The organism is Halohasta sp. A2 (assembly GCF_056175805.1).
Genome location: NZ_JAQFWV010000002.1, coordinates 1 through 56,164, shown reverse-complemented (window position 1 = coordinate 56,164; position 56,164 = coordinate 1). Strand labels below are relative to the sequence as shown.

Here is a 56,164-nt window from a genome sequence, read left to right as displayed (position 1 = left end):
GGGCTTGAGGACACAGGGATAGCCGAACGCCTCGATGGCCTCCATCGCCGAATCCGTGGTAAAGGCGACTTTTGTTTCTGGTGTGGGGACGCCTGCCGCATCGAGCGCGAGACTGTTTTTGGCCTTGTCGGCACAGACGTCGGCGGTCTCGGGACCGTTGACGACCGGGATGCCGTAGTGGTCGATAAACCGGGTCGCGTACAGCGACCGGCTCGTCGACAGACAGCGGTCGACGACGATATCGCAGTCTTGGATGTCGGCGGTCGTGCCATCGAGGCCGAACTGGTGTTTCCGGACGTCGATCTTTTCGATCTCGTGGTCCCGCTCCCGAAGCTCGCCCAGCAGGAGCTTTTCGTCCCGGCGAATCCGCGAATATAGAATCCCGACTTTCATATGAGTGTCATTGGATGCCCAAAACCGCCACTGGGCGGGTGTGTTTCTCGGTTCGGCTTACTCGCCCCAGTCTTCTTCCAGCTCAGGGGCTGGTTCGAGGACTGGCGGCTCCGTGTCGATGACTTCCAGTTCGGCACCACAGGTGCCGCAGTCGATGATCTCTCCAACTTCCAAATCGTCGTGTAGGGAAACCTCGGCCCCGCACTCCGGACATTCTGCGTCTGTCATATGCGTACCCACTCGTTGCCTACCTATATACTTAAACACATCGAACTTGTCCGAAAGTTTACAATAAACGGAGTAGCCACTCCGGGCGAATTATCGGGCGGCGCCGGTTCGTCGAAATTCTCGGTCGAATTTCATGTTGGACTGATTCCCCCAGATGGGGGTCGTCGGAGCCGGGTGAACGCTCGGTTGTGTACTGTTTCAGACATAGCTGTCGACCTCCTTGCTGAGGGCGGCGTCCGCAGCGTCCAGTGCGCCACGTTTGTCGGCCAACCGCTGGCTGTCGGCTGCCAGTTGCTCGCGTGCGCCCGCGATGGTTGCCTCGACGGCTCCGGCTGCTGGACCGCCCTTCGAATCGCGGCTGTCGACGCTCTGGGCCGGATCGAGGGCCGATTCGACGGCCGACTCCGCTATGTACTCGAATAGCGACTCGCCGAGTACCTCCTCGGTGGCCGCCTCAAGCAAGTCGGCCGAGACCTCGGTCTCGGCGTCTTCGGCTTTTTCGGCGGCGAGCGCGACGACCTCGTGGGCCGTCCGGAACGGCAGTCCGGCCATCGCCAAGAGATCGGCGATCCCGGTTGCGGTCGAAAAGCCTGCTCCGGCCTCGTCGGCCAGTAGCTCGGCGTTCCAACTCGTGGTCGAAACCGCACCCGCTGCCACGGCCGAGGCTTCGACGACGGCGTCGACCGCTCGAAACGTGTGGGGGTGGGCGCGCTGCAGATCGCGGTTGTAGGCCCGCGGGAGTCCTTTGAGCGTCGACAGCAGACCCGTCAGCTCCCCAATTGAGTCGCCCGCGACCGCGCGCGTAAGTTCGAGCGTATCGGGGTTCTTCTTCTGGGGCATGATCGACGAGGTCGAACTGTAGTCGTCCGACAGATCGACGTAGCCCTTGTTGGCGAAGATAATGACGTCCTCGGCCAGCCCCGAGAGCGTCGTGGCGTGGATCGCCAGCGCGGCTGTGGTCTCGGCGAGGAAGTCCCGTGCTGACGAGGCGTCCATCGAGTTGTCGACCACGCCGTCGAACCCGAGGAGGTCGGCGGTGCGCTCGCGATCGATATCGAACGGAGTGCCCGCGAACGCGGCCCCGCCAAGAGGTGACTCGTTGGTTCGGTCGTAGGCGTCCAGGAGCCGCGCGGTATCGCGGGCGACCGTCGAGGCGTACGACATGAGATAGTGGCCCACCGTGATCGGCTGGGCGGGCTGGAGATGCGTGTAGCCAGCCATCAGTGTGTCAGTGTGCTCGTCCGCCGCGTCGACCAGCGCCTCACGCAGTGCAAGCGTGGTTTCGACGGCTTCCAACAGGTCGGCGCGGAGCCGGTAGCGAATACAGGTCGCCACCTCGTCGTTGCGGCTCCGGGCGGTGTGCATCTTACCGCCGTCGGGACCGACACGGTCGATGACGGCCGATTCGATGGCTTCGTGAACGTCCTCGCCATCGGGGAGTTCGCCGTGGCCTGCGGTTTCGACATCGGCGAGCGCGTCGAGAATCGATCCGGCCTCATCGTCGCCGATGATCCCCTGTTCGGCGAGCATCACGACGTGGGCGCGGTCGACCGCGAGATCAGCCGCGAAAATCCGCGTGTCGCCAGCGAGACTCGACAGGAACTCGCGGGCGGGGCCGCCGCTGAAGCGGTCCCGGCGGACGACCGTTTCGTCGTCTGCTGTCGAGTCGTCGGTCATGGTTACTCGTCTGTTTCGTCGGCTGCCTTTTTGGCCTGTGCGGCGATGCGATCCTGGTAGCCGTGGTATTTGGCGACGCCCGTCGCGTCCTCCTGGGTGATCTTGCCGACCGTCTCAGTGTTGAACGAGGCCGCATCCGCGGAGTACACGGCGTATGGGCTGCTGCGCCCGACGACGCGGGCCTGGCCTCCCTCAAACCGAACTGTAACGGTGCCAGTGACTTTCGTCTGGGTTTCGCCGATGAAGCCCTCAAGCGCAGCGACGAGTGGGCCGTCGACGAGCCCTTCGTAGCCCTTCTGGCTCCACTCGTTGTCGACTTGCATCTTGAAGTCGCGTTCCTCTTTGGTGAGCACGAGCGATTCGAGATCCTTGTGTGCATTTAAAAGGGTTGTTGCGGCGGGGTGTTCGTAGTTCTCGCGCACCTTGAGACCGAGCATACGGTCTTCCATCGTGTCGGTCCGACCGACGCCGTAGCTTCCAGCGAGCTCGTTGAGTTCTTCGATGAGTTCGATCGGCTCGTACTCCTCGCCATTGAAGCCGACCGGATACCCCTCGTCGAACTCGAGTTCGATCTCTTCGGTCTCGCCGCTTGGGGCGGTGGTCCACTCGTAGATCTCCTCGCCGGGGACGTGGTCGGGTTCCTCCAGTTGGCCGCCCTCGATCGAGCGACTCCAGAGGTTGGTGTCGATCGACCAGGTGCCGTCGTTTCCGGCCTGAACGGGCAAGTCGCGCTCGGCGGCGTACTCGATCTCCCAGTCGCGGGTCATCCCCATCTCGCGGACGGGCGCGATGACTTCGAGATCCGAGGCGCGCCAGACGGCCTCAAAACGGAGCTGGTCGTTGCCTTTTCCTGTGCAGCCGTGGGCGATCCCGTCGCAGCCCTCTTCTTGGGCGACGCGGAGAATCGCTTTCGCGATCACTGGGCGGGCGAGCGCAGTCCCGAGCGGATAGCCCTGGTAGTCCGCGTTCGCGCGAACCGCATCGAAACACAGATCGGCGAACTCGGCTTTCGCGTCGACCACGTGATGGTCGAGATCGAGGGCTTCGGCCGTCTCGCGGGCCTCTTCGAACTCCTCGGCGGGTTGGCCGACGTCGACGGTGACGCCGATTACTTCGTCGTAGCCGTACTCCTCTTCGAGAACCGGCACACAGACGGTCGTATCCAGACCGCCACTGAACGCCAGTGCGACGCGCTTTGTCATTACTGAGACTCTGTGAGTTATGGGACTTAAATTCAGCGTTTCTATTTTCCGAAAATAGTGCTATACAGCAGGCTACGCGCCTGAAAATCGGATATCGGGAAGAACGAACTGACGGTCGGACGGATCGGGTACCCGCTGGCACCGTATGATGGCCCGGTCGTCAGCACGAGGCGAGGTCGGCCACGTATGGCCGCCCCGCTCGCGGTAGTCGCCGGGGTGCCCGCTGGCACCGTCGCCGCAGCCGCCGCTGGGGTGCCCGCTGGCACCGTCGCCGCAGCCGCCGCTGGGGTGCCCGCTGGCACCACTGAACCGAGGGCGAAACTGGTCGACGACTCGCTGCCATTGACAGTACAATTTGGGCTCTGCTACAAAACGATTACGTGATCTCGGCTGCCGTGTGGTGGTTTCGCACGCCATCGGTTTCCGGCGTCTCGCTGACAATCCGTTCGACTCAGATGAAGAACGGATCGAAGCCGGTGTCGACGCCCAACAGCAGAAACACGCCCACGATGCCACCGGCGGCCGCCAGCGGCATGGTGAAGTTGTCGTCGACGGCGACGCCCGCGATAATGGGTTTGACTCCGTCGGCGATCGCCCCCAACGCAGCGCCGCCGGCCGCGGCGGCCGCGCCCGCCGCGAGCGAACTCCAGGCGACCGTAAACGGCACTGCCAGCAGGAAACAGATGCCGAACGTCATTCCGATAACTGCTGGGCGCTTGTGATCGTGTGGGCCGTTTTCACCCAGCGCACCGCTGATCGGATCGGCAATCGCGAGCATGAGGATCGCCGGAATCGTGACTCCCGGGCCGAACAGCAGCGCGACGATCGTCATCCCCAGTAGATAAAACGCGTAGCCCGCGACGTTGTCCTGTTCGTACTCTCGGGTGAGTTCGTCGTAGAGCCAGTGGTTCAGCCCGACGACTAGCCGGAGGAACTCCAGGGCGAACGCCACAGCGGTCAGCCCGACCATGAGTAACCGAAGCTGGGTCCACGTCGCCCACTCCAACAGGTAGAGCAGTGGCAGGCCAACCCCGCTGACGTGGACCGCCCGTCGACCGTACTCGCTCATCTCGCAGCCCTGCTCACGTTGTCGTCACGTCGGTTTCGACGTCGCCGTAGCGCTCTCTGAGGTCGTCGAACGTGTGATCGCTCTCCAGCAGCGCGGTGATCGCCCCCGTCAACCCCTCGACGGGCAGCCGGATCTGCGTGGCCGAATCCCGCTCGCGGAGCGTCACTGTCGGCTGGCTGTCGCCTTCGAGCCCCGTTTGGTCGACGGTCACACAAAAGGGCGTGCCGACCTCGTCCTGTCGACGATAGCGCCGACCGATCGAGCCCGAGTCGTCGTACGACACCGAGAGTCCGGCTTGCCTGAGTGCCCGTGAGACTGTCTCGGCGAGCTCAACCAGGTCGTCGTCGTTGCTGACCAGCGGAAACACGGCGACGTTGGTCGGCGCGATCTCGGGTTCGAGCGAGAGATAGCTCCGTGTTTCGGCGTCGACCTCGTCGGTTTGGTAGCCGTGCTCAAGGAGTGTATAGACGGTCCGACCCACGCCGAACGAGGGTTCGACCACGTGCGGAGTGATGTGTTCGCCCGACTCGGTCTGTTTTTCGACCGAGAAGTTCGTCACCTCAGTGTCGACCGTGTAGCGCTCGCCATCGACGTCGACGGTCACCTCGTCGCCGTCGAACGCATCGGGATCGTCCTCGGCGAGCGCCTGGAGTGCATCGGCGATGTCGGCGGCCGCGCCACCGAACTCGGGGCCAAGCGCCGACATATCGGGGTCGACGACGGCCTTTTCGACGGACACGGGCTCGTCGTATCGTTTAAATACCGTAAACCGGTCGCCGGAGTACTCGGCGTGTTTGGTCAGATCGTAGTCACCGCGGTAGGCGAACCCGGCGATCTCGATCCAGTTGCCGTCGATCTCGCTTTCGGCGTCCCAGCAGTCGGCCGCGTAGTGCGCCCGCTCGCCGATGAGGTGCTGGCGGAACCGGAACCGATCGGTGTCGACGCCGACGCGTTCGTACCACTGTTGGGCGATCCCCAGGTAGTAGGCGACCCACGGCGAGCCGATAATTCCCTCGTCGATTGCCTCGCCGATCGTCGTATCGACGTACTCGCCGTCGTCTTTCTGCTGTTCGGTCGCCGGGTAGAGCCGCACGTCGACCGCTGCCACGTCGTCGAGTGGCGGCTCGTCCTCGTCGGGGTCGATGAACTGCTCCAACTCGGCCTGTGTGAACTCCCGGACGCGAATAATCCCGCGCCGTGGGCTGATCTCGTTGCGGTAGGCGGGGCCGATCTGCGTGACGCCAAAGGGGAGTTGGCCGCGGGCGTACTCCTTGAGCCGCGGGAACTCCACGAAGATTCCCTGGGCCGTCTCGGGTCGCATGTAGCCCGGTTGGCCCGAACCAGGGCCAATGGAGGTCTCGAACATAAGATTGAAATCTTCCACTGGTTCGCCAGCCAGTGACGCACCGCAGGTCGGGCAGGCCAGATCGTGTTCGGCGATGAGTTCGCCGACCGTCTCGATGCCCAGCGCTTCGGCGTCCTCGATCTCGTCGACTGCGTCCTCGATCAGGTGGTCGGCTCGATGGCTTTCGCCACACTCGGCACACTCGACGAGCATGTCGTCGAAGCCGTCGAGGTGGCCAGATGCCTCGAAGACGGCCTCGGGCATGATGGTTGGCGCTTCGATCTCGTCGTTGCCGAGCCGCAGGGTGAACTGGTCGCGCCAGGCGGATTCGACGTTGTGTTTGAGCGATGCGCCCTCGGGACCGAAGGTGTAGAAGCCCGCCGTCCCGCCGTAGGCCCCGTTAGAACCGAAGAAAAACCCCCGGCGTTTGGCCAACTCCATGAGGTCGTTCTGGTCGACCATCACAGCCCTCCGAGCAGGTCGACGTCCCGGACGACCCCGACGAGGTCACCGCCGGAAACGAGGGGGATCTGTTCGATATCGTTCGTGATCATCGTCTGGGCGGCCTCTTTGGCGGTTTTAGTCTTCGAGATCGTCACCACCTCGTCGGTCATGATCTCCGAGACGGGTTCGGCCGGAATCTCGACGTTTCGGGTCGGGAAGTAGCTGTTGCCGACCGCCTTGATACCCTCCCAGGCCCACTCGGAGTCCTGTTCGGCGATCGACTCGCCGGTGTCGTCTTCGCCTTCGACCACGCGGGCGACCTCGACGATGTCGACTTCAGTCAGAATCCCGGTCATATCACCCTCCTCGTCGAGGACGATCGTGTAGGGGACGTTCGCGTAGAAGATTTCTCGCTCGCCCACTGTAAGAGGGGTCTCGACGTACGTGGTGTTGATATCTCGGGTTGCGAGTTCGTCGACCTCGCGGTCGCCGTCGATCTCTTCGCGAGCGATCGCACGGACGACGTCGGTCACCGTGATGATGCCCGCCAGTTCGGTCTCGTTGTCGACTGAGACGACGGGCAGCCGCCGGGCGTTCTCCTCGCGCATGAGCGCGGCGGCCGCGTGGATGTCCGCATCGGTCGTGATCGTCGGCACTTCGCGCATCAACAGCGCCAACTGGTCTTCGTCCGGCCGGTCGATCAGGTCGTCTCGCGAGACGAGTCCGCGGTAGACCTCACGACCGTCGCTCTCTTTGACCACCGGAACCGACGAAAAGCCGTGGCTCTGTAGGTACTCCAGAACATCGTCACGGGTGCCGGGCAGCTCGACGGTCACCAGCTCGGTCCGCGGAGTCATCGCGTCGACTACGTGCATAGTTCGCTGTACGGGCGGCCAGCCTCTTGTATCATCCGAACCCATCGCCGATTTTGCCGATTCGTCCGTTCGGCGTACGGTCCCTTTCGATACGTTTATATTCTTTAGGTTGTGACATTCAACCATGCCACAGGAACACACACCTGTTGCCGATGGTGCGAGCGCCGAGGTGATGGCCTCAATCGATGGACCCGACAGTAGCCCATCGTATGTTATCGCGGACATCAGCCGCGACGAGGCGTGGGTATCGGTCCAAGCGACCGACGCCCCGGTGCTCGCTGAGTGGTGTTGACCTGTCGTCTTAGGCGGTTCTATTTTTGGGTTGGGTCGATACCGGAGACGAGCGCCAAGCACAGCCGGTTGGTTGGCACCTCAATGCCGTACTGGTCGGCTCGCTCGACGACCACACCCGTGATCGCGTCGATCTCGGTCGACCGGCCGGCCTCGACGTCCTGGCGCATCGACGACCGATTGGCCGCCGTCGACTGGGCGACCGCGCTGACGGCTTCGACCGCCCGTTCGTTGGTCAGTTCGACCCCCGCCGCGCGAGCGACCGTCGCGGTCTCGCGGGCGGCCGAGCGTGCGATACTCCACAGCGGATCGTCGAGCACTGCACCGTTTTCTACTCGCGCGAGCGCGCTCACGGGGTTGATCGCCGCGTTGACTGCCAGTTTCTCCCAGCGTCGACGCGCCATGTCGTCGGCAACGATGGTTTCGATTCCGGCGGCTTGAAACGCCGTGCCGACCGTTTCGGCCCGTTTGCGAGCCACTGGATCATCCGAGATTACCCCGACGGTGACCGTTCCGATGCCGGTACACTCGACCGTGCCGGGTTCACGCTGGTGGGCTCCGTAGGTTGTCGTTCCCGCGAGCACCGGAACCGACAGCGTCTGTTGTAACTGTTCTTCGGTCATCCCGTTTTGCAGCGAGCAGACCGTCGAAATCCTGTTCGTCGACAGCGCCTCGGCGGCCGCCGCAGTGTCTTTGGCTTTGACGGTCACGAGTCCCACCTCTCCCGAGAGCCCCTCGCCGTCGGTCGTCGTCGACACTGTGGCCTCGGTTTCGACTGCACCCTCGATGGTGAGTCCGCGTTCGGCGATCGCCTCCATGTGGGCTGGGCGGCCGACCAGTGTCACGTCGTGAGCCGCAGCGAGGAGTCCCCCGAGCAGCGTTCCCAGGCTTCCGGCTCCGAAGACGACGATCTCCATGCGTGCAAGTGGTGATCCGCGTCGAAAAAGATCGCGTGTCGACGGTGTGATCTACATGTGCAATGAGAGCACGGAGCTAATCCTCGGTCCAGTAGTACAGCGATTCTCGGTCGGCCTCGCAGTTCGGACACTGTTCGGGCAGTGACTCGATGTTGCCCATCTCGCCGCAGTCCATACACCGCCACATCAGATACGCCTCGCCGAACTCGCCGCTCGTCGACCGGTGGCTCTCGTCGGTTCCTGTGCTGACCGCAACGACAAACCCACCGCTGGTCTGCTCGCGGACGACGCCGATTCGCTCACCTGTGTCATTGAACACGGACTCGCCCACCTCGGGTGTCGACGGCTCGGCGCTATTGATCGGTGTGTTGCTCATACCTCTCGTAGGGTCACCAGCAGCATAAATGTGTCATACATCTTACTATAGTGACTCTCGATTATAACGATTGGTCACAATTGTCTACAGTCGCCGTCGACTGACTATCTCCACTCGAAACGGAGGGGGTCGACGCAGGCTCACATAAAGTCCGCAATCCCGCTCTGTTTGTTTTTGTCGTTCTCGAACACAGACTCAAGCGAGCGTTCGAGAATATGGAGGCGCTGTTTGGTATACTCGCGGCAGCCGAACCGGTCGGCGACCTCGATGGCGGTATCCATGTACTTGTTGACCGAGCCTTGGTGGACAGTGAGGTTCACCCGGCCGCCGCACTCGCGGCACTCGCCCGACAGCGGCATCCGGCGGTACTTCTCGCCGCAGTCGAGACACCGGGTTTTCTGGGCCGAAAACGCCCGGAGGTTGCCGATCAAGTCGGGCAAAAAGTGGTACTCGATAACGCGCTCGGCCACGTCGGTCTCGTCGACCGCCCGAAGTTTGCGAGCCAGTTCGAGCTGGGCGTCCATCTTGTCCATCATCGAGCCCAGGGTCTTGTACGCCGAGAGGCTCGGGCCCATATGGATGTTGGTCGTCGAGTGGGTGTGTCTAAAGCCGTGATACTGGTCCTTTGTGCCGAGGGTATCGTCGCCGATTGTGATGTCGACGTCCTCGGGGTCGGCCATCTCCAGGGTGGCCTCGTAGAACTCGCGTGGATAGGTGTCGACGATGTCCATGTTGTGGGCCTCGTCGTCGATTTCGGCCGGGTCGATGCGCGAGGACATCACCAGCGGTGCGTCCATCCGACCGCCGCGTTTGTCGGGCAGGAATTCTCTGCTAAAATTCAACAGTCCGTCCATTAATAACATAACACAGTCTTCGTCACCATCGCAGTTCCGCCGTTTTGCCGCGTGGAAGTACGGATGCGCGTAGCCGACTGCCGCGCTCGTGAAACCGATCACCCGACCGACGACCGCCGCGCTGGTGTGGGGCGCCATCCCGAACAGCAGTTCGCCAACGAGGTCGTCGCGTTCGTCGACGTCGTAAAACGCGGGCTGGCCGTAAAACCGTTCCAAGAGGTCGTCGACGAAGTCGGCCGTCTTCAACATGTGCTCGGCCGCGCCGTCCGACAGCACGATGTCCTGGACCTTGAGTTCGACCACCTGATCGTCGTGTCGCAGTGGCTCACCGTCGATATCGGTCTCGTAGCCCAACCCTCGGAAGTGGTCGACCGTCACGTCGAGTTCTTCGGGTTTGACCGCCGTCACCGGCAGGTCGGTCATGTCGTAGCGAACGGTGCCGTCTTTAAATGACGAAACGCCGTGTTTCGAGCGTAGAATCCCTTTTTCGATGGCTTCGGGCGTTTTGTTCGCCGAGGTGAGCCCCTTGACGCCTTTGAGGATTTTGAAGTTCCCCTCGCGTTCGCCGATCGAGTTGAGCGCCCCACGGTACTCGCTTCGGAGGTCGACGTCCTCCCAGCCTGCGGCGGTCACCGACCGCTCGCACCGCGGGCATTCGACGCGCCCAGCCTCGTCGGGCTTGCAGACGACCTCGCAATCCTCGCACTCGTAGTGTGGCTCTGTATGTGTTCCACACGTTGGACACTGCGCTTTGAACGTTCGACTGTCGCAGTCGGGACACAGCCGCTGGTTGATCCGCATGCTGTGGATACCGCGTCGCCCCCGGTCGTCCATCGTCCGGGCGGCTTTGGCCACATCTCGCTGGTTCCCCCCGGCCTCGGTAATGGGAAACAGCGTGTGGACCGCTGGCGACAGATCCCGCGATTCGGATTTCTCGGGTCGACCCATCCGCGCGCCGATCCGGGTCGGCGCGCGCTCGCGGAGTTCGAACGGTGCGACTTCGTTGGCTGCCTTCATGGCATTGTCGCCACCATCCCACTCTCGGGCCTCGGCCGAGAGCTCGCCCCACTCTTTCGTTAGGCTCTCACTAACGCCGAGCGACCGCGCCAGTGGCAGCCAGTCGCCGATCTCACAGGCCTCGTCGGTCTGTTGGTGGGCCACGAGGAGGGTTTCGAGCGACCGAGTGACTGTCTCGGTCCGGTCGACAACGAGCAGCTCGCCGCGGTCGGCGTCCTCGATGATCTCTCCGTTGGCGACGGCTTCGGCGAGTTCCACAAAGTCGTCGACCGAAATATCGTGCCAGACGTAGGTGTACGTGGGGTGCAGCGGGCAGTCGTACTCGCTGGCCCACCGCAGCGCCTCGCGGGCGGTGGGCGATTCGAGGTCGACGTGCGGATCGTCCAAAAGTGCTTGAACGTCCGCGCCTGCGGCCTCAAACTCCTGGACCCACCACTCGTAGACATAGGATGTGGGCGCGAGCGGATGGTTGTTCTCGACGAACTCGCCGTAGTTGACCAGGTACTCGCCGATATCAAGGATTTTCTCGACACCGTTTGCGAGTTCCTCAGCCTCCGCAGGATCGTCGATCCGCCTGACCTCACCGGTCGCCAGTCGGACGGTCGGCCCCTCGATGGAGTCGACCGGGATGATCCCGGCGGCCTTGCCTGGTCGTTCGGTTTTGATCTGGGTCCCAGTAGCAAGAAAATCGTCGATGATGTGCATCGTCGCCGGATGGACGCCCGCAGTCGCAAAGCCCAGGTTTCGAGCGCGGCCGTACCGGAGCCGGAAGCCACCGGATTCGGAGGGGTGGCCGAACACGGGTCGACCCGCGATCAGATCGAGCAGGTACTTCGATTTGGGTTTGACGCGGGCTGGCCCGGCTGGCTTGCGTTCGTCGCTTGTGTTGCCGTCGTCGGTCTTGGATTCGGATTCGGTTTCACCCTCGCTGTCGTCGTTTTCCTCGCTCTCCTCATTGCTCGCGTCTTTGTCGCCCTCGATGGTGCCGTCGATGAGGTCCTGGAGCCACGGCCAGTCGACCTCGTCGAGCTGCCGCGTATAGCGCTGGATTTTCGGGGCCTTCAGGGCGATCCCTTCGGCCATCACCAGACACATGCCGCCGCGCGAGGAGTTGGTGTCGACGCGGTCGAGATCCCGGTAGCCCGAGACTTCGAGGTCGCCGGTGGCCTCGCCGTCGAGCATGATCGGCATATTGGTCGAAATAAATCGCGTCTCTTTGTCTTTCGGCGAGTACTGGAGGCCGGTGTCCTTGTCGTAGAGGTTGATCTCCTCGACGTAGCGTTCGATCTCTTCGTCTCTGCCTCTGTACTCAGCGAGGCCGAGGATACTCCGCGTATAGTCGGCGACCAGTACGGAGAGAGCTTGGGCAGTGCCGCCTGCCGAGCGGATCGGCCCGGCGTAGTAGACGTTGACGAACTCGGTGCCGTCGTCGTTCGACAGCAGTTCGACCCGGTCGATTCCCTCGATCGGCGCGGCGACTACACCCTCGGTAAGTAGGGCGACAGCAGTCCGTACTGCGCCTTCGATCTTTCCGGCCTTGCTGTCGTAATCTCCCACACGGCCTTCGGCGAAATCCTTCGCCAGTTCGAGGGCGGCCTCTTCGCGGGACATCTGGCCTTCGAGCTCACGGACGCGTTCGGCGACGTTCGGGATCCCCAGGATGTTCTCAACGCGGTCGGCCATGTCCTGAGCAATCGGAATCTCGACTTCCGGTTCTGGATCTTTGCCCTGGCCTTTGGCTCGTTGGGCGACCGCCATCGCCTCGTCGAGTCGACTCTCGATGCGGTCGAAGTATCGCTCGTCGTCAGGCCGCATCGGGGTCCGGTTTTCGGCCTCGCCCTCGTCGTCGGCCGACTCCTTTCCGGGACCGTCGCTCGTCTCGCTCACAGCCAGAGATCCAGCTCGGTCGACTCGTCTCGCTCGCGGACCAGCGGCTGTTCGAACGCGCGAAAGTAGAGTTCGCCCGCGAAGACCGTCCCGGCGTTGAGATGTCCGGAGAGCGTCTGGCCGCTGGCTCGCGACAGCACAGCGTGGGTGTGGGCGAAACGTTCGCCATCCAGCAGGCTGACGTTGCCGACGCAGGCGGCGACCTCTAGGGGCTCGTCGAACGTCACCGACTGGTACTCTTTGTCGTCTTGGTCGTAGAACCAAATTTCGGCGTCTTCGACCGAGCCGAGCGCCGAAAACCAGCCCGCGTCGGCGTCGACATCGCGTGCGAGGGTTTCGATCTCCTCGCGCCAGTCTGCCCCGGTTTCGAGTCGAGCCATGTACTCGCCGGTGACGGTGACCTCACGGTAGTTCATAGAATCCTCATTGTCACACCGAGGCAAAAAGCTTCAGTTCCCATTACCCAACTGGGCTTCGAGCGCCGCACTCGCTGCGAGGACGGTCTCGTCGGCGTAGCGTCGACCGACCACCTGTAACCCGACCGGATGACCCTCGTGCGTGAGGCTGACAGGAACCGAGGCGGCCGGGTGGCCAGTGATGTTGAACGGCCACGTCATGACCGCCTCCCACTCGTTCACGCCGAGGTCCTCATGCAATCCGAAGCCGGGCCGCGCCAGTGTCGGCGTCACCAACAGATCGTACGACTCGAAGGTCGACTGTATCGCATCGAACAGTTGGGTCCGAACGATTCCGGTCAGTGCAATCGCGGACGATTTGGTCCCTTCGCCTTGTTCGATCATCGTCAGTAGGCTATCAGTAACGTCGTCCGGATGCGCTGTCAGGTCGACACCAGAGCTCTCTTTCAACACCGCCGCCGCATCCGCCACCGCCGCGGTGAACGTCGACCCGACGGCCTCGCTGAGTTCGCTCATCGAACAGCCGTGGTCGACCGACACCTCCTCGACGGTCGCCCCGGCGGCCTCGAAGCCCACGAGCGCGTCTTCGATGCCCCGCCGTACTGCGGAGTCGACCTCGAAGACGTCGAGATCCGGCGAGTAGGCGACGGCTAACCCGTCGATTGGCCGGTCGACCGCGTCCAGAAAATCGATGTCGACAGGGACGCTGCCGGGGTCGGAGGGATGGGGACCAGCGACCACGTCCAACATGAGTGCGGCGTCGTCGACCGTCCGAGCGAGTGGGCCGAGGGCGGTGTGGTGTCGCTGGTCGCCAAACGCGTTGGGTCGGGAGTCCAGAGGAACGAGTCCGAACGACGGTTTCATACCGAAGACGCCACAGCAGGCCGCAGGGATGCGGATCGACCCTCCGGCGTCGCTGCCGGTAGCGAGCGCAGCCAACCCCCCGCCGACCGCGGCCGCGCTGCCGCCCGACGAGCCACCGGCGTTGCACGAGCGGTCGACCGGCGAGGCGGTTGCGCCGACGAGTTCGTTCTGTGTTAGTCCCTTGTGACCGAACTCAGGGGTATTCGTCTTGCCCAGGACGATGGCTCCGGCGGCTTCGAGTCGTTCGACGACGGCCGACGTTCGCGGCGCGGTGTAGTCGGCGAACAGCCGCGAGCCGAAGGTGTGACGGACGCCCTCCTTCATCGCTCGCAGGTCCTTGAGTGCGACTGGGACGCCACAGAGCGGGCCGATGTCGTCGCCACGGGCGAGTGCGGTTTCGGCTTCACGGGCGGCCTCGCGTGCCGACTCCTCGATGACCGTGATGTAGGCGTTAAGCTCGTCGTCTTCGGCCGTGATCCTATTTAAATAGGCGTCGACTACCTCGGTCGGCGAGACGGCTCCGGTACGGATCTCCGTGGCCAACTGTGTGGCCGATAGCTCCCAAATTTGAGACTCCTGTTCGTCCATTACCGCTGTAAAAACGGGTGCAGTGGTTTTTGTGTTAGGGGTCGACTGTCACGTCGAATTTCCCGCTCCAGCGGTAGGTTCGACCACCCCACTCGAACGTTGGCGCGAGGATTCCAATGAGGAGAAAGGCGGGCACAGAAAGAAGCGATAGAAATGAAAGCAAGACGGATTGACGCCGTACTCCGAGGTACTTGTACGCGAACAGCCCAGAGAGGGTTGCAAACACTGCACCCACGATAGGGAAAATGAGCGAACCAGCGGCAAACAGCAGCGAAAGGCCAACCAGTCCGGCAGTCTGTCGTGGCTCGAACCAGACGGCGGTTCTACCGAACCGAACGAGCCGGTGGTAGACGCTTCGGGGGTCGCCGTCGACACGAATCTGGTGGCTGTTTTCGGGATCGACCTACACGTCGTCGACGTACTCGCTCAACAGGCTGTCGTCGCCGACAGTTTGGCACAACTCTTCCAGTAGTGACTCCTCGTCGATCTCGGTTCGGTCAAACGCGACGCCACCGCCCCAGACGTAGCCGCCGGTCGCCTGGCCGACCGACCCCAGCATGAGTACGGCTGGCTCGAAGAGTTGCCAGAGCCCACCACCCAGATAGATCGGGACTTCGGTGGCTGCGCCGTGTGTTTCGGCCTGTTCGACGAGCCTCGCAAGCCACCCCGCCTCGCGGTCGACGTCGTCGTCGGTCCAGACGACGATATCGTCTGTTGCCGCTTGCATCCCCGCGGCCAGCGCGTGTGCCTTGCCCGAACAACCCGTCGGTTCGCCAGCGACGATCACGGTTGCCTCTTCGGGGGCCGCCTCAATGAGCGGATCATCGTTCGAATCGCAGACGACGAGCAGTTCGTCGCCTTCGCGGAGCCCCGAGACGACGGTCTCGGCAGCAGCAGCCCACCTGACCGTCGAGAGAATCACACTTGCCATACCGTCTTTTGTGACAGGTCCTGTAAATATCACAACCTGTCGGAATTCGGTCTGCACTTGTAGATCGCTTACAACTCTGAACACATCTCCATTCAAGCACAACTAACGTAGTCTTTGAGGGCATACAGTCGACCATGTCAGACCACGACACCGACGAGGAACGAACGGTCATCCGGTCCGGCCGCAACTTCGAACAGGAGTACCGCCTCGATGCCAGTGAGGTCGGTGAGTTCCTGATCTCGTTGGGCGAACAGCTCCGGGACAACGACGAACTCACCATTGTCGACGACGAGTGGGAACTGCCCTTCGCGTTCGGCGAGCCCGTGGAACTCGAAGTCGACTACGAGGGAATGGACGAGCCGGAACTCGAAATCGAGATCGAAATCCCCGGTCGCACTGACGCCACCGCCCCGCACGTCGAATAAAAAGCAACTGTCAGATAAAAAGCGAGCCGCTCAGTTGGTTGCTGATTCGAGGACGAGCGTGTCATCTTCGAGATAGTGTTCGATGTGGTGGGCGTGTTCCTCGACGGTTTCGAGCTGTTCGCGGAGCATGTGGCCCGTCGCGTAGTCGCCGAGACTGTCGGCGAGCTCGATGTGCTGGCGGTAGCTCTCGATCATATCGCCGAAGATCTCTACGTCGTTTGACAGTGACGTGCGGATGTCGTAGACGTCCTCGTCTTCGGCCTCGACGGTCGCGTTCTCGACGAGCGCCGTCATGCTCGCGTGCGGAACGCCACCGAGCGCCTGGAGGCGTTCGGCGATCTCGTCGGCCGCCGCCTCGATGTCCTCGTAGACCTCTTGGAGGAACCGGTGAACGTCGAGGAACTCCGCACCCTCGACGTTCCAGTGGTGTTTGTGGAGCTGGTGGTAGAGTACGTAGGCGTCCGCCAGATCCGTGTTGAGTGCCTCGATAATCTGTTCGGCCTTCTTCTCGTCGAGTCGGAGCGCGTTCGATTCGACGGTGCCCGCTTTCTGATTGATCGACTTCTGCGTGTTCATCACACTCTTCCTTAGGTCTTCTACGTCTTATAACTTATCAATATTTATATAAGTTTTCGTGTGACCTAAACCGTCGACTGATTGTGCGGCGTTTATAAACGGGAGCGTCAGCTACGCCGTCTCGTCGACCTTCACGACCTGTTTGCCGATGTTGTCGCCCGAAAACAGCCCGAGAAAGGCGTCGGGGGCCTGTTCGAGCCCGTCGACGATTGTCTCGCGATGGACGAGGTCGCCCGAGTCGACCCACTCGCCGAGCTGTTCGCTGGCTTCTCCGAACCGGGTGACGAAGTCGGATATGAGGAGTCCCTGGACTTTCGCCCGGGGGACGATGATCTGCGGGAGTTTGCGGGGGCCGGTCGGAACGCTCTCGGCGTTGTAGTGGGCGATCTGCCCGCAGACGGCGACGCGCGCATCGAGGTTCAGTTGCGGAAAGACCGCGTCGGTGATGGGCCCGCCGACGTTGTCGAAGTAGACGTCGACCCCGTCGGGTGCGGCCTCTGCGAGCGCCTCGCTGTAGTCGTCGGTTGTTTTGTAGTTGATCGCGGCATCGAAGCCGAGATCCTCGGTGAGCCACGCAGTTTTGTCGTCCGATCCAGCGAAGCCGACCACCCGGCAGCCGTTGAGCCGTGCGATCTGACCGACGACCGAGCCCACCGCGCCTGCGGCCCCCGAGACGACGACCGTCTCGCCAGGTTTGGGTTCGCCGATCTCAAGGAGACCGAAGTAGGCCGTCCGGCCGGGCATGCCCAGCGTCCCCAAGTAGGCTGGCTGGTCGGCGACCGAGGGGTCGACCGGCGCGACCTCGCTCGCATCGAGCAGGCTGTACTCGCCCCATCGTCCCTCACCGGTGACGAGATCGCCCTCGTCGTAGGCCTCGCTACGGCTCTCGACGACCTCGCCGACGATACCGCCAGTCAGCACGTCGCCGACCGCCCACGGCTCGACGTAGGATTCGCCCGCCGACATGCGGCCCCGCATGTAGGGGTCGACCGAGAGGTAGGTCACCCGAACGAGCAGTTCGCCCGGATTCGGCTCGGGAATTTCGGTTTCTTCGAGTTCGAAACAGTCGACGTCCGGCTCTCCCTGTGGCCGCTTGGCGAGCCGCCACTCACGGGTTGTCTCGTTCACAGTTCGTATACGCCTGGTCGACTCAAGACGCTTGGGGAACTGTTGTGATCGGTCGTGGTGGCCACAGCGTATTTTTCACTTGCCGCCGAACTGTGGTGTGATGGCGTATTCCAAAGTCAACTACAAAGCGGTCGCACCGGTCGCCGACAGCCTCCACATGCTGCGCGAGCCCCTCGATTGTGAGCAGCTCGGCATCTCGATTATCTCCTGTGAGCCGGGATGGGAGGGCAAATCGCACGATCACACGGACAGAGACCAGGAGGAAGTGTATGTCCTCGTCGAGGGAGCGGCCGTCGTTACCGTCGACGACGAGCAAGTCCCAATGGAAGTGGGCGACGCCCTGCGGATCGACCCCGACAGTACACGTCAGATCCGCAACGGCGACGCCGAGAGCATGTTCGTGCTCGCTGGCGCACCCTAACCGTCCGAAAAGAACCGGCCGTGGAAGCCGAACGGCTCGGCATGCGGGAGCCACGCCCGCGCCTCGACAGTGAGCGTTTCGGCATCAAAGACCAGCAGTGCCGTCCGCTCGCGGTCGACATCGAGCGCCGTCGCCAACACCACACCATCATCCTCGCGCTCACTACCGGGGCGCTGGACCGGAATCGGTTCTTCGACGTACACTGACCGCTCCCACCACTCTTGGGCCGTCTCGGTTTCGCAGTCGACTTTCACCAGCCCGTTTTGCCCCTCCCGATGGGTCGCCTGTCCGTACACGAAGCGGTGCCGACGACCAGTCACTGCCCGCGGCACTCTCGGCAGTTCCATCCCGCCGTCGTAGCGCCGCGAGCGGTCGACTGTGTCGGCTCCTGGATCAATCCGATACCGCATGAGCCGACCGTCGGGCACCTCTGGAAACCCCTCGCCGTCGAGTTCCGACATCGACATCGCGTCGACGATTTCGTGATCCGGGAACTCGATGAGATCCAGGACGATCTCATTGTCTTCGTTGACGTACGCATTAATATGGTGAAAACAGAACGTCGCTTCGAACGTCGGCTCGGCGACGAGGTCGCCGGTTTCGCGGTCGACGACCAGTAGCCGGGTCTCACGGTCAGGCTGCCAGTCGAGCATATCAATCGCCCCCTGCGAGAAGGGGTTGAGCGCCCGAAGAACCGACAACACGAGAGGCGATTCGACGAGAATCACGTGGTCGGCGGTGACACTGCAGTCGTGGATGTAGGCCGGACCACGGGCGTCGAGTGAAGCGATACGCTCGCGGCGTCGACTCCCCTTTGGAAGGCGGTAGATGTGGTACTGCGGCCGCAGGCCGAACTCAGTAGTAAACCCGATCAGTTCCTCGCGGTGGGGATCGTCGACGAGATGGGCGGCCGTGATATGCTCTGTGAGATCGTCTGCAAACGCAAACTCGCCGCGAGTCTCAAGCGTTTTGGAGTCGAAAGCGATCCGTCGCGGGGCTTCGGTGAGCGCGACGTATTCGCTGTCGATTCGGGCAACGTGGACGTTCGCGTTGTCGGTCGGCTCCGGCAGGCCGAGCGACGTGAGGGTGTCCACGAGCCGCCGCCAGCCGCGGGTGTCGGTGCCGAACTGGCCGGTGAGTCGACCTGCCTTCGCATCGGTGTAGGCGTCGGTTCGGAGAAACCGATTCGAGTAGTGGAGGTCGCCCTCGTCGAACGCATAGCGCCGAAGCATCGCTAGCCCGTCGAACCAGTGGTTGACCCGGCGCTCGCCAGCCTCGAACAGTGCGGGGCCGTTACGAATGAGTGTCCCTGAGAGCCATTCGGGAATCGAGCCCTCGATCTCTGGGTGGTGATCGTGGTACTCAGTCGACAGCGAGCGGAAGCCGGGGCCAACTGACTCAGTCACGGTCGACCGTTCGGCCGGGTCGGTGATCAATGCTGTGTGGCCCTTCTCTGCTGTTCGACTGATCGGTGAAGCAGCCGAACACGAATCACAGGTGGGAAGCTTTCGGCCTGGAACGCGATTCGGTTGCATGCTGTTTTTGTTCCCTCCGATACTTTAGAGCCACCTCCGTCGACGCACCGAACTCGTCGACCGGCCTCCCGCAGGCTTCGGAGGACGTTCTGAGATGGGTCCGCTGTATGGTGTTTTCGGGGCGTCTGTCTTGTTCCCGTCGTGGTTGATCTCCTGTGGACGACGCTCTGGGTCGAAGGCGGTGCCGGTCCGCTTACCGCGCGACTGATGGTCTGGGAATGGACCGGAATCCGAACCCTGGGCGAGTCGCACCCGACGATACGCAGCCTTTCGGGCCCGATCATCCTGGTTTCGAGCCTCCTGGTGTGGATCGTGCTCCTGTGGGTCGGCTGGACGCTCGTGTTTGCCGGGACACCGTATCCCATCGTTGACACAGTCGATGGTGGTCCTGTCTCCTGGATCGACCGCCTCTACTTCACCGGCTATGCGATCTTCACACTCGGGAACGGCGATTTCGCCCCTCGGGATGGGCTCTGGCAGACGGTGACCATCCTTACAACCGCGAGCGGGATACTGTTCGTGACGCTGATGGTCACCTACGTTCTCTCGGTTCTCGATGCGGGCGTTGCGACCCGCTCCGCCGAGGCGTTCGAGGCCTCCGTCGACAAAATGGAGCCTCGCCGCCGCGCCCTGCTCGGACTTGTCGAATCCGATGCCCGGCAGTGGCCCGAGGGCGACACCACCTCACGGGCGCACTCCGTGGACTGATGGTGGATCGACGGCCGTCGACCGTTCGTCCGGTAACGCGTCTGCTCGTCTCTGGATTCGACTGCCCTGCACCGTCATTCTCGAATTACTGATGGACCCGGCGCTTATCCTTTCGATGCACGTAATTCCCCTATGACCGAACTGGAGGCCGTCGTCCACGACGAACGGACGAACGCCGCCGTTGGGTGGCTGTTCGTCGCGAGTGTCGCTGCGGCGTCGCTGTGGTCTCTCCGTGCGGGTGACGTTCTCTGGGGGGCGTTCACGCTCGTCGCCGCGGCGGTCACAACCGCACCGGCGGTTGAGGCCCACGACTGGGCGGTGATGGTGCCGTGGCCGCTGCCAGCGGTGCTGGCGGCTGCGGCGATCAGCGGCGCGCTCGGCTGGTATATAGAACTTGCCAACGCCGTCGTGGTGGCCGCGTTCGCGTTGGTCTCGGTCGTCGAACTGAGCGTCTTCACGGGGGTCGAGATGAGTCGACGCTTCGCCATCGTGTTCTCCGTGCTGACGACGATGGCGATCCAGGGCGTGCTGACCGTCGCGCAGTTTTATGCCGACCGGTGGCTCGGTACCGACTACCTGGGCACCCAAACCGAACTCTAGTGGGACTTCGTTGCAGTCACTATCGTTGCGTTCGCTGTTGGCGGCCTCTTCATGCGGTACTTCGATCCACCGACGCACACCGATTCGAGCCAACGGGTTCTCTCAGAACAATGACCCTCGACAATGGGTTCAAACGGTCCGAGAGGAGCGAACGGTATCTCACCAGAGCCATGCAGTCGCTGTTGGCCGGGATCGCCGTCTACGGCGGCTGACAGCGCGCTTTACCATCGCCATTACTGACGGCGTTACGTTGGGTGTGACGCTGTTGCCAGCCCTATTGCGCCACGAGTACAGCTACTCGATAGATATCAGGCTCGTGCTGTGGCTGACGACCGCCAGCTTTCTCCACACGGTCGGCAGCCTGCTGGGTCTGTATGCTGGCGTCTGGTGGTACGATAACCTCACTCACGCGTTCTCGTCAACCATTGTCGCCGGGATCGGCTATGCGAGTTTTCGGGCCGTCGAACTCCACTCCGACGACCTCGATGTTCCCCCATCGTTTCGCGCGGTGTTCATTGTCGTCTTCGTGCTCGCAGTCGGCGTTCTCTGGGAGATCCTCAAGTTCGCCTCCGGAACGCTCGCCGAGATCACCGGCGGTCAGGCGCTGCTGACCGTCTACGGCGTCGACGACATCGTCTCTGATCTGGTGTTCAACACTGTTGGGGCACTGCTCGTGGCCGCTGGCGGCACGGGACGGTTTGGCGGCCTCGTCGGTTTTCTCCGTCGGCGGATCGCCGGAGAAAGCGAGCACGACTAATGTGGGACTATCTCAGATGTTCAGCCCGTCTTCGTCGACGCGTTCGAGTGTGACCGTCATGAGATTGCCACCCGCGTCCGTGATCTCGAACTCGTCGGTGTCCACTGCGACGCTGGTTCGTTCGAACGGCTGGTCGAGGCGGCGCATAACGTCGCAATTGCGTCACCCCAAAGCGCGCAGATCAGCCCTCGTCGGATTCGCCGAAGACGTTCGTCTCGACGGTCCGGGTGTAGGAGACCGAATCGAGCGGAATCTCGCGTTCGGTTCCGCCGTATTCGACGGTCGCTGTGAAGTCGACCGAAAGCTCCGAGGCTCCGTCGTTTCGGAGATGCGTGACCCACCACTCGTCCAATTTGGAGTTGTCTATCGTCGCGTTGGCGTCGATCTGTTCGGTGCTCTCGGCGGGAATCACGGTTTCTTCGGCGGCGGTGCCCTGTCCGACGACGATGCCGTTCATCCGGATCGTGTACTCAATCTCGGTGATTGGGAGGGCGACGGGGAGTTCGTTTCTGGCCGTGATCGAGCCGTCTATCGGCGTGCGGTCGGCCGTTGGCTCGCCCCAGTCGGCATCGGTCTCGGTGATCGTGAACACCGTGCGGTCGAACGCCGAGAAATCCCGTAGCTCGTCGGACTCGAGCGGTGCGAGGAGATCCGTCCGAACCGTCCGGGTGCGCGTCGCCTCCTCGGCCGGTGTGTCGACCCCGCCGTACTGGACGACTATATCGGGGTCGACTTCCACCGTCGTCGTCTCGTTGTTGCGAACGTGGCTCACCCACCAGTCGGGAATCCGGTCGTTGTTCATCGAGGTCGAAACGTTGATCACATCGTCTTGGCCACTCAGCTGGACCTGTTCTTTACGCTCGGCGGCGAACTCGACGTCGTTGAGCGCGACGGTGTATCGCACGTCGGCGACGCCATCACTGACCCTGAGCAACAGCGGGTTCTCGACGGTGATCGCGGTCTCGACCTCGCTTTGGTTTTCGGTGACGGTGCCCCACTCGTTGTCGACCGACTGGACTCGCGGTTTGTCGACCACGAGGAGTCCGAACGCCGCGATTGCCAGCAGTACCACGGCGATGAGAACGACGGTGAGGTCTGTCTTCCGGCCAGAGGGCATGCAGGTATTCGCCTGCGGTTCGGACGTACTTAGCCGCTGTTGCCAACCGCTGATCGGATCGATACGTAGTCCAGGTCTCGACTCGATGGCCACTGTGGGGCCGCAAGTCGAGCTGGAGGGGACGCTCTCGGCCTGATCGTCGTCGGACTCCACTCGCATCCCACGGAGGAACCACGGGAGACCCTCGCAGCGTTCGATTCTCGAGGAGGGCTCAGTCGGACTCCGAGCCCCGAACCTGGGCGATGTGGCTCATCGTGACCAGACCGATTCCGCCGATGACGTTGCCCACCGTCCCGACGCCGAGCAGCACGACCAGCGCGCCGATCGCGATGTCGGCTCCGAACAGCAGCCCCAGAAAGACGTGGAGGCCGGTGACGATGACGTGGTCGAACGGCCCGAGCGCCAACAGAAACCCGACGAGGTACGCCATCGTGATCTGACTGCCGACGCTGTCGACGGCCTCCAACATGAACGACAACAGCGAGACGAGCGCGCCGCCGACGATAGCGCTCGAAAACACCGCGAGCCTGTCACGGTGGACGATTTCGGTGGCGACTGTCGCCAACGCGTCTCCGGAGCCCGTCGGGAGCGCGCCGTCGACGGCGAACACGAGCGCGAACAGCCCGCCGCCGACGAAGTTGAATACGAACGTCACCACCCAGGGCCGGACGAGCGAACCGACGAGCCACGAGTCGTCGTGGTCGAACGCGGTCGCGACCGGATCGAAGAAGTTCTCGTTGAACAGTTCGGCGCGGCCGATGACGAGAAAGACGAGGCCAATTGCGAACGTCAGTGCCCCGGTAACCGTTGCCAGATCGCCGTACTGTGGCTTGATGAGCGCCTCGACCGCCCCGAGTGCAGCGATCCCGAAAACGATCGTAAAGCCCGCGATAAAACTCGTTGCGACGAGTTCGAGCGTCGACTGATCGAGCCGCCGCTGGCCCTCTTCGACCGCGCGGTGAAATATCTCGGCGGGTTCTGGGGCAACAGGCATAGCTCGGTAGTTCGGGTGAGGCATTCATAATGATCCGCCATTACTGGAGTAAGCCACAGCTATCGGGCATACCGACCGCCTGACTGCTCCTCGGTTTGGTATCGTCCCACTCGTTGTCGTCTGAAATTCAACGGTGACCGACCCACCGTCTTACGGTGGGCTTTTCAGGGGCGTCAGCCAGTTCGAACGTATGGAGCAAACGGACGTGCTCATCACGGGTGGGGCGGGGTTTATCGGCTCGAATCTCGCGAACCACCTCGTCGAGACCAACGAGGTGACCGTCGTCGACAACGGCTCGCTCGGCACGCCCGACAACCTCGCTTGCGACGTCGAGTATCACGACGCAACCGTGGTTTCCGACGAGCTACCGACAGCTGTCGACGTCGTGTTTCACCTCGCGGCGCTGTCGTCGTACGACATGCACGAAAACGCCCCATCGAGGGGCGCTCGGGTCAACGTCGAGGGATTCGTCAACACGGTCGAACAGGCCCGGAAAGACGGCTGTGAGACGTTTGTATACGCGTCGACGTCGTCGGTTTACGGCGATCGCACCGAGCCCACACCCGAGAATATGTCCGCGGTGGCCAACACGGCCTACGAGGCCTCGAAACTCGCGCGCGAACAGTACGCCGACTACTTTTCGACCCACTACGATCTCTCGCTGGCCGGGATGCGTCTGTTTTCGGTCTACCAGGGCTACAGCGGTGCTGAGGCCCACAAAGGCGAGTACGCCAACGTCATCTCGCAGTTCGCCGACGACATCGCCCACGGCCGACGACCGACGCTCTACGGCGACGGGTCTCAAACCCGGGATTTCACCCACGTCGACGATGTCGTCCGGGGACTGGTCCAGGTGGCCGACGCCCAGCTCGATGGCATCTACAATCTGGGAACCGGCGAGTCGTACTCGTTTAATACGGTCGTCGATCGGCTCAACGAGGCGCTCGGTCGACGGATCGAACCGGAATACGTTCCGAACCCGATTCCCGAGTCGGTGTACGTCCACGACACCTGTGCGGATATCACGAAACTCACCGAGGCAGTCGACTGGGAGCCGCAGGTCTCGTTCGACGCGGGTATCGACGCAGTCTGTGCCGGCTACACTGCCTAACGAACCCTCCTGCTTACTCGTCTTTGTCCCCGTCTCTGTCTCGGTCCCCGCCGACGCTGTTTTTCGGTCCGACTCGAATACGGAGCGCCTGCGGTCGTATCCCGATCTGGACGTGCTCGAAGGATCGGATCTCGCCATCGAGGCTGAACCGAATCGGTTCGTCAGTGTGTGCAGTTATTTCCAGGCCTGTGGTTTGGAACCCGGTGATGTGGCGGGTTTGCCTATCGAGCAGCCGCTGTTCGATGGCCTCGACGGTGGCTGTGGTTGTTGGCATCGTTTCGATGAGTTCGATATCGAGCCAGCCGTCTTCGGCGTTCGCCTGGCCGCCCGGTTTTCCGAATTGCCGCAGGTTCCCGACAACCACCGCGAGCGCCTCGCCCGTCCACGGTGTTTGATGGTCGACGCCTGTTTCCTGACCGTCAGCACCTGCGTCGACGGTGACCTCGAGGCCGTCGAACGACAGGCCTCGTTTGAGCCCGCCGATTAGGAACGCCAGCGAGCCGAACCGTTGTTTCAGTTCGCTGGTTGCCGCATCGCTCACGTCGGCTGGCAGTCCGGCGATCGCCGACATGACGAACGGCTCGCCGTTTCCGACGCCGAGATCGAGCCGTCTTGTCTCGCCGTCGACGGCGACCTCGAACCCCTCGCCCAAATTCTCGATCCCCAGATCGTCGGCGATGATGTTCTCGGTGCCGGCCGGGATCACACAGAGCGTCACGGCATCGAGCGCGTCGGCGGCGGCCAGGCCGACGACGGCTTCGTGGATGGTTCCGTCGCCGCCACACACCGCCAGCCGGTCGACGCCGTCTGCGGCCGCCTGGCTGGCCAACTCGTTCGCGTGGCCCCGCCGTTCGGTTTCGACGACCGGAAACTGGTGGAGCGTCGCCAGTCTGTGTACTGTGTCGACGTGGTCGCCGTGGCCACTGACGGGGTTGATGATGAGTCGACGCCGGTCGGCGGGGCTGTCTGAACCTGCGGTACTCATGGAGCAGTCGACGCGAGCGACACATAAGTAGCGTCCGGCAGCAATTTTATATCGCAGTATACGATTTATGAGCGGTCGACCGGCTTATGTTTATATACGCTTCTGGAACACGAAACCCATCGGCTCAGCGTCTCAAACGTGCTTCAACGACAGAATAAAAAAGCGGGTTAGAACGGGGCCTGCGGGCCTTCGTTGCTGTCGTCGCTCGTCTCGCCGGGGAACGACGGGCTCATCCCTTCGGTTTCGCCCATCTCGGGGCCGCCCATGCCGGTGTTGGCGTGCACTTCGTTGATCTCGGGGATCTCTTTGACCATCCGGGTTTTGATCGCCTGGATCGTCATCGGCGAGATGCCACAGCCCGAACACGCGCCGCCGAGTTGGATCTGTACCTCACCGGTTTCGGGGTCGAGGTACTCGATGGCGGCGCTGCCGCCGTGCATCTGAATCTGCGGGAAGTTCCGTCGCAGGAAGTTCACCACGCGGTCTTTGAGGTCCTCGTCCGACGCTGCTGAATCCGTACTCATAACTCCTTTTTGGAATGCAACAGGCTTAGGCCTTTGGTTGGCCTGTTCAGTCGGACAACCTGAACGTCCGCTGGAGCTCGGCATCGATCTCCTCTGCGTACTCCTCGAGCGTCTCTGCGAACGTCTCGCGGTCGACGACCACGCCCGTCAGCCGGTCGTACGGCTCGTTGGGAAGTTCGATGTCGAACCCTTCTCGATCCGGGTTGTAGAACGGCTCGCTCTCGTTGAGCACCTGCTGGTCGATCGCGTGGATCAGCGTCGAGTCGTAGCTGTCGTTCATCGTATTGAACGCGTTCTTGTACGCGCGCTGGAGTTGCGGAAAGTAGTTGGCGTACTTGTCTTCGAACTTCTCGGGGTCGAACTCGGTCATAGAAGCCGGTTGGCTACCGAATTAAAAAAGCGGCCGGTTCCCTAGTGATAAACCGAATACTGGGATATCGAATAGCTCCTAACGGGGGTGGCCGCTGTGGGATCGGTCAGTAGAAGCAAGCAGTGACCGGGCAACGGTAGTGGGAGTATGGTAGTGATCGCGAGACCACACTGAAGAAACGAGAGCCGAGCGTGGCACCGGGTCGGGGAATCGGTGGGGGGACCGGACAGATGACGACTGTGGGGGAGACGTCAGTTGAGACGACTGTGGGGGGACGTCAGTCGAGTCATGCTATCCCGGTACCTCATACAACAGTAGTGCTTCTTAGGGCAAAAGTACGGAACCTAATCGATTTGGTCATCACTGGATCTGATACTAATCAAGTTGTGCGCCTGTTTGTGTGGTCTTTTCAGCTCACCTCAATATTTTTAGCAGTAGTTTATCTCTGTATTGGATATGCGTCTGTCAGTTGGTTCGCGCTGGCTTCGATTCTCGTTGCTCTGTCGTACACTCGTTGCCCTCGGAATTCTTGGGACGTTCACGGTTGCGGTCACGCTCGTTGTGACCGTTATCGGCGGTCTCCTCGGGCTCGTGCTGTTCGGCCTGTTCGGTCGACTCGCCGAATTTCTCGTCGCTGTGCCACGGCTCTCGGCGTTTCTCCAGGTGTCACCGGCCGTGCTTGCAGTTAGTTCACTCGTAGCTACTATCCTCGTCGGCTGGGCCGTCCTCTACTCGCTTGCCGACCGAGTTAGCCAGCGATTCCCTCGGGCTCCGGTGGTCATTCTTTTCGTCTGGCTCGGCTGTCTGTACACGTTAGTGGTCGAGACCGTTGCGGTCCTCGAACGGCTGTTTTCCTCACTTGAACTGATGTTCTCCGGGTTGGTGGTGATCCTGTGTTTGGGTGCCGTGTTGGCGATCTGGTCGACGGTCGCTGCTGCGCGCCGCGAGGTCGGTACGCTCCGCGACCAACTTCTCGACGGTAGCGAGCCCGCTGCCGAGTCTCACTCATCGCTCGTCGAAACGACTCGTCGACTCGCCCAACAGGCCGACGTACCAGCCCCAACGCTTCGGATTACCGACTCCGACCGGCCCGAATCATTCACACTCGGCTCTGGCTCCGCGGCCGTGATCGTGGTCTCAACCGGTCTCATCGAGATCCTTTCCAATGAGGAAGTGACAGCCGTACTCGCCCACGAAGTAAGCCATCTCGTCAATGCAGATAGTCGGATCATGGGCTCGGTACTGATGCCAGTGTTGATGACCGAGGAGTTGATCGACGACAACCCCACCAAACCGGGCGACTACGTTTTGAACATCTGGCTCGGACTGCTCAAATGGTACGGGCAGTTCGGGGTGGCGATTCTCTCACGGGGACGCGAGTGGGCTGCCGATGCAGGCGCGGTCGCCCTCACCGGTTCGCCAGCGACGCTCGCTGTCGCCCTCGAAACCATCGATAAGCAGCGCCAGCGACCGTCGGTCGATCTCCGCGAATGGGAACAGTCGGTCGGCGCACTCGACATTCTGCCACCGAGTGACCGGGAACACGCGACCGGTCCGTTTCGGACCCATCCGTCGACCGAGCGTCGGATCGAATGCCTACGGCAGCGCGTGGCTGACGCCGAACGCTCGTAACACGGATACAAACGGACACTGGGTGAACAGTCGCACGGCGGTACTGTAAGAACCGTGGAGAGGAGCTGGATTCGTCCTGTAAAACCGGGGGAAGGAGGGGATTGCTGGCGTGGCAGAAGGGGGAATCCTGCCGAGCCAAATAGCGGGGCCAGCACAGCACCGGGTTAGGGGGGATGGTCGATCCACCGGCTGTGGGGGGAGACAGCCCGTGGGTGGTCCCGGTGCCTTACTACGTAGTATGGCCGTAGCGGGCAAAAAGATTGGACCTAACTGAGTTGGTATTCGCTCCAGACAGATAGTCAGGCCACTGGGTACAACGGTTCGGATGCCACCGCGTTCGAGCCCTTAGAACGGTTCCCACTGCGAGGGCGCTGAACTGCGGTCACGAACCCGCATCTCCCAGCCCTCATCGGTGGTCCGGGTGTCGACGACCGTGTCGAACGGGTCCAACAGGGTGTGGAGCGTGCGTTCGTCGTGCATCGTCGAGTTGATGACCGCGACAGTCAGCCAACCCTGGTTTCGGGTTCGACCCAACAGCACGCGGACGAACTGGTAGATCCGATCGGCATCCCAGTACATCAACAGCTGTGACAGGGAGTGGAGCCCCACTGCGATTTCGGAGTCCGACTCCCAGTTCTCGGCGAGTTCGGTGAACTTCACACCGAGTTCGGTAAGGTTCTTTGGCGACGAAGCGTACTTCGTCAGTTCGCTGTCGTCGACGTCGACGCCCCGTTCGCGGGTCACACAGTCGACGATGGCGACCGAATCGGGATCGCGACCGGTGGTCTCGGTGTAATCCGTGCGGACGCGCTCGGCGTCGTGGCCGGTCGAAAGCACGATCGCCTGCTGGCCTGCAGCGCCGAGAATGCGGTGCATGAGGTCATACTTCCCGCTCATCGGAGGGCCAGCAATGACGACGCTCTTCGAGTCAGTGAGCGTCGGCGCGAGCGGGAGTTCCTTTACGGACATGTGTTGTGGTGGGATCTCTGTAGGGGTGGGTGACTCACGTGCGTTTGGTGGGCAGGTGAGGGTCGCTGTCTCCAGACGGTACTGTCGCACTGCGGGGCCAACGGAGTGAACGAACGGATGGCTTACGCATTATCTTTACCATCCTTGGATAAAAACGATGGTTTGCCCAACGAGTCGGGCAGCCCTTCTGCCTGTCCGGCTCGGTTGAGCAGGTCGGCGGGCCCGAGTGCGTCCGGTATCCCGCCGTTGGCTCCCTCGCTTTTCGCCGTCGACGCGCGTGCGGAGTCAACGAGTTGACTCCATATCTCGTCCGACGCGCTGCCGGAGGCCTCCAACTGGAGCGCCTGGCTCCGGCCCTGGTCGAACGAGAGTTCGATGAGGCTTCGGTCGTACGAACTGTCGGCGGCGTCGGTCAGCTGGCCGTACTCCTCGCGGTGGTCGTAGCCACACGCCGCGGCCACACCGAGCGCGTAGGCACGTTCGACCGCCTCGTCTCGCGGGAGGTCCGTCCAGTCGACCGAGAACGTCGATTCGTACACGTTATTTCACCGGCGTTCCTGCCGTTATTTCGAGTCCGTTGGCTCCGAACGAGAGCGTATGGATCTCGGTGTTGGTGTCGGTCCCGCGCATTTTGATGACCTGGATTCCGCGGTGCATGCCGTCGTCCTCGTGGTAGTTGTGGAAGAAGACGACACCGTGAGCCAAAAAGTGCTCGTCGGCGTACGCCGATGGATCGGTCATCTCGGAGACCAACAGCGTCGTCGCCGAGGTACGTTTGATCGCGGTCAGAAACCGCATCAGCGTCGTCTCACTGTTATCGAACAGATACCGAAGCAACATCGTCGAATCGATGACGACCCGATCGATATCTCGGGAGTTGATAAAGCCCGCCAGCCGGTTCGTGACGTTCGTCCGATCCATCTTCTCGCCGGGGCCGCCGAAAAAGCGTCGACCCTCCGACGACAGCGCGTCGAGAAACGTGATCGAGTCGGATTCGAGCGCTTCTTCGAAGCCGAAATCGTACGACGCCATATCTGCAATAATCCCACTGCGCGTCTCATGCATACTCACGTAGAGGCTTGTCTCGCCAGCAGCCGCTCCCGACGCCATGAACTGTGCCGAAAACGTCGTTTTTCCGCTCCCCGGCGGACCGCTGAGTACGTACAGTCGGTCGGATGGAAAGCCGCCGTCGATGAGTGAATCGAAGCCATCGACGCCGCTTGAGACACGCATAAGACAACTGGTGGGGCTTTTCTAAATAAGCATTCCCGCCCAGTTCTCATAACTGAGAATAAAGCGGCGTCGATCACACGAACCGACGTGCGGTATCAACCGTATTATTGACTTAACATTCAGGATTGTTTATCACTCACTCACGATGTTTGGGTCGACCCAGACGACGAATTTGTCGTCGCCTTTGACGATACCGTGGACGTTTTCGTCGTTGGCAGTCGTCGTCTCGTCGACGTCGTCGGCCGTAATATCAGTGACTTGAAACACTTCGTCGACGATCCAGCCGATCGTCCCCTGGTCACCAACCGCGTCGGGATCAAAGACGATAATTCGGTTCCGTTCGCCCGTCTGGTCGATGTCGAAGACGGTTTTCGGATTGATGATCGAGGTTGTCCGGCCGCGAAGATCCATGACGCCCTCGACGTGCGCCGGCGAGTTCGGAATCCGTGTCAGCTGGCCAGCGTCGACGATCTCGTCGATGACGTCGATGTCCAGACAGTACGTCTCGTCGCCGAGACCGAACTCGAGAACCTGCGCACCGCCGCTTACACCGGTCGCGTCGTCCTCAGTGGACGGCTCGCTCTGTGCCATACGCCTTCTGTCGGGCTCGAATAGTTAACTCTGTCCAATAAATTATCAGCCATGATTATCGGGTCGGTGGGTTTATTCTCGGGGTTTATGTACGTTCTCACAATGTGGAGCAAGCCAACGCGAACCGAACGTCGGTCGGGCGAGCCTCGGCTGGGCGTTCGACTCTCGGCTTCGAGGTGGGGGTGATGCGCACGCCACGAACGGTCGTCGTCGACGACTCGCGGTTCATGCGCGGGTTGATAACCGACCTACTCGACGAGGGCGGGATTCCGGTCGTCGGCGAGGCCAAAGACGGCCAGGAGGCGTTGTCGGTGATCGCCGACACGAAGCCGGACGTCGTCACCATGGACCTCGAAATGCCGAAAATGAACGGTATCGAGGCTGTCGAGCGGATTATGGCCGACCAGCCGACGCCCGTACTCATGTTGAGTGCGTACACCGACGACGACGCCGAGGTCACCTTCGAGGCGCTCGAAAAGGGCGCGGTCGACTTCTTCGCCAAACCCGGCGGTGAGGTGTCGATGGGCGTCTCGCGGCTGGGCGATCAGCTGATCTCGACGATCCAGACGGTCGCCGACGCCGACCTCGAACGGGCCAGTCAGCTCGACCAGTCGACGCCAGCCACACCGGCGGCGACCTCCTCGTCGGCCAGTACGACCGGTCCAACCGGCAGCCCACGGGCCGACGCTAACGAGTTCGACGACACACGCACGGTCATCATCGGCTCGTCGACGGGCGGACCGAACGCGGTCGAACAGGTAATGGCCAACCTCCCGACCGGCGACTGTCGCGTTCTGATCGTCCAGCACATGCCCGAGGCGTTCACCTCGCGGTTTGCCGACCGGCTCGACGGGGCCAGCAGGTATGCGGTTCGCGAGGCCGAAGATGGGGCCCGAATCGGCGCTGGCGAGGCGCTGGTGGCAAAGGGAGGCAAACACCTCGAGATCACGAACTACCGTCGCGGCCGGATCCGTGTCGGCCTGATCGACGACGATCTCGGCCACTCGGTAATGCCGGCGGTCAACGTCACGATGGTGTCGGCCGCCGAGACGATCACCGATCCGCTGACGGGCGTGATTCTGACCGGAATGGGAGCCGACGGCGCGGAGGGGATCTGTGCGATTCAGGCTGCAGGCGGGCGGACGATCGCCCAAAACGAAGAGAGCTGTGTTATTTATGGAATGCCGAAACGAGCGGTCGAATCCGGCTGTATCGACACTGTCTGTCATCTCGACGACGTCGCGAAAACGATCAGCGAGCTGGTTTAAATGAGTGAAGAACACCGCAAAGCCTTCGTCGCCGAAAGCGAGGAGGGCATTACCGACCTCAACAATGCACTGTTAGCACTCGAATCGGATCCCTCGGACCCCGAGGCGATGGATCAGATCTTCCGGACGGCCCACACGCTGAAAGGCAACGGCGCGGCGATGGGCTACGAGTCGGTCAGCGATTTGGCCCACGAGATGGAAGACCTGCTCGACGAGATCCGTGCCGGAGAGATCGATATCTCGCCCGATCTCATGGATCTGCTGTTCGACGGCGTCGACTATCTCGGCGCGATGATCGACGACATCGCCGAGAGCGGCGAGACCTCGCTTGACGCCTCGGATATCGAGGCCGATCTCCGCGAGTTGATCGAAACCGGCACCGTCCCCGGCAGCGAGCCCGCCGGTGGTTCGGCTTCGGCCACGAGTGCTGCCGACGACGAAACCGCGACCACAACGACCGGCGACGGCTCGGTCGACTCGACCGCCGATCCACAGTCGGCCCCAACGCCCGCGCAGTCGACTGCCGCGGCCTCGGAGATCGAGTTGCCGGAGTCACTGGTCGACGCCGAGATCGATACCGGCCAGGCTGTCTTCCGGGCGACCGTCGGTCTCGGCGAATCAGCGATGCAGGGCGTCGACGCCATCTTCGTGTTGCAGGCAGTCGAGGACGCCTACGAGACGTTCGCTATCGAACCCGAGCGAGAAACGGTCGAAGAGGGCGAGTTCGACGAGACGTTCGACCTCTACCTGGTCGATTCGTCGGACGAGGCGATCGAAAGCGGCCTCGAGGCGCTCAGCAAGGTCGAATCGGTCACCGTCGTCCCGGCGACCACTGTGGTAGACGAGCCGATGACCGCCTCGGAGGCGGTCGGCCTGGAAGTCGGCCGGTCGGACACCGCGGACTCGACAGCCGATACAGACGCCACCGACAGTGACGACGGCGACTCGGCGGATGATTCGGACGACTCCTCGGATGGCCGGTCGGCACCGAACCGCTCGAAAAAGGACGGCACCAACATCGCCTCCGTGCGGGTCGACGTCGACCAGCTCGACGAACTGTACAGTCTGGTCGAACAGCTGGTGACGAGCCGGATCAAACTCCGCCGCGAGATGGAGGCTGCCGGAATGGATTCGGACAACCTCGACGAACTCGACAAGATCACCGCCAACCTCCAGAACACGGCGATGGATATGCGGCTGATCCCCCTGTCGAAGGTCGTCGACACCTTCCCACGACTTGTTCGGGATGTGGCCCGCGAGACGGGAAAGAAAGTCAACTTCAGCGTTTCGGGCTCGGATATCGAACTCGACCGAACCATCCTGACCGAGATCCGCGACCCCCTGATTCACATCCTGCGCAACGCAGTCGACCACGGGGTCGAACCACCCGAGAAACGAGAGGAGGTCGGCAAAGCGCCAACCGGCTCGGTGTCGCTGACCGCGACACGCGAGCGCGATCACGTCACCATCGAGGTCGCCGACGACGGGGCGGGCCTCGACAAGGAGATACTCAAGGAGAAAGCCATCGAGAAGGGTGTCAAAACCCGAAAGGAACTGGAGCTAATGGACGACCAGGAGATCTACGAGCTCATCTTCCACCCCGGCTTTTCGACCGCCGAGGAGGTCACCGACGTCAGTGGCCGTGGCGTCGGGATGGACGTCGTCCACAACACGGTCAAACAGCTCGACGGAACGGTGACCGTCGACAGCGAACTCGGCGAAGGAACTGTCGTTCGGCTCCGACTCCCGGTGACGGTGGCGATTGTCAAAGTGATGTTCGTCGAGATTGGCGGCACCGAGTACGGCATTCCGGTCAAAAACATCGCCGAGGTAACCCGCGCGAGGGCGATCAGCGAGACCAACGGCAAGGAGATCATCGAACACGACGACGACATCTACCCCGTGCTCCGGCTCAGTGACGTGCTCAACGAGCCCAGCAGCGTCAACGGCGACGGAATGCTGCTGCGGATCAGGGACGAAAAACGCCGGGTCGCACTCCACTGTGACCGCGTTATCGACCAAGAAGAGGTTGTGGTCAAACCGCTCGAAGGCGTTCTGAGCGGGATTCCGGGGCTTAGCGGCACGGCCGTCCTGGGCGACGGTGACGTGGTCGCAGTGCTCGACGTGGTGACGCTATGACCATCGCCGACACCGACGGTTTTCTGCGCGTCATCAGCCATATTCAGGACGAGGTCGACTTCGAGCCCGAGTACTACAACGAGGCGTATCTCGACCGGCGGATCAGCGCCCGAATGCGTCGCCAAAGCGTCGACAGCTACGACGCGTATCTATCGGCTCTCACGGACAATCCCGACGAGAAGGAGGCGCTAATGGACTCGCTGACGATCAACGTCACCAACTTCTTCCGGAATGGCAAGATGTGGGAGGCGTTGCGGCCGGTCCTCCGCACGCTGACCGATGACAACTCCAGGGTCAAAGCCTGGAGTGCGCCCTGTGCGGACGGCCGCGAGCCCTACTCGCTGTATATGCTCGCGCTCGATGACCGAAAGATCGACGCCTCGCGGCTCTCGGTGATCGGCACCGATATCAGCGACGAGGCGCTCGAAAACGCTCGCGCGGGCACGTACACTACCACCCGAACCACTGATATCGGCGAGGAGCTGAGCCTGCTCGACAGCCCCGACCAGTACGTCGACGTTTCGGACAACGAGTTCACGGTCAAACCCGAGATCCGCCGCGAGATCTGTTTCGAGCGCCACGATCTGGTCCAAGACGGCCCCAAACGCAACTACGATCTGATCTTCTGTCGAAATTTGCTCATTTATATCGACAGCGAGTACAAGCTGCCGGTGTTCGACACGCTCACGTCCTCGCTTCGGACCGGCGGCTATCTCGTCGTCGGGATGACCGAAACCGTCCCCCAAGAGATCCGCGGCGATTTCGAGCCGGTCGACAAGCGGTGTCGGATCTACCGCTACACGCCGGAGGAGCCGTAGGTATGTCGCTCTACCATCTCGCGCGCGATGGTGATCTCGACGGCCTGCGTGATCTGCTTTTGGAGAGCGACAGTCCCGCGGTTCGCGCCCGGTCGGCCAGCCTGGTTGGCGAGGTCGCCGACACCTCGGATACCGACTCGATCGAGGCGCTCGTCTCGGTGTCAGTGACCGACGACAACGAGGAGGTGCGGTCGGCCGCGGTCGACGGGCTCGACAAGATCGGTGCGGAGGCGGTCGAACAGCTGTTGATCAAAATCACCGGGTCGAAGATTCGCGAGGGTGCCGACTGGGCGACCGCCAAGAAGTTCGCCGACGCGCTGACGTCCGATGTCCCCGAACTCCGCATGGCGGCCGCCAGCGCGCTCGGCCAGCTCGGCGAGGCGTCGGCAATTCCGTCGCTCGTCAATGCGCTTTCGGACGAGAACCCACAGGTCAGGATTCGATGCTGTGCGGCGCTCGGGGTACTCGATCACCCACGGGCGGTACCGGCGCTGATCGAACGGCTTTCGGACCCCAGCGGTGACGTCCGCCACGAGGCGGCGGTCGCGCTGGCGTCGATTGGCTCCGATCAAGCACTGTCGGCGCTGTTGGAGATGCTCGACGATCCGAACACCGCGATTCGGCGGATCGCTGCCTCCTCGCTCGGCCAGGCTGGCTCCGTCGCGGCCGTCCAGCCACTGGCCGACGCGCTGGCCGACGAGAGTTCGGCCGTCCGCAGCGCGGCGGTGTTTTCGATCATCGAACTGTTGTCGAACGCGCCGACCCAACAGAGCCACCAGATCCGCGAGACGGTGGTTTCGGAGCTCAAAGACTCCGACGCCGCCACCGTTCGGCCGCTGGTCGAGATTCTCGACGAGAGTAATCAGCGCCGACAGCGGCGCAACGCGGCCTGGTTTCTGGGCCGCGTCGTCTCCGAGCCCGACCCCGAGACGATCGAGGTGCTCGTCGACGCGCTCGAAAGCGACGACAGCGCGACCGCACAGTTCGCCGCGACCAGCCTCTCGGAGATGGGCGGCACGCCCGTCGAGACGCGGCTCCTCGAGTTCGTCTCCGAAAGCGGGGTCGACGAGGCGCGCGCGAAAGCCGTCTACGTGCTCGGCCAGATCGGCGGCCAGCGGTCGGCCGACAAAATCCAAAAACTCACCGAGGACGACAGCAAACAGGTGCGCAAGCGTGCCTTTGCGGCCGTCTCGAAGTTCCGGGGGCGACAGTGAACACTAAGGTACCCCATTTCCAATGGTCTGTCACGACTGCCGGTTGGGGGGAGTGACAAGGCATGAGTGAGAGCGAGTACAAAATACTTGATACCAAAGGACGGTTCGCCCAGGCCGTCAAGGACGGCCGGACGATCAACGACGTTTCGTGGACACAGGGCCGGATTCTGCTGTCGAACCGTCGGATCATCCTCGCGAGTAACGATGGCAAGCGGACGATTCCGCTGCAGAAAATCCAGGGTCTCGGCGGTCGACACGATCCGAACCAGACGATCGCACAGGTTTCGAGCTATCTGAGCCTCAAAATCGACAACAACGTGCTGTTGATTTCGGCGGCCGACCACGAGGAGTTCCAACGCTCGATTTATCAATCGATGCTGGATCAGAAGGTCGCCCAGGCCAAACACCCAGCGGTCGCAGGCGGCGTCGTCCAGGACACTGAGTGGGAGAAAGCCCGCCTGAAAGTCGAAGACGACGCCATCGCCGCGGCCTTGAAAAGCGGCTCGTTTGTCCGGCTGGATCTCGACGACATCAGCGCGGTCGAGGCCGAACAGCGAACGGTCGACGGCGAAAAGCGGGTCGTCATTCAGGTCACCCACGTCGAAGGCGAAACCAGCGTCCAGACGCATCTGACCGGCCCCAAACGCATCTGTATGTTCCTCCAGTCGTTCCTCGCCGAGGGCGAACGCCGCAGCCAGACCAACGTCGACCTCTCGGAGTCCGATAAGGAAGTGCTGATGGCCCTGTACTCGGGGGTTTCGCCGTTCGAGATCCCCTCGTTTCTCGGCATGGACGTCGACCGGGTCGAATCGGTGTTCGAGCGACTGGTCGAACTCGATATCGTCGAAGAAGTCCGGGTTCGCCGCGAAGTCACGCTTAACTCGCGTGGCCGCAACATCGCCAGCGAAGCGATGAACGACCAGTGACGCCGCATTTCTATGTATAACACCGCGTCTCTCTTTATAAAGCCGCTATAACACTGCGTCTCTGTTTATAAATCTGCTCTCCGTTTATCTCGTATCGAGCGCCGCGAGTCGACGTCGGATCGCCGCGACTCCCGGGTATCCCTCGCGCTGCCAGACGAGCCCCGCGACCGCCGCGAGAGCGAACTCCGAGAGGAAGTACGGATCATCGAGCGAGTCAAGCAACAGCGCCACGATCGTCGGCGCACCGTCGGGGTAGGGTTCGAGCGCGAGCAAGGGCCAGACCAGCATCGCCGGATCGGCCGCTCCCCACACCACCGGCAGCGTGTCGACCGCCAGATGCGAGAGCGCGCCGATTGCGAACGCCAGGCCGTATTCGGGGCGGTCGACGCGTGCCGAGAGCCACCAACCGACCGCCACTACCGGTCCGATCAGCAACAACGAGTGGGCCAGACTCCGGCCGGTCGGCAGCACCCCCAGATACCACGCCAGCGGTTTGTCGATCAGATCGGGGAGCTGGCTCCCGAAAAGGAGGGCAACGATACTGAGATCCGGCAGTGGGCTCGTCCGGCGGGTGCGACCGTAGCCGACCGCACAGAGATAGGCGACCGCGGCGTGTCCAAGTGGCCACATCGTGTGTTCAGAGCTCTTCGACGCTCATAATCTCGTTGTTCGGGTTCTCAGTTCGACAGTCCAGCGACGAATCCACGGCCCCGCTACCACTCCAACGACCACCGCATACAGGACCACGAGATGGGCAGTGAGCGTCGACATCGACGCCAGTGACTGCAACAGCGGAACGGCGAGCACGCTGAGGATATAGCCCGCCAGCAGCGAAAATGCCGCCCCCAACAGGGCACAGAAGAAAGCGAGTCCGACGGCAGCCACGATAGGCTCGCCCACCGAGAGCAGAAGGACTGTGGCCAACAGCTCTGTCGGGACGATCGTCCACTCTATGACACCGACGATACCGCCGACCGTCGCCACGAGCACGATTGTCCGTACGAACAGCCGCAGTCCGACCATCGAGCCGTCGACGACGGCACCGACCCCCGCCCGGAGCTCGCCCGGCAATGGCTCGGTCGAGCCGGGCACCCTCCTGGTGAACGGACCGAGGGCACAGCCCACGACGGCCACCAGACAGCCCGCGACCAGTGCAGGTCCGAGCGGTCGACCCATCCCCACACCCACCACGGCAATCACAGCGAAGGGCACCCCGACGATGATTGCGGGTCCACCCCACTCGGCGTCGTCGAGGGTCGGTCGCCCGCTGGTGGCCGACGAGACCACCCACGCCAGTGCCAGCGGCCCTGCCGCCGCGCCGCCGACAGTTAAATACGGGGTCCCGCTCGCCTGCCACGCGATTAGCACGGCCACACAGCCGAGCGCCAGCAGCGAGCGTCTCGACCGCCCGTCGACCCATCGGTCACACGCGCCAGTTGCCCGCCAGAGTCCGACCAGCAGACAGACCGGTGCGAACCACACCGCGGTCGCCTGCGTCAGCGGGCCGTAGACGCCCGCGTGCCCGACCACCAGCGTCTCGACGACCGCCTGCGGCGACCCACTCGCCGCGGTGGCGCCGATACCGAGGGCCGCGACCAGCCCCGCGGTGGCACCGTAGAGACGCCCGAAGAGAGTGAACAGACAGCCAGCCAGCAGCACAGCCGCGACGAGCGTGGTCGACGTGATCGGTGTGAGTGTCGACTGGCTGGCCGTGCTGTCGAGAGACACTGCGAGTACAACCGACGCTGCGGTGAGTCCGACCAGACAACCGATCCAGAGGAGTCGCTCGGCCCACGGCCAGCGATCAGCCGACGGCCAGCGAACAGTCCACGGCCAGCGATCGCCCCACGACTCGTGGCGTCCGTTGTTCGAGTTGGTCTCGCTGTCGACCGATCCCGACCGATCGCCGAACAGTGTCGCCACGATCCCGAGGCCAACGGCGAGTCCGACGACGGCGACCGTGTACGGCTCGGTGCCGATGGGTCGAACCCAGACGTATATCCCAACGGCGACCCACAGCAATCCCGTCGCCAGCCGAACCCCACGTCGACCGACTCCGACGAACAGTCCGTGGTCGTCGTGCTGGTCGCTCTGGATGGTCGTCTCGCTGCGAACGCGCTGGTCAGTCGGCTGCATCACCGACTCTCCAGTCGTCGTCCCAGCCATCGAGTTCTTCGAACACCGAGACGACGCCCTCGTGGACCGGATGGGCCCGCATAACGCTCTGGGCGAGCGTTTCAGGATCCGAGTGATCGAGCGCCACCCCGTCGACCGTCCGGATCGTCTCGGTGTGTTCGTGGGCGATCCACACCAGTTCGGCGACCGCTTCGCTGTCGGCTTCGCGTGAAACGAGCCACTGGAGCGCCACCGACCAGCCGTCGACCGAGTCGGCCAACTCGGCGCGCTCCCAGCCGGTCGGCTCGATCTCGGCGCTGGCCGCTGTCGGTATCTCGTCGATGGCTTCGCCGAACGCATCGCCAGGGTCGACCGTGCTGAGTCGCTGGCCAGCGCGCTCGTCGATCTGTCGACACCACGGTGCCAGCTCACGACCGTTACGTTCGACCCCGACGACGACGTCGATCTCGTCGTCGAGCGCCGCCGCGACCTGTTCGCGTGGCCGGTTGTCGATTCTATCTTCCTCCCACTGGTCGGCCTCACCGAGGAGTCGTTCGGTCGCCAGTCGGCTCGGCTCTCCGGGTTGGCCGGGATACAGGGTTTGGTCGTCGAGGTCATCGATCGAGTCGACCTCGTCGCCCACGGTCAGCCAGTAGTGATCGAGTCGGCCGTAGGCGAACCCCTGGTGGGGGAGTTCGTCGATCGGATCGAGATCGAATACGCCGCGGTCTTCGTACGCGCGGTGGACGGTCGGGTTGTCGCCGGCGACGATCGAGTGGTCACCCGCGCTGGCGGCGTACAGCCGTTCGCTCGCGCCCTCGACCGATTCGACGCCCAGTGTGAGATCGTCGCTGTGGCGGTCGACAGCGACCGAGAGCGCACGTCCGGCGCGATGGCTTCGGCTGTCGCTGGGGCCGACAGCGAGACTGAGTCGCTGGCTGTCGCCGCCGAGACAGCCCAGCGTCGTGCCCGCAGCGAGCGTCGACACCCCGGCGAGAACCTGTCTGCGTGACAGATCGGCACGAGCCGCTCGGCGTGAGTGCCCGGATGGTGGTGGCATTTCCCTGCGCTTTCGTGCCACCGTACAATGGTATATACACCTTACTCCGGTTTGGCTACCGGACGGTTGTGGTAATGGCTCCCGTTGGGAGAAGTAGGGAACTGATTGGAACGCCAGAGCGAACTTGCTCGCTGACAGTCAGCGTTTCAAAAACAGAGACAACGGTGGTTTTAGCTTTGGCCGACAATCGTGGCGTATGGGACTGATGGATACGGTGCGGTCGATCCTGGGGGTCAGCGCCGAGGCCGACGCGACCAGCGATGCCGACCCCGAGGATCTGTTCGGCATGTCGACCGCCTACGTGACGATGGAGGCCGATCTCGGCTACCAGAACGCCGGGACGGCCGCGCTCTGTTTCTCGTCGGTCGACAGCACCGACTTCGGCGAGATGGTCGACGAGGTCGAATCGATTCTCGAAGCCGGTGCTGAAGAGACGGGGACGACCTACCGACAGCACGCCGACAACCACGGCTACAACTGGGTGATTCTCGACGACAGCGACCCCGAAGACTTGCTGACGAGCATCCACTTCGCGGCCGATACTTTCATCGAACAGGGGTACGGCTCCCGACTTCTGGCCGCCGTCTTCGCCTTTGATAAAAGCGACACCGACCACGCCTACTGGATCTACTCGTTCCGGCGTGGGGGCTACTACCCGTTCGTTCCGAAAGGCGACCACGAACGCGACAACAAAACCGAGTTCAAACTTCAGTCGGTGCTCGACGGCGAACTGGGGATCGAGGACGACGAGCGCTACTGGTATCCGCTCTGGCCCTCCCAGCCCGGTCGCTACCCCTGGGAGTAGTCTCTCTCGAAGCTGCCCCGGATCTTCTCACCCCAACTTACGGAGCGCTGTCGACCGCACCAATCCCGTTTGACGCTCGGGCAGTTTCACTTTCACCGTGCAGTTAACGAGGGTTTATGTACGAAAGCAGGTAATCTCGGTGTACAATGGCAGATGACGATCTCGAAACTCTCCCCGGTGTCGGACCAGCTACGGCGGACAAACTCATCGACGCTGGCTACGAAAACTACCAGTCGATTGCTGTCGCCTCCCCTGGCGAACTGTCGAACACGGCCGATATCGGTTCGAGTACCGCCGCCGATATCATCAACGCCGCGCGTGACGCCGCGGACGTCGGCGGCTTCGAGACCGGTGCGACCGTGCTTGAACGCCGTGAGACAATCGGCAAGCTCTCGTGGCAGATCGACGAGGTCGACGAACTGCTTGGCGGCGGCCTCGAAACGCAGTCGATCACCGAGGTGTACGGCGAGTTCGGCGCCGGGAAGTCACAGGTTACCCACCAGATGGCGGTTAACGTCCAACTACCGCCCGAACACGGCGGGCTTCGCGGCTCGTGTATCTTCATCGACACCGAAGACACGTTCCGCCCCGAGCGAATCGACGACATGGTTCGCGGGCTCGACGACGAGATTCTCGAAGCGACCCTCGAAGACAGAGAAATGGAGGGCAGTATTGATGACGACGAGACGATGGAGGCACTCGTCGGCGACTTCCTCGATCGCATCCACGTCGCCAAGGCGTTCAACTCCAACCACCAGATCCTGCTTGCAGAGAAAGCAAAGGAGCTCGCCGGCGAACACGAGGAAACCGAATGGCCCGTCCGCATCGTCTGTGTCGACTCGCTGACCGCGCACTTCCGCGCCGAGTACGTTGGCCGCGGAGAACTCGCCGAGCGCCAGCAGAAACTGAACAAACACCTCCACGACCTCATGCGAATCGGTGATCTGTTCAACACCGGAATTTTGGTCACCAACCAGGTGGCGGCGAACCCCGACTCGTACTTCGGCGACCCCACCCAGCCGATCGGTGGCAACATTCTGGGCCACACCTCGACGTTCCGCATCTACCTCCGCAAGTCGAAGGCCGACAAACGCATCGTTCGACTCGTCGACGCACCAAACCTCGCCGACGGCGAGGGTGTCATGCGCGTGAAAAACGAAGGTCTGAAGCCCGAATAGGCCACGAGCAGACCGATTTTCGGTTTCGTCTCCGCTTGGTCGAATCGTAGGTCGACATCGGTTTCGTTTCTGTTGTTTTCACATCACAGGTGGGTTTTCCTTGGTAGTCGACGATTTTCCCATTCATTGTCCGTAGTCGTCGACAGTGTCCTACTTCATCATCGTCACCGAGTCGTAGGAATCCGTCACAGTCACGAGGGCCGCTGTCGACGTGGCTGCGCGCGCCTGGGGTGTGTCGCTCGCGTTTTGCGTCCGTTCCTGTCAGTGTATTGTCAAAACGGATGTCAATTTGTTCGGCAAATATTGACGTACAACTACACTATGTGCACCCTTATATACATATTATCCAATCCAAGATTTGACGCTTGTCTATTAATAAAGAGTGATTTCAGCATTTGTCAACGAACACCATTATATATATCCGCTCCATGAGTCTCTATCGTGATTCAGAGCACAAACACAGGTATCGGACGCGGAATAGTACTGGATTGTCAAACCATGTTCGGTGAGTCGATGGAGGGTCGACTATGACGGTCGACCCATCTGTACTCGCAGAAGGTGTGAACCTGATGTGGGTTGCAGTGGTCTGTTTCCTGATCTTCTTCATGCACGCCGGCTTCGCGATGCTTGAGGCAGGGCAGGTACGCTCGAAGAACGTCGCCAACCAGCTGACCAAGAACCTACTGACCTGGGGCGTTGGCGTGCTCGCCTACTTTCTCGTCGGCTTCGGGATCGAGGGAATCGCTGGTGGGAGCGGCTTTTCCTTTGCAGGAGACCTTTCGGACGGCGACTGGATCAACAGTTGGCTGTTCGGAGCCGTCTTCGCGATGACGGCGGCGACGATCGTTTCCGGGGCAATCGCTGGCCGCGCGAAACTCCGTGCGTACGTGACCTACACGATCGCCATCTCGGCGGTCATCTACCCGGTCGTTTCCGGAATATCGTGGTACGGTGACGGCTTCCTCGCACAACTCGGCTTCCTCGACTTCGCAGGCGGGATGGTCGTCCACGCGATGGGCGGTATCGCTGGGCTGACCGCGGCCTACATGATCGGCCCGCGCCTCGACCGCTACGCCGCCGACGGCTCGACGAACGTCATCCCCGGTCACTCGCTGACCTTTGCCGTCCTCGGGACGCTCATCCTCGCGTTCGGCTGGTACGGCTTCAACGTCGGCACGACCGCGACGGTCTTCGCGGTCGATGGCGGCGAACTCGTCCTCGACGGCTACGGTGTCGTCGGGCAGGTCGCACTCGCAACCACCCTCGGGATGGCCGCTGGCGCAGTCGGTTCGGCCGCAGCATCCCTGTTCACTAACGGGAAGGTCGACACCCTGTACGTCGCCAACGGTCTGCTGGCAGGCCTCGTCGCCGTGACGGGGATCACGGATCTGGTCACCTGGTGGGGCGCAATCGCAGTCGCGTTCCTCGCTGGTGTCCAGCTTCCGTTCGTCTTCGAGTTCGTCTCGGACAAACTCAAGATCGACGACGTCTGTGCGGTGTTCCCGGTCCACGGCTCGGCCGGTGTCCTGGGCATCCTCGCACTCCCGTTCGTTCACGTCGACGGCTTCCAGCCCGATCTCATCGTCCCACAGGTCGTGGGTGTTGCAGTCATCACGGTCTGGACGATCCTCACGACCGCCATCGTCTTCGGTGCGTTCAAAGCGATCGGTGAAGCTCGGGTCACTCCCGAACACGAACAGGAAGGCCTCGATGCCTCCGAACACGGCGTCGAAACCTACCCCGAGTTCGGTGGCGACCGCGTCGTCACCGACGGCTCCGGCATGACCACCGACGAGTACGAGATCCGAACCGACGGCGGCGAACCCGCTGACTCCCAGCTCAAGATGATCATCTCGGTGATTCGCCCCGAGAAACTCGGTGCAGTCAAACAGGCACTCGCAGAGGTCGGTGCCCCATCGCTGACGGTCACCAACGTCTCGGGCCGTGGCAGCCAACCCGCCAAGAAAGGCAGCTGGCGTGGCGAGGAGTACACGGTCGACCTCCACCAGAAGGTCAAAATCGAGTGCGTTGTCGCCGACGTGCCCGCCGCCGACGTCGTCGCGGCGATCCGCGATGCGGCCAACACCGGCGAGCCGGGCGACGGCAAGATCTTCGTGATGGACGTCGAGAACGCGGTGCAGGTCCGCACCGGCAACGACGGTACGGAGGCGGTCTAAGCTCGACAACCGACTCGTCGTCCCAACCATCGATGGACGGTGGCACCCTGACACCACACCGGGGCACTCCATTCGCTGACATCCTCTGCTTGTAGCCACCACCCCCACGGAACGGTATACTCACATTCAATTCCGTTCCATCCCGCTGTTATCGTTTTCGACTTAGTTCCCCATAGCCGCAGCACTCGCCGTCGACCGAACCTCTCGATATATTTATAAAGAGAAACATTGCACAAGCCCATACCACTATATTTATCTATTTCAGTGGGGGGTTTGTGAACGAACAGTCACAACTCGCGGCGAAAAGCGATGAAACTGCACTCCGAACCGACGGTGGCGAGCCGAACGACGGCGGCATCAAGATGGTGGATGCAGTCATTCGTCCCGAAAAGTTGGGCGCGGCTAAAACCGCGCTCGCCGAGATCGATGCCGCCTCGCTGACGGTCACCAACGTCTCGGGCCGGGGTAGCCAGCCCGAAAAGAAGGGTAGCTGGCGCGGCTCGGAGTACACAATCGATCTCCACCAGAAGGTCAAAATCGAGTGCGTTGTCGCCGACGTCCCGGCCGAGGACGTGGTCGACGCGCTCGCCGAGGCCGCTCATACTGGCGAGAAAGGAGACGGCAAAATATCCGTACTCGATGTCGAAAACGCCGTACAGGTCCGCACCGGTAAGGAAGGCACCGAGGCTATCTGAGCGACTCACCGGGCCGTCCGTCGACTCCCGTTTCGCTCGTCGTCGAGGCGTCGACTCGATTTCGGTGACGCGAACTATAATCGTCTGGGGGTGATAGATGGGCCAACAGATGGCCGACTACACGTACACCGGTTCGGCACACATGGCGTTGGCTGCGTCCTACGCCGAAGACGACCCCCGATTCCGAACCGGCGAATCGCCGAACTTCCCCCAGCGAAACACCGTCATCGACGAGACCAAACTGCTCCGAAAACTGTTTTTCCCTGGCTGTTGGAACGGCGGCGAACTCGTCGGCGACGAGGCGGCCCTGCGTGCGGCCTTCGACGAACTGGGCGACCTGTTTTGTCGCGGTATCCAGCCCTATGCACCGGTGTGTCTGTCGACGCCCGTCGATGCGGTGTTGGACTGGCTCCCGGCGATCCGCGAGCAGCTCAAACAGGACGTCGAGGCGGCGTACAAAGGTGATCCAGCGGCAACCAGCTATGTCGAGATCGTTCGATCGTATCCCGGACTCCACGCCGTGATGGTCCACCGGGTCGCCCACGTTCTCTACGGCGAGTCCCAGGAAGCCTACGCCCGCGAGCTGTCCGAGGCCGCTCACACGGCGACCGGGATCGACATCCATCCGGGTGCCGAGATCGGCGAGTACTTCTTTGTCGACCACGGCAGCGGCGTCGTCATCGGCGAAACCGCAACCATCGGTGACTGGGTCCGGCTCTACCAGGAGGTCACCCTCGGCGCGCTCCACTTCGAAGAGGAGGCCGACGACGAGCACACGCTTAAAAAAGGCTACAAACGACATCCGGATATCGGCGACAACGTCGTCATCGGGGCCGGAGCCAAGATCCTCGGTCCGATCACCGTTGGCGACCATGTCAGCATCGAGGCCAACGCGTGGGTCACCGACGATGTTCCGGCTTACACGAACGTCTTTATAAAACATCCCGAACAGACCAGAAAGCCCGTCGACGAGCAGTAAATGCGACCGTCGACAACGGCGAGTGAGGAGGACAAAGCGAAATCCCGATACGCACAAGTTCGGGGAGTCGAAACGCGTGGTATGAACCACGAACGGTCTCGCGAGCTCTACGACCGGGCACTGTCGGTGCTGCCCGGTGGCGTCAACTCCTCGGTACGGGCCACCCAGCCCTACCCGTTTTTCATTCAGCGCGGCGACGGTGCACACGTTATCGACGTCGACGGAAACCGGTATATCGACTACGTGATGGGCTACGGTCCACTCCTCTATGGCCACGACCTACCCGAGCCAGTCCAGTCGGCGATCCAGTCGCACGCCTCGGCTGGGCCGATGTACGGCGCGCCCACCGAAGTGGAAGTCGAACTGGCCGAGTTCGTCGCCCGTCACGTCCCAAGCGTCGAGATGATTCGCTTCGTCAACTCCGGCACCGAGGCCACCGTTTCGGCGATCCGACTCGCCCGCGCCTTTACCGACCGCAACAAGATCGTCGTTATGCAGGGCGGCTACCACGGCGCACAGGAGTCGACGCTCGTCGAGGGTGACGCCGAGAACCCCGCGCCGTCGACGGCGGGCATCCCCCACTCGTTTTCCAAACACACACTTCCGGTGCCGTTCAACGACACCGAGGCCATCCGGACGGTCTTCGAGACCCACGGCGACGAGATCGCTGCCGTGCTCGTCGAGCCGATTTTGGGCAACACGGGGATCGTCTCACCGGTCGACGGCTACCACGAAACGCTCCGCGAGCTCTGCGACGATTACGGCTCGCTACTTGTTTTCGACGAAGTCATTACGGGCTTTCGGGTTGGTGGCCTCCAGTGCGCCCAGGGCAAGTTCGGCGTGACGCCGGATCTCACAACCTTTGGCAAGATCGTCGGCGGCGGGTTTCCAGTGGGTGCGATCGGCGGCCGCGCCGAGATCATCGAACACTTCACGCCGTCGGGCGACGTCTTCCAGTCGGGTACCTTCTCGGGTCATCCGGTCACGATGGCCGCCGGACTCGCCACGCTCGAATACGCCGCCGAACACGATGTTTACGACCACATCAACGGGCTGGCCGACCAGCTCCGAAGCGGCCTCACCGACATTCTCGCGGATCGAGCACCTGAATACACCGTCGTCGGCACCGACAGCATGTTCAAAGTGGTCTTCACGCGCGAGGGCTCGACCGAGCGTGGCAACGAGTGTGGGGCAGGGTGTCGACAGGACCCCAACTGTCCGAACTTCGAGTACTGTTCAAAAACTGGCGCTGATGTGGCCAACGCCGAAACCGACCGCTGGGAGCGGCTGTTCTGGCAGGAGATGAAAGACCGCGGGGTATTTCTCACCGCGAATCAGTTCGAATCCCAGTTCGTCTCCTATGCGCACACCGAAGCTGACATCGAAGAAACCCTGGATGCCTACGCCGACGCGCTGTAAGTCGACGTAGACGGGTAGGTCGACGCCCGACACGACGCTTTGTCGTGCGCTTTTCCCCCGTTTTTCGTAATCAGATTGGTGCTGTCCAGACCTGAATGGGATGAGGGCTATACTCGAATCAACAACAAATTTTCTTAATTCGACAAACGAGTTGTCCTATCAAAAAGATTTACACGCCGATTTGAAAATATTGATATGCCAAACGTACAAAGTTCGGACGATGACTCAGTCCAACCGCGACTGGTGGCCAAATCAGTTGAACCTCCAGATCCTCGACCAGAACGCCCGTGACGCCGGGCCGATGGACGAGGACTTCGAATACGCTGAAGCGTTCGAAGAACTCGATCTCGAAGCAGTAAAAGCCGACCTCAAGGCGCTCATGACGACCTCCCAAGACTGGTGGCCGGCCGACTTCGGCCACTACGGGCCGTTTTTTATCCGGATGGCGTGGCACAGCGCCGGAACCTACCGAACCACCGACGGCCGCGGCGGTGCCTCCGGCGGCACCCAGCGGTTTGCGCCACTCAACAGCTGGCCCGACAACGCGAACCTCGACAAGGCCCGACGGCTTCTCCTTCCAGTCAAACAGAAGTACGGCCGGAACCTCTCGTGGGCCGACCTGATTGTCCTTGCCGGGAACGTCGCCCTCGAATCGATGGGCTTCGAGACGGTCGGCTGGGCCGGCGGCCGCGAGGACGCCTTCGAGCCCGACGAGGCCGTCGACTGGGGCCCCGAATCCGAGTGGGAAGCCCCGCAGGCCGAGCGCCGCGACGAGGACGGTCAACTAAAAAAGCCGGTCGGCGCCAGCGTGATGGGACTGATCTACGTCGACCCCGAGGGACCCGACGGCAAGCCGGACCCACTGGCGTCGGCGGCCAACATCCGCGAGTCGTTCGGCCGGATGGCGATGAACGACAAGGAGACCGTTGCGCTCATCGCAGGCGGACACACCTTCGGCAAGTCCCACGGCGCGGCCGACGAGGACCTCGGTCCGGTGCCCGAAGACGCCCCGATCGACGCCCAGGGCTTCGGCTGGGACAACGACCACGGCTCGGGTAAGGGGCCCGATACGATCACCAGCGGGATCGAGGGCGCGTGGAACGCCTGGCCGACGATGTGGGACACCTCCTACCTCGACAACCTGCTCGACTACGAGTGGGAAGTCACCGAGGGCCCCGGCGGGGCGATCCAGTGGGAACCGGTCGACGAGGCCGCCCAAAACACCGTGCCGGACGCCCACGATCCCCACGAAAAACACGCCCCGATGATGATGACGACCGACGTCGCCCTGAAAAAGGACCCCGACTACCGCGAGATCATCGAGCGCTTCCGCGAACATCCCGACGAGTTCCAGCAGTCGTTCGCCAAGGCGTGGTACAAACTGATCCACCGCGATATGGGCCCGCCCGAACGGTTCCTCGGCCCGGACGTCCCTGACGAGGAGATGCTCTGGCAGGACCCCCTTCCCGACGCGGACTACGACCTTATCGGCGACGCGGAGATCGCCGAGCTCAAAGCCGAGATTCTCGATTCTGAGCTCTCGATCTCACAGCTGGTCAAAACTGCCTGGGCGTCGGCCTCGACCTACCGCGACAGCGACAAACGCGGCGGCGCGAACGGCGCGCGAATCCGGCTCGACCCCCAGCGTAATTGGGCGGTCAACGAGCCCGAGGAGCTATCGACCGTCCTTGCGACGCTCGAGGACATTCAGACGGCATTCAACGAGTCGCGTTCGGACGGAACGCGGGTCTCGCTCGCCGATCTGATCGTCCTCGGTGGCAACGCAGCCATCGAGCAGGCGGCTGCCGACGCTGGCCACGACGTGACGGTCCCGTTCGAACCGGGCCGCGTCGACGCCACTCAGGAACAGACCGACCCCGACTCGTTCGACGCGCTCAAGCCCGACGCCGACGGCTTCCGAAACTACCTCGGTGGCGAGTTCGACCGACCGGCCGAAGAGCTACTGGTCGACAAGGCGGATCTACTCGATCTGACGGCCTCGGAGATGACCGCACTGGTCGGCGGCATGCGTGCGCTGGGGGCGACTTACGAGGACTCGGCGCTCGGCGTGCTGACCGACGAGCCGGGAACGCTGACAAACGACTTCTTCGTGAACCTGGTCGACATGGCCACGCAGTGGGAGCCCTCGTCGTCCGACGGCGTGTTTGAAGGCATCGACCGCGAGACGGGCGAGACACGGTGGGAGGCCACGCGCGTCGACCTCGTCTTCGGGTCGAATTCCCGTCTGCGGGCCATCGCCGAGACCTACAGCTGTGTCGACGCCGAATCGATGTTCGTCGAGGACTTCGTCGACGCCTGGCACAACGTGATGACGCTCGACCGGTTCGACCTCGAATAGGTCCAAGACCCGGTTCTGGCATCTCTTTATATACTGTTTCGACCTCCCAGTTGGCCGGCCAACTGAGCGAGCCGTGAACTGATGGGCTTTTGGGTGCCCGCCCCGAGGCTCGGATATGGACGCAGATGCGGATATACGGCTTGCCACCCGCGGCTCTGATCTCGCGCTTCGGCAGGCCACGACGATTCAATCGGCGCTCACCTCGCGGAGCCGCGAGGTGACGCTTACGGAGGTCGACACCACGGGCGACCAGATCCAAGACGAACTCATCCACCGACTGGGCAAAACCGGCGCGTTCGTCCGGTCGCTCGACGAGAAAGTGCTTTCGGGAGAACTCGACGCCGCCGTCCACTCGATGAAGGACATGCCGACCGACATGCCTCGTGACCTCATGGTTGCTGGTATACCGCAACGGGCACCCTCCGGCGACGTGCTCGTCACGCCCGACGGCGTCGACCTCGACCACCTACCGCCCGAGGCGGTCGTCGGCACGAGTTCGCTTCGGCGAACCGCCCAACTGCTCGCCGCTCGGCCGGATCTCGAAATCGTTCCGCTTCGGGGCAACGTCGACACCCGCCTCGAAAAACTGCTCGCGCCCTCGCTGCAAGCCGAACATGACCGGCGGATCGAGGCCGACGAGAAAGGTGACGAAAGCGAGTTCGGCCAGCGGCCCAACGAGTGGTTCGACGCGCTTTCGCAACTCGAACGCGAAGCGATGGAACGCCGGGTCGAAACCGAGATGGACGCCATCGTGCTCGCCGAGGCTGGCCTCCGGCGCAGCGGCCTGCTCGACGCTGTCGAGACTGCCCCCCTCCCGAAGAGTTCGTTCGTCCCCTCGCCCGGTCAGGGCGCGATTGCGGTGACCGCCAGCGATCCGCAGGTCGTCGAGACGATCCGCGAGGCCGTCGACCATCCGCGGAGCCGTGTCGAGACCACTGTCGAGCGCACGATCCTCTCTGGAGTCGGCGGCGGCTGTATCGCGCCGATCGGCGTCAGCGCGACACTCCAGGGCGAGTACGTCCACACCCGCGCCCAGATTCTCAGCCACGACGGCAGCGAGGTCATCGAGGCCACCCGCGACCTGGCCGTGGTCGACCACGCCAGCGCGGCCGCCGAGTTCGCGGCCGACCTTCGCGAACGCGGCGCAGCCGACCTGATCGAGGAGGCCCGCCGCATAGCTGACTCCGACGAGCCACACGATGGGGGCGCAGAAACCGTCATGGGTGATGACGATGTCTGAGCAAAAGAGAGTGGGAATGGTGTATCTGGTCGGCAGCGGCCCCGGCGACCCGGAACTCATGACTGTCAAAGCCCGCCGCTTGCTCGATGAAGCCGACGTCGTGCTTCACGACAAACTCCCTGGCCCGGAGATCCTCGGCGAGATCCCGGAAGCCAAACGTGAGGACGTCGGCAAGCGCGCCGGCGGCGAGTGGACGCCACAGGAGTACACCAACAAACGGCTGGTCGACCTCGCTCGCGAGGGGAAAACCGTGGTCCGGCTCAAGGGCGGCGATCCGTTCGTCTTCGGTCGCGGTGGCGAGGAGATGGAACACCTCGCGGCCAACGAGATTCCCTTCGAGGTCGTTCCCGGCATCACCTCGGCGATTTCGGGCGCTGGCGTCGCGGGCATTCCGGTCACCCATCGCGATCACGTTTCGAGTGTCTCGTTCGTCACGGGTCACGAAGACCCAACGAAGGACGAGTCGGCCATCGATTGGCAGGCGCTCGCCGACACCGGCGGCACGCTGGTCGTGTTGATGGGCGTTGGCAAACTCCATTTATATATTGGGGCGTTGCTCGATGCTGGAATGGACCCAACGACGCCGGTCGCGCTCGTCGAGCGGGCGACGTGGCCGAACATGCGCGTCGCCAGCGGGACGATGGAGACCATCGTCGACGTCCGCGATAGCGAGGAAATCGAACCGCCCGCGATTACCGTCGTCGGTGAGGTTGCGGCGACACGCGAGGCGGTCGTCGACTTCCTCGGCAACCGAACCGGCGACCTGCAACTGAACGCCACACCACAGGAGTCGACCGACGAATGAGCCAACAGGTCCGCGTGGCCGTCTTTCGCCCGGATGACGACCGGCTCGAACGCGCCGTCGACTTGCTCGATTCGCTCGGAGCCACCCCGGTCGCCGACCCGATGCTCGCCATCGAACCCACCGGTGCCGTCCCCGCACGCGACGCCGACTACACGATCTTCACGAGCAAGACGGGGATCGAACTCGCCGCCGAGGCTGGCTGGAGCCCCGAGGAGACGACGCTCGTCAGCATCGGCCCCGGAACCACCGCGGCTGCTGACGCCGTGGGCTGGACGGTCGACCGCGAGGCCAAGACCTACAGCTCGACCGGTCTGGTCGAGTTGCTCGAAGCCGAAGTCGACGGCAAACGTGTCGAGGTCGCCCGGAGCGACCACGGCAGCCAGGTGCTGCTAGACGGCCTCGACGCGGCCAAGGCCGACTGGTCGGAGACCGTTCTTTATAAACTCGTCCGACCACCCGAGTCGGGAACATCGGCCGAGATGGCCGCCGGGGGCGACCTCGAAGCCGCCGCGTTCACCTCGTCGCTGACGGTCGAGCACTTTCTCGAGGCTGCCGACGAGCGGGAAATCCGCGAGCAAGCCATCGAGGGGCTCAGAGGTGCTGTTGTCGGGGTGATCGGCGAGCCGACACGCGAGACGGCCGAAGCTCGGGGAATCAGCGTCGACGTCGTTGCCGACGAGGCGACGTTCGAGGTGCTGGCGACAGAGGTTGTCGAGGCGGCCGCGCCGAGTTACACCGAGTAGCACTCGAAGCGGAGTCTTATATCCGAAGCCGTCCAACGCCCGGCACATGGTTTCGGCTCATCCTGTTTCTGATCTCGCCGACACTGCCACTGCCTGCGCCGAGCGGCTTCGGGCGGCCGACAGCGTCCTCGTTGCCTCGCACATCGACGCCGACGGCCTGACGAGCGCCGCCATCGCCGCGACCGCACTTCGGCGAGCCGGTATCGCGTTCGAGAGCGTCTTTTCAAAACAGCTCGACGAGTCGGAACTTGACCGTATCGCCGCAAGCGACCACGAGACGGTGCTGTTCACCGATTTCGGCAGTGGCCAACTCGATCTCATCGCCGCTCACGAGGCTGCTGGCGACTTCACGCCCATTATCGCGGATCACCACCAGCCCGCCGATGCATCGACCGAGTTCCATCTCAACCCGCTTTTGGTCGACATCAACGGCGCGTCCGAGCTCTCGGGTGCCGGTGCATCGTATGTTCTCGCGCGTGCGATGGAGTCGATCAACCCGGCGGACGCTCCGGACAATCGCGATCTGGCCGCACTTGCAGTCGTCGGCGCGGTCGGCGACATGCAGGCGGGCGTCGACGGCCTGCGCGGAGCTAACGCCGAGATCGTCGCCGAAGGAATCGAGGCGGGCGTCATCGAGGAGTCGACCGATCTCACACTGTACGGCAAGCAGACCCGGCCGCTGCCGAAACTCCTCGAGTATGCCAGCGACGCCCGGATTCCTGGCATTTCGAACAACGCCGCGGGCACGATCGAGTTTCTGTCCGAGCTCGATCTCGATCTCAAAACCGACGGCGAGTGGCGCTGTTGGGTCGACCTCTCGGCGGCCGAGCGCCAGACGGTCGCCAGCGCGCTGGTCCGACGTGCGGTTTCGAGCGGCGTCCCGGCCGGTCGGATCGACGATCTGATCGGAACGAGCTACCAGCTTTCTCGCGAGGAATCCGGCACGGAGCTTCGGGACGTCAGTGAGTTTTCGACACTGCTGAACGCGACGGCCCGATACGACCGCGCCGACGTTGGGCTGGCGGTCTGTCTCGGTGACCGCGACGAGGCGCTCGAGCGCGCGCGTCAGCTTCTGCGAAACCATCGGCGAAACCTCTCGGAAGGCCTCCAGCAGGTCAAAACTGAGGGAGTCACCGTCGAAAGCAACCTCCAGTGGTTCGACGCGGGCAACGAAATTCGCGAAACGATCGTCGGCATCGTCGCCGGGATGGCCGTCGGCGCACCCGGCGTCCGGCGTGATCTCCCCATCATCGCTTTCGCCGAGAAATCCGACACTGAGATCAAGGTCTCCGCCCGTGGAAGCCACCAGTTGATCCGCGACGGACTGGATCTCTCGGTCGTCATGCGCGAGTCGTCCCGTGCGGTCGGCGGCGACGGCGGCGGCCACGACGTCGCGGCTGGCGCAACGATCCCAGCCGACACGCGCGAAGCGTTCGTCGACCACGCCGACGAACTCGTCGGCTCTCAGCTCGGCTGAATGGTCGACTCAGAAAATCGCACTGACCACTCAGGCGTTGCCGAGGTCGCGAAACATCACGCGGTAGTCGTCTGACGACAAGGTGCCTGCCAGATCCAACAGCTCGTCGTCGAGCTCATTCATACGGCCTAGCAGCCTGCTGTACTCGGCGCTCGCCGTGAGTTCCCGTTTGGTTTTCTGGGATTCGAGTAGCGCGCGTTTCGAGGCCAACGAGGCGGCCTCTTGGAGTAGACCGCCGTACTCCGAGCGGACGAACAGTGTCTCGACGGCTGACAGCAGTTCGGACTGAGTGACCGGTTTGACGATGTAGAGGTCGAACCCCATGCCGACGATGTCGAAATCCGGCTCGACGCCGGTTACCATCGCCACGCGGCAGTCCAACCCTTGTTCTTCGATAAAATCGAGCACCTCTTCGCCCGGCGCGTCGGGGAGCCGGCGGTCGAGCAACACGGCGTCGACCCCGGTGGTGTCGTCGTCCGTCTCGCCCGCGGGCGGTGTTGTCTCGTCCAGCACGTCGATTCCCGCTTGGGCGGTTTCGGCCGTGAGTACCGTGTACTCAGGTTCGAGAAACTGGATGTAGAGCTCCGTTACCGCCGAATCGTCCTCGACGACGAGTATCGTCTTCGATCTCATACTGGTCCCTCTGGGAGGTTGTGATACTCGAGATTCGGCTGTCGGTCGGCTCGGCTCGACACACCCATTCGTACTGTGACATCCACAACCCTGAGAGTATAAATGTATCTACTAATCGTTCCTTACCTATGTGGTAACAACTACAGCGAGCCGGTGGGCTCATTTAGGGGGCGTTCGTATGGTGTCTCACTAACAGGTATGTCAGACGTAGTTCCAACCGGGGTCGACGGGCTCGACTCTATTCTCAACGGCGGTATCGTCGACAACGCAACCGTCCTCGTCAGCGGCAATCCGGGGACCGGCAAGAGTATCTTCGGCATGCAGTTCCTCTACACTGGCGCCACCGAGTTCGACGAGCCTGGTATCTACATCTCCTTCGAGGAGAACGCCGTCGACATCCGCGAGTCGGCCGAGTCGGTTGGCCTCGAACGGTTCGGCGAGCTGGTCGACGAGGGCACAATCAAGATTTACGACAAACGTGACATGCTGAGCGACGGCGATTTCACCGCTACGATGGACACGCTGCTCGAAGACTTCGCGGCCGAAGCATACGGTCGACTCGTGCTCGACTCGCTGACCATGTTCCAGCTGTTTTTCGACGACGAGCGCGAAAAGCGCACCTACCTTCTCAAATTCTCTGACATTCTCAAACAGTACGGCATGACCTCACTGTTGATCAACGAACAGGGCGCGGTGTTTCCCGACACCGAGATCGGCCTCGAAAACTTCCTCACCGACGGCAACATTTACTTCATTCAGACGCCGACCGACTCGGGGGTCAACCGCTACGTCTGGGTCGCCAAAATGCGCAAGCAGAACATCGACACCGACATTTTCCCGATGGAGATCGGCAACGGCGGTATCACGGTCCACAACAAAGCCAGCGGCTTTTCGATGATGAGCGGCGACAGTACGCCGGGAGCCGGCGGCCCCTCGTTCTAACTGGTTTCAAGGGCGAGTTCCCCGCGTCACCGGACGCGGGGGTGAAGCCCGACACACCGCTTAGTGTTCAGTCTGTTCGATGTACCGCTGAACCACTTCTTCGGATACCGCACCCGTTGTCC

At 62.5% G+C, this 56,164-nt stretch carries 56 protein-coding genes and 1 pseudogene (1 of these 57 cut by a window edge); 26 read left to right on the top strand and 31 right to left on the bottom strand.

The window, feature by feature from the left end; genetic code table 11:
* From lysX to O2S87_RS01120, 4 genes are all read right to left on the bottom strand, one after another.
* Window positions 1-393: the beginning of a lysine biosynthesis protein LysX gene (lysX, locus tag O2S87_RS01135; RefSeq protein ID WP_475406960.1), read on the bottom strand. It extends 492 nt beyond the left edge of the window; only the first 393 of its 885 coding nucleotides appear in the window; it begins with the start codon at window positions 391-393; its stop codon lies off the left edge, out of view.
* A 57-nt stretch (window positions 394-450) separates the two neighbouring features.
* Window positions 451-621, bottom strand: coding sequence for a lysine biosynthesis protein LysW (gene lysW, locus O2S87_RS01130; protein ID WP_475406959.1), 171 nt, complete (start codon window positions 619-621; stop codon window positions 451-453).
* A gap of 198 nt (window positions 622-819) precedes the next feature.
* A complete protein-coding gene (argH, locus tag O2S87_RS01125; RefSeq protein ID WP_475406958.1) occupies window positions 820-2,298 on the bottom strand; it encodes an argininosuccinate lyase in 1,479 nt (492 codons plus the stop codon).
* 2 nt (window positions 2,299-2,300) lie between these two features.
* Complete coding sequence (locus O2S87_RS01120; protein WP_475406957.1) at window positions 2,301-3,500, bottom strand: argininosuccinate synthase; 1,200 nt, start codon at window positions 3,498-3,500, stop codon at window positions 2,301-2,303.
* Between the two features lie 186 nt (window positions 3,501-3,686).
* Here O2S87_RS01120 and O2S87_RS01115 point away from each other — a divergent pair, with 186 nt between their 5' ends.
* A complete protein-coding gene (locus O2S87_RS01115) occupies window positions 3,687-3,884 on the top strand; it encodes a hypothetical protein (RefSeq protein WP_475406956.1) in 198 nt (65 codons plus the stop codon).
* Between the two features lie 67 nt (window positions 3,885-3,951).
* On the opposite strand, the gene O2S87_RS01110 is transcribed toward O2S87_RS01115, so the two are convergent.
* The 3 genes from O2S87_RS01110 to O2S87_RS01100 are packed head-to-tail and all read right to left on the bottom strand — an operon-like array spanning window position 3,952 to window position 7,233.
* Window positions 3,952-4,569 carry a dolichol kinase gene (locus O2S87_RS01110; RefSeq protein WP_475406955.1) on the bottom strand — a complete coding sequence of 206 codons (618 nt, stop codon included), beginning with the start codon at window positions 4,567-4,569 and terminating at the stop codon, window positions 3,952-3,954.
* A gap of 13 nt (window positions 4,570-4,582) precedes the next feature.
* Entirely contained in the window at window positions 4,583-6,376 is a 1,794-nt protein-coding gene (gene glyS / locus O2S87_RS01105; protein WP_475406954.1) for a glycine--tRNA ligase, read from the bottom strand.
* Window positions 6,376-7,233, bottom strand: a complete 858-nt coding sequence (locus O2S87_RS01100; protein ID WP_475406953.1) for a CBS domain-containing protein — start codon at window positions 7,231-7,233, stop codon at window positions 6,376-6,378. The genes glyS and O2S87_RS01100 overlap by 1 nt, the downstream gene beginning before the upstream one ends.
* Window positions 7,234-7,357: 124 nt before the next feature.
* Here O2S87_RS01100 and O2S87_RS01095 point away from each other — a divergent pair, with 124 nt between their 5' ends.
* Window positions 7,358-7,525, top strand: coding sequence for a DUF7556 family protein (locus O2S87_RS01095; protein WP_475406952.1), 168 nt, complete (start codon window positions 7,358-7,360; stop codon window positions 7,523-7,525).
* A gap of 19 nt (window positions 7,526-7,544) precedes the next feature.
* On the opposite strand, the gene O2S87_RS01090 is transcribed toward O2S87_RS01095, so the two are convergent.
* The 7 genes from O2S87_RS01090 to O2S87_RS01060 all read right to left on the bottom strand — a co-directional run bounded on the left by O2S87_RS01090 (window position 7,545) and on the right by O2S87_RS01060 (window position 15,374).
* Complete coding sequence (locus O2S87_RS01090) at window positions 7,545-8,441, bottom strand: ketopantoate reductase family protein (RefSeq protein ID WP_475406951.1); 897 nt, start codon at window positions 8,439-8,441, stop codon at window positions 7,545-7,547.
* Window positions 8,442-8,517: 76 nt separating this feature from the next.
* Entirely contained in the window at window positions 8,518-8,817 is a 300-nt protein-coding gene (locus O2S87_RS01085) for a DUF7130 family rubredoxin-like protein (protein ID WP_475406950.1), read from the bottom strand.
* 140 nt (window positions 8,818-8,957) lie between these two features.
* The gene (locus O2S87_RS01080; protein ID WP_475407033.1) at window positions 8,958-12,503 is read right to left on the bottom strand and encodes a DNA polymerase II large subunit; all 3,546 of its coding nucleotides are present in this window, start codon (window positions 12,501-12,503) and stop codon (window positions 8,958-8,960) included.
* A 68-nt stretch (window positions 12,504-12,571) separates the two neighbouring features.
* A complete protein-coding gene (locus O2S87_RS01075) occupies window positions 12,572-12,991 on the bottom strand; it encodes a PPC domain-containing DNA-binding protein (protein WP_475406949.1) in 420 nt (139 codons plus the stop codon).
* A 33-nt stretch (window positions 12,992-13,024) separates the two neighbouring features.
* On the bottom strand, window positions 13,025-14,443 hold the full coding sequence (locus tag O2S87_RS01070; RefSeq protein WP_475406948.1) for an amidase: 1,419 nt from the start codon (window positions 14,441-14,443) through the stop codon (window positions 13,025-13,027).
* Between the two features lie 34 nt (window positions 14,444-14,477).
* Entirely contained in the window at window positions 14,478-14,678 is a 201-nt protein-coding gene (locus O2S87_RS01065; RefSeq protein ID WP_475406947.1) for a hypothetical protein, read from the bottom strand.
* A 168-nt stretch (window positions 14,679-14,846) separates the two neighbouring features.
* On the bottom strand, window positions 14,847-15,374 hold the full coding sequence (locus tag O2S87_RS01060; RefSeq protein WP_475406946.1) for a glycosyltransferase family 2 protein: 528 nt from the start codon (window positions 15,372-15,374) through the stop codon (window positions 14,847-14,849).
* 134 nt (window positions 15,375-15,508) lie between these two features.
* Between O2S87_RS01060 and O2S87_RS01055 the strand changes: the two genes are divergently transcribed.
* Window positions 15,509-15,799: an amphi-Trp domain-containing protein gene (locus tag O2S87_RS01055; RefSeq protein WP_475406945.1), complete on the top strand. Its 291-nt coding sequence runs from the start codon at window positions 15,509-15,511 to the stop codon at window positions 15,797-15,799.
* A 30-nt stretch (window positions 15,800-15,829) separates the two neighbouring features.
* Here the strand turns inward: O2S87_RS01055 and dpsA are convergent, their stop codons facing one another.
* A complete protein-coding gene (dpsA, locus tag O2S87_RS01050; RefSeq protein ID WP_475406944.1) occupies window positions 15,830-16,375 on the bottom strand; it encodes a DNA starvation/stationary phase protection protein DpsA in 546 nt (181 codons plus the stop codon).
* Window positions 16,376-16,486: 111 nt separating this feature from the next.
* Window positions 16,487-17,503: an NADP-dependent oxidoreductase gene (locus tag O2S87_RS01045; protein WP_475406943.1), complete on the bottom strand. Its 1,017-nt coding sequence runs from the start codon at window positions 17,501-17,503 to the stop codon at window positions 16,487-16,489.
* 100 nt (window positions 17,504-17,603) lie between these two features.
* On the opposite strand from O2S87_RS01045, the gene O2S87_RS01040 reads away from it, so the two are divergent.
* The gene (locus tag O2S87_RS01040; protein WP_475406942.1) at window positions 17,604-17,924 is read left to right on the top strand and encodes a cupin domain-containing protein; all 321 of its coding nucleotides are present in this window, start codon (window positions 17,604-17,606) and stop codon (window positions 17,922-17,924) included.
* On the opposite strand, the gene O2S87_RS01035 is transcribed toward O2S87_RS01040, so the two are convergent.
* Window positions 17,921-19,459: a carotenoid oxygenase family protein gene (locus O2S87_RS01035; RefSeq protein WP_475406941.1), complete on the bottom strand. Its 1,539-nt coding sequence runs from the start codon at window positions 19,457-19,459 to the stop codon at window positions 17,921-17,923. The two genes, O2S87_RS01040 and O2S87_RS01035, sit on opposite strands and share 4 nt — an antisense overlap.
* A gap of 141 nt (window positions 19,460-19,600) precedes the next feature.
* Here O2S87_RS01035 and O2S87_RS01030 point away from each other — a divergent pair, with 141 nt between their 5' ends.
* The 3 genes from O2S87_RS01030 to O2S87_RS01020 all read left to right on the top strand — a co-directional run bounded on the left by O2S87_RS01030 (window position 19,601) and on the right by O2S87_RS01020 (window position 21,524).
* Entirely contained in the window at window positions 19,601-20,167 is a 567-nt protein-coding gene (locus tag O2S87_RS01030) for an ion channel (RefSeq protein ID WP_475406940.1), read from the top strand.
* A gap of 132 nt (window positions 20,168-20,299) precedes the next feature.
* On the top strand, window positions 20,300-20,767 hold the full coding sequence (locus tag O2S87_RS01025) for a hypothetical protein (protein WP_475406939.1): 468 nt from the start codon (window positions 20,300-20,302) through the stop codon (window positions 20,765-20,767).
* A 256-nt stretch (window positions 20,768-21,023) separates the two neighbouring features.
* Window positions 21,024-21,524, top strand: a complete 501-nt coding sequence (locus O2S87_RS01020; RefSeq protein WP_475406938.1) for a DUF2238 domain-containing protein — start codon at window positions 21,024-21,026, stop codon at window positions 21,522-21,524.
* A 12-nt stretch (window positions 21,525-21,536) separates the two neighbouring features.
* On the opposite strand, the gene O2S87_RS01015 is transcribed toward O2S87_RS01020, so the two are convergent.
* From O2S87_RS01015 to O2S87_RS01005, 3 genes are read right to left on the bottom strand one after another with little or no spacing between them, the layout of a single operon-like run.
* A complete protein-coding gene (locus O2S87_RS01015) occupies window positions 21,537-21,671 on the bottom strand; it encodes a hypothetical protein (RefSeq protein WP_475406937.1) in 135 nt (44 codons plus the stop codon).
* A 34-nt stretch (window positions 21,672-21,705) separates the two neighbouring features.
* Window positions 21,706-22,794 (bottom strand): LEA/WHy family protein, encoded by a 1,089-nt coding sequence (locus O2S87_RS01010; protein ID WP_475406936.1) that lies wholly within the window; start codon window positions 22,792-22,794, stop codon window positions 21,706-21,708.
* A 58-nt stretch (window positions 22,795-22,852) separates the two neighbouring features.
* Window positions 22,853-23,635: a formate/nitrite transporter family protein gene (locus tag O2S87_RS01005; RefSeq protein WP_475406935.1), complete on the bottom strand. Its 783-nt coding sequence runs from the start codon at window positions 23,633-23,635 to the stop codon at window positions 22,853-22,855.
* A gap of 190 nt (window positions 23,636-23,825) precedes the next feature.
* On the opposite strand from O2S87_RS01005, the gene O2S87_RS01000 reads away from it, so the two are divergent.
* On the top strand, window positions 23,826-24,746 hold the full coding sequence (locus O2S87_RS01000) for an NAD-dependent epimerase/dehydratase family protein (RefSeq protein WP_475406934.1): 921 nt from the start codon (window positions 23,826-23,828) through the stop codon (window positions 24,744-24,746).
* 13 nt (window positions 24,747-24,759) lie between these two features.
* Here O2S87_RS01000 and O2S87_RS00995 read toward each other — a convergent pair whose 3' ends face one another.
* The 3 genes from O2S87_RS00995 to O2S87_RS00985 form a co-directional block, all read right to left on the bottom strand.
* Window positions 24,760-25,731: a diacylglycerol/lipid kinase family protein gene (locus O2S87_RS00995; RefSeq protein ID WP_475406933.1), complete on the bottom strand. Its 972-nt coding sequence runs from the start codon at window positions 25,729-25,731 to the stop codon at window positions 24,760-24,762.
* A gap of 167 nt (window positions 25,732-25,898) precedes the next feature.
* The gene (locus tag O2S87_RS00990) at window positions 25,899-26,255 is read right to left on the bottom strand and encodes a NifU family protein (protein WP_475406932.1); all 357 of its coding nucleotides are present in this window, start codon (window positions 26,253-26,255) and stop codon (window positions 25,899-25,901) included.
* Between the two features lie 46 nt (window positions 26,256-26,301).
* Complete coding sequence (locus tag O2S87_RS00985) at window positions 26,302-26,625, bottom strand: DUF5783 family protein (protein ID WP_475406931.1); 324 nt, start codon at window positions 26,623-26,625, stop codon at window positions 26,302-26,304.
* A gap of 456 nt (window positions 26,626-27,081) precedes the next feature.
* Here O2S87_RS00985 and O2S87_RS00980 point away from each other — a divergent pair, with 456 nt between their 5' ends.
* Window positions 27,082-28,257 (top strand): M48 family metallopeptidase, encoded by a 1,176-nt coding sequence (locus tag O2S87_RS00980; RefSeq protein WP_475406930.1) that lies wholly within the window; start codon window positions 27,082-27,084, stop codon window positions 28,255-28,257.
* 345 nt (window positions 28,258-28,602) lie between these two features.
* On the opposite strand, the gene O2S87_RS00975 is transcribed toward O2S87_RS00980, so the two are convergent.
* The 4 genes from O2S87_RS00975 to O2S87_RS00960 form a co-directional block, all read right to left on the bottom strand.
* Window positions 28,603-29,226: a DUF7504 family protein gene (locus O2S87_RS00975; RefSeq protein ID WP_475406929.1), complete on the bottom strand. Its 624-nt coding sequence runs from the start codon at window positions 29,224-29,226 to the stop codon at window positions 28,603-28,605.
* Window positions 29,227-29,348: 122 nt separating this feature from the next.
* Window positions 29,349-29,765, bottom strand: a complete 417-nt coding sequence (locus tag O2S87_RS00970) for a DUF8057 family protein (RefSeq protein WP_475406928.1) — start codon at window positions 29,763-29,765, stop codon at window positions 29,349-29,351.
* Between the two features lies 1 nt (window position 29,766).
* Window positions 29,767-30,459: an RAD55 family ATPase gene (locus tag O2S87_RS00965; protein WP_475406927.1), complete on the bottom strand. Its 693-nt coding sequence runs from the start codon at window positions 30,457-30,459 to the stop codon at window positions 29,767-29,769.
* A gap of 132 nt (window positions 30,460-30,591) precedes the next feature.
* Complete coding sequence (locus tag O2S87_RS00960) at window positions 30,592-31,050, bottom strand: chemotaxis protein CheW (RefSeq protein WP_475406926.1); 459 nt, start codon at window positions 31,048-31,050, stop codon at window positions 30,592-30,594.
* 185 nt (window positions 31,051-31,235) lie between these two features.
* Between O2S87_RS00960 and cheB the strand changes: the two genes are divergently transcribed.
* The 5 genes from cheB to O2S87_RS00935 all read left to right on the top strand — a co-directional run bounded on the left by cheB (window position 31,236) and on the right by O2S87_RS00935 (window position 37,415).
* A complete protein-coding gene (cheB, locus tag O2S87_RS00955) occupies window positions 31,236-32,318 on the top strand; it encodes a chemotaxis-specific protein-glutamate methyltransferase CheB (RefSeq protein WP_475407032.1) in 1,083 nt (360 codons plus the stop codon).
* Window positions 32,319-34,457, top strand: a complete 2,139-nt coding sequence (locus O2S87_RS00950; protein WP_475406925.1) for an ATP-binding protein — start codon at window positions 32,319-32,321, stop codon at window positions 34,455-34,457.
* On the top strand, window positions 34,454-35,275 hold the full coding sequence (locus O2S87_RS00945; RefSeq protein ID WP_475406924.1) for a CheR family methyltransferase: 822 nt from the start codon (window positions 34,454-34,456) through the stop codon (window positions 35,273-35,275). The genes O2S87_RS00950 and O2S87_RS00945 overlap by 4 nt, the downstream gene beginning before the upstream one ends.
* 2 nt (window positions 35,276-35,277) lie before the next feature.
* The gene (locus O2S87_RS00940; protein WP_475406923.1) at window positions 35,278-36,489 is read left to right on the top strand and encodes a HEAT repeat domain-containing protein; all 1,212 of its coding nucleotides are present in this window, start codon (window positions 35,278-35,280) and stop codon (window positions 36,487-36,489) included.
* A 62-nt stretch (window positions 36,490-36,551) separates the two neighbouring features.
* Entirely contained in the window at window positions 36,552-37,415 is an 864-nt protein-coding gene (locus O2S87_RS00935; protein ID WP_475406922.1) for a CheF family chemotaxis protein, read from the top strand.
* An 84-nt stretch (window positions 37,416-37,499) separates the two neighbouring features.
* Here O2S87_RS00935 and O2S87_RS00930 read toward each other — a convergent pair whose 3' ends face one another.
* The 3 genes from O2S87_RS00930 to O2S87_RS00920 are packed head-to-tail and all read right to left on the bottom strand — an operon-like array spanning window position 37,500 to window position 40,590.
* The gene (locus O2S87_RS00930) at window positions 37,500-38,045 is read right to left on the bottom strand and encodes a metal-dependent hydrolase (RefSeq protein ID WP_475406921.1); all 546 of its coding nucleotides are present in this window, start codon (window positions 38,043-38,045) and stop codon (window positions 37,500-37,502) included.
* Between the two features lie 24 nt (window positions 38,046-38,069).
* Complete coding sequence (locus O2S87_RS00925) at window positions 38,070-39,581, bottom strand: hypothetical protein (protein WP_475406920.1); 1,512 nt, start codon at window positions 39,579-39,581, stop codon at window positions 38,070-38,072.
* A complete protein-coding gene (locus O2S87_RS00920) occupies window positions 39,538-40,590 on the bottom strand; it encodes a TAXI family TRAP transporter solute-binding subunit (RefSeq protein WP_475406919.1) in 1,053 nt (350 codons plus the stop codon). The genes O2S87_RS00925 and O2S87_RS00920 overlap by 44 nt, the downstream gene beginning before the upstream one ends.
* Window positions 40,591-40,786: 196 nt before the next feature.
* Between O2S87_RS00920 and pspAB the strand changes: the two genes are divergently transcribed.
* The 11 genes and pseudogenes from pspAB to recJ all read left to right on the top strand — a co-directional run bounded on the left by pspAB (window position 40,787) and on the right by recJ (window position 54,467).
* On the top strand, window positions 40,787-41,395 hold the full coding sequence (gene pspAB / locus O2S87_RS00915) for a PspA-associated protein PspAB (protein ID WP_475406918.1): 609 nt from the start codon (window positions 40,787-40,789) through the stop codon (window positions 41,393-41,395).
* A 146-nt stretch (window positions 41,396-41,541) separates the two neighbouring features.
* Entirely contained in the window at window positions 41,542-42,573 is a 1,032-nt protein-coding gene (gene radA / locus O2S87_RS00910) for a DNA repair and recombination protein RadA (protein ID WP_475406917.1), read from the top strand.
* A gap of 527 nt (window positions 42,574-43,100) precedes the next feature.
* Window positions 43,101-44,750 (top strand): ammonium transporter, encoded by a 1,650-nt coding sequence (locus O2S87_RS00905; RefSeq protein WP_475406916.1) that lies wholly within the window; start codon window positions 43,101-43,103, stop codon window positions 44,748-44,750.
* Between the two features lie 317 nt (window positions 44,751-45,067).
* Window positions 45,068-45,445, top strand: a pseudogene (locus O2S87_RS00900) (P-II family nitrogen regulator); the annotation flags it as partial.
* Between the two features lie 97 nt (window positions 45,446-45,542).
* Entirely contained in the window at window positions 45,543-46,424 is an 882-nt protein-coding gene (gene epsC, locus O2S87_RS00895; protein ID WP_475406915.1) for a serine O-acetyltransferase EpsC, read from the top strand.
* Window positions 46,425-46,505: 81 nt separating this feature from the next.
* Window positions 46,506-47,843, top strand: a complete 1,338-nt coding sequence (gene hemL, locus O2S87_RS00890) for a glutamate-1-semialdehyde 2,1-aminomutase (protein ID WP_475406914.1) — start codon at window positions 46,506-46,508, stop codon at window positions 47,841-47,843.
* A 220-nt stretch (window positions 47,844-48,063) separates the two neighbouring features.
* Window positions 48,064-50,202, top strand: coding sequence for a catalase/peroxidase HPI (gene katG, locus O2S87_RS00885; RefSeq protein ID WP_475406913.1), 2,139 nt, complete (start codon window positions 48,064-48,066; stop codon window positions 50,200-50,202).
* Window positions 50,203-50,317: 115 nt separating this feature from the next.
* Window positions 50,318-51,442 (top strand): hydroxymethylbilane synthase, encoded by a 1,125-nt coding sequence (gene hemC / locus O2S87_RS00880; RefSeq protein ID WP_475406912.1) that lies wholly within the window; start codon window positions 50,318-50,320, stop codon window positions 51,440-51,442.
* Window positions 51,429-52,247, top strand: a complete 819-nt coding sequence (gene cobA / locus O2S87_RS00875; RefSeq protein ID WP_475406911.1) for a uroporphyrinogen-III C-methyltransferase — start codon at window positions 51,429-51,431, stop codon at window positions 52,245-52,247. Before hemC ends, cobA begins: the two co-directional genes overlap by 14 nt.
* Window positions 52,244-52,990: a uroporphyrinogen-III synthase gene (locus O2S87_RS00870; protein ID WP_475406910.1), complete on the top strand. Its 747-nt coding sequence runs from the start codon at window positions 52,244-52,246 to the stop codon at window positions 52,988-52,990. Before cobA ends, O2S87_RS00870 begins: the two co-directional genes overlap by 4 nt.
* Window positions 52,991-53,036: 46 nt before the next feature.
* A complete protein-coding gene (recJ, locus tag O2S87_RS00865; protein ID WP_475406909.1) occupies window positions 53,037-54,467 on the top strand; it encodes a RecJ family nuclease in 1,431 nt (476 codons plus the stop codon).
* A 30-nt stretch (window positions 54,468-54,497) separates the two neighbouring features.
* On the opposite strand, the gene O2S87_RS00860 is transcribed toward recJ, so the two are convergent.
* On the bottom strand, window positions 54,498-55,100 hold the full coding sequence (locus O2S87_RS00860) for a response regulator transcription factor (RefSeq protein WP_475406908.1): 603 nt from the start codon (window positions 55,098-55,100) through the stop codon (window positions 54,498-54,500).
* A 198-nt stretch (window positions 55,101-55,298) separates the two neighbouring features.
* Here O2S87_RS00860 and O2S87_RS00855 point away from each other — a divergent pair, with 198 nt between their 5' ends.
* Window positions 55,299-56,042, top strand: coding sequence for an RAD55 family ATPase (locus O2S87_RS00855; protein WP_475406907.1), 744 nt, complete (start codon window positions 55,299-55,301; stop codon window positions 56,040-56,042).
* Window positions 56,043-56,164: the final 122 nt, after the last annotated feature.

Coding starts and splice junctions, on each gene's coding strand:
- lysW (WP_475406959.1), bottom strand. CDS start 621: ATGACAGACGCAGAATGTCCGGAGTGCGGGGCCGAGGTTTCCCTACAC.
- argH (WP_475406958.1), bottom strand. CDS start 2,298: ATGACCGACGACTCGACAGCAGACGACGAAACGGTCGTCCGCCGGGAC.
- O2S87_RS01120 (WP_475406957.1), bottom strand. CDS start 3,500: ATGACAAAGCGCGTCGCACTGGCGTTCAGTGGCGGTCTGGATACGACC.
- O2S87_RS01115 (WP_475406956.1), top strand. CDS start 3,687: ATGGCCGCCCCGCTCGCGGTAGTCGCCGGGGTGCCCGCTGGCACCGTC.
- O2S87_RS01110 (WP_475406955.1), bottom strand. CDS start 4,569: ATGAGCGAGTACGGTCGACGGGCGGTCCACGTCAGCGGGGTTGGCCTG.
- glyS (WP_475406954.1), bottom strand. CDS start 6,376: ATGGTCGACCAGAACGACCTCATGGAGTTGGCCAAACGCCGGGGGTTT.
- O2S87_RS01100 (WP_475406953.1), bottom strand. CDS start 7,233: ATGCACGTAGTCGACGCGATGACTCCGCGGACCGAGCTGGTGACCGTC.
- O2S87_RS01095 (WP_475406952.1), top strand. CDS start 7,358: ATGCCACAGGAACACACACCTGTTGCCGATGGTGCGAGCGCCGAGGTG.
- O2S87_RS01090 (WP_475406951.1), bottom strand. CDS start 8,441: ATGGAGATCGTCGTCTTCGGAGCCGGAAGCCTGGGAACGCTGCTCGGG.
- O2S87_RS01085 (WP_475406950.1), bottom strand. CDS start 8,817: ATGAGCAACACACCGATCAATAGCGCCGAGCCGTCGACACCCGAGGTG.
- O2S87_RS01080 (WP_475407033.1), bottom strand. CDS start 12,503: ATGCGGCCTGACGACGAGCGATACTTCGACCGCATCGAGAGTCGACTC.
- O2S87_RS01075 (WP_475406949.1), bottom strand. CDS start 12,991: ATGAACTACCGTGAGGTCACCGTCACCGGCGAGTACATGGCTCGACTC.
- O2S87_RS01070 (WP_475406948.1), bottom strand. CDS start 14,443: ATGGACGAACAGGAGTCTCAAATTTGGGAGCTATCGGCCACACAGTTG.
- O2S87_RS01060 (WP_475406946.1), bottom strand. CDS start 15,374: ATGGCAAGTGTGATTCTCTCGACGGTCAGGTGGGCTGCTGCTGCCGAG.
- O2S87_RS01055 (WP_475406945.1), top strand. CDS start 15,509: ATGTCAGACCACGACACCGACGAGGAACGAACGGTCATCCGGTCCGGC.
- dpsA (WP_475406944.1), bottom strand. CDS start 16,375: ATGAACACGCAGAAGTCGATCAATCAGAAAGCGGGCACCGTCGAATCG.
- O2S87_RS01040 (WP_475406942.1), top strand. CDS start 17,604: ATGGCGTATTCCAAAGTCAACTACAAAGCGGTCGCACCGGTCGCCGAC.
- O2S87_RS01035 (WP_475406941.1), bottom strand. CDS start 19,459: ATGCAACCGAATCGCGTTCCAGGCCGAAAGCTTCCCACCTGTGATTCG.
- O2S87_RS01025 (WP_475406939.1), top strand. CDS start 20,300: ATGACCGAACTGGAGGCCGTCGTCCACGACGAACGGACGAACGCCGCC.
- O2S87_RS01015 (WP_475406937.1), bottom strand. CDS start 21,671: ATGCGCCGCCTCGACCAGCCGTTCGAACGAACCAGCGTCGCAGTGGAC.
- O2S87_RS01005 (WP_475406935.1), bottom strand. CDS start 23,635: ATGCCTGTTGCCCCAGAACCCGCCGAGATATTTCACCGCGCGGTCGAA.
- O2S87_RS01000 (WP_475406934.1), top strand. CDS start 23,826: ATGGAGCAAACGGACGTGCTCATCACGGGTGGGGCGGGGTTTATCGGC.
- O2S87_RS00995 (WP_475406933.1), bottom strand. CDS start 25,731: ATGAGTACCGCAGGTTCAGACAGCCCCGCCGACCGGCGTCGACTCATC.
- O2S87_RS00990 (WP_475406932.1), bottom strand. CDS start 26,255: ATGAGTACGGATTCAGCAGCGTCGGACGAGGACCTCAAAGACCGCGTG.
- O2S87_RS00985 (WP_475406931.1), bottom strand. CDS start 26,625: ATGACCGAGTTCGACCCCGAGAAGTTCGAAGACAAGTACGCCAACTAC.
- O2S87_RS00980 (WP_475406930.1), top strand. CDS start 27,082: ATGCGTCTGTCAGTTGGTTCGCGCTGGCTTCGATTCTCGTTGCTCTGT.
- O2S87_RS00975 (WP_475406929.1), bottom strand. CDS start 29,226: ATGTCCGTAAAGGAACTCCCGCTCGCGCCGACGCTCACTGACTCGAAG.
- O2S87_RS00965 (WP_475406927.1), bottom strand. CDS start 30,459: ATGCGTGTCTCAAGCGGCGTCGATGGCTTCGATTCACTCATCGACGGC.
- O2S87_RS00960 (WP_475406926.1), bottom strand. CDS start 31,050: ATGGCACAGAGCGAGCCGTCCACTGAGGACGACGCGACCGGTGTAAGC.
- cheB (WP_475407032.1), top strand. CDS start 31,236: ATGCGCACGCCACGAACGGTCGTCGTCGACGACTCGCGGTTCATGCGC.
- O2S87_RS00950 (WP_475406925.1), top strand. CDS start 32,319: ATGAGTGAAGAACACCGCAAAGCCTTCGTCGCCGAAAGCGAGGAGGGC.
- O2S87_RS00945 (WP_475406924.1), top strand. CDS start 34,454: ATGACCATCGCCGACACCGACGGTTTTCTGCGCGTCATCAGCCATATT.
- O2S87_RS00940 (WP_475406923.1), top strand. CDS start 35,278: ATGTCGCTCTACCATCTCGCGCGCGATGGTGATCTCGACGGCCTGCGT.
- O2S87_RS00935 (WP_475406922.1), top strand. CDS start 36,552: ATGAGTGAGAGCGAGTACAAAATACTTGATACCAAAGGACGGTTCGCC.
- O2S87_RS00930 (WP_475406921.1), bottom strand. CDS start 38,045: ATGTGGCCACTTGGACACGCCGCGGTCGCCTATCTCTGTGCGGTCGGC.
- O2S87_RS00925 (WP_475406920.1), bottom strand. CDS start 39,581: ATGGCTGGGACGACGACTGGAGAGTCGGTGATGCAGCCGACTGACCAG.
- O2S87_RS00920 (WP_475406919.1), bottom strand. CDS start 40,590: ATGCCACCACCATCCGGGCACTCACGCCGAGCGGCTCGTGCCGATCTG.
- pspAB (WP_475406918.1), top strand. CDS start 40,787: ATGGGACTGATGGATACGGTGCGGTCGATCCTGGGGGTCAGCGCCGAG.
- radA (WP_475406917.1), top strand. CDS start 41,542: ATGGCAGATGACGATCTCGAAACTCTCCCCGGTGTCGGACCAGCTACG.
- O2S87_RS00905 (WP_475406916.1), top strand. CDS start 43,101: ATGACGGTCGACCCATCTGTACTCGCAGAAGGTGTGAACCTGATGTGG.
- epsC (WP_475406915.1), top strand. CDS start 45,543: ATGGGCCAACAGATGGCCGACTACACGTACACCGGTTCGGCACACATG.
- hemL (WP_475406914.1), top strand. CDS start 46,506: ATGAACCACGAACGGTCTCGCGAGCTCTACGACCGGGCACTGTCGGTG.
- katG (WP_475406913.1), top strand. CDS start 48,064: ATGACTCAGTCCAACCGCGACTGGTGGCCAAATCAGTTGAACCTCCAG.
- hemC (WP_475406912.1), top strand. CDS start 50,318: ATGGACGCAGATGCGGATATACGGCTTGCCACCCGCGGCTCTGATCTC.
- cobA (WP_475406911.1), top strand. CDS start 51,429: ATGACGATGTCTGAGCAAAAGAGAGTGGGAATGGTGTATCTGGTCGGC.
- O2S87_RS00870 (WP_475406910.1), top strand. CDS start 52,244: ATGAGCCAACAGGTCCGCGTGGCCGTCTTTCGCCCGGATGACGACCGG.
- recJ (WP_475406909.1), top strand. CDS start 53,037: ATGGTTTCGGCTCATCCTGTTTCTGATCTCGCCGACACTGCCACTGCC.
- O2S87_RS00860 (WP_475406908.1), bottom strand. CDS start 55,100: ATGAGATCGAAGACGATACTCGTCGTCGAGGACGATTCGGCGGTAACG.
- O2S87_RS00855 (WP_475406907.1), top strand. CDS start 55,299: ATGTCAGACGTAGTTCCAACCGGGGTCGACGGGCTCGACTCTATTCTC.